At 71.7% G+C, this 56,832-nt stretch carries 53 protein-coding genes (1 of these 53 only partly in view); 28 read left to right on the top strand and 25 right to left on the bottom strand.

The features are described from left to right. Positions 1–658, top strand: partial view of an ATP-binding cassette domain-containing protein gene (locus tag WH85_RS12060; RefSeq protein ID WP_045741888.1) — the 3' portion only. Its footprint begins 215 nt before the window's first position; 658 of the gene's 873 nt are visible here — the last part of the coding sequence; its start codon lies off the left edge, out of view; it ends in the stop codon at positions 656–658. Further along, positions 655–1,254, top strand: coding sequence for a hypothetical protein (locus WH85_RS12055; protein WP_045741887.1), 600 nt, complete (start codon positions 655–657; stop codon positions 1,252–1,254). Before WH85_RS12060 ends, WH85_RS12055 begins: the two co-directional genes overlap by 4 nt. 99 nt (positions 1,255–1,353) lie before the next feature. Here WH85_RS12055 and WH85_RS12050 read toward each other — a convergent pair whose 3' ends face one another. The 3 genes from WH85_RS12050 to WH85_RS12040 all read right to left on the bottom strand — a co-directional run bounded on the left by WH85_RS12050 (position 1,354) and on the right by WH85_RS12040 (position 3,441). Next, positions 1,354–2,106: a pyridoxamine 5'-phosphate oxidase family protein gene (locus WH85_RS12050; protein ID WP_245673909.1), complete on the bottom strand. Its 753-nt coding sequence runs from the start codon at positions 2,104–2,106 to the stop codon at positions 1,354–1,356. A 353-nt stretch (positions 2,107–2,459) separates the two neighbouring features. Beyond that, positions 2,460–3,119 carry a lysophospholipid acyltransferase family protein gene (locus WH85_RS12045; protein ID WP_052720357.1) on the bottom strand — a complete coding sequence of 220 codons (660 nt, stop codon included), beginning with the start codon at positions 3,117–3,119 and terminating at the stop codon, positions 2,460–2,462. Positions 3,120–3,237: 118 nt separating this feature from the next. Continuing rightward, entirely contained in the window at positions 3,238–3,441 is a 204-nt protein-coding gene (locus tag WH85_RS12040; RefSeq protein ID WP_045741886.1) for a cold-shock protein, read from the bottom strand. Positions 3,442–3,878: 437 nt separating this feature from the next. On the opposite strand from WH85_RS12040, the gene WH85_RS52870 reads away from it, so the two are divergent. Next, positions 3,879–6,053, top strand: a complete 2,175-nt coding sequence (locus WH85_RS52870; protein ID WP_045741885.1) for an elongation factor G — start codon at positions 3,879–3,881, stop codon at positions 6,051–6,053. Positions 6,054–6,210: 157 nt separating this feature from the next. Beyond that, positions 6,211–7,002: a hypothetical protein gene (locus WH85_RS12030; protein WP_157410953.1), complete on the top strand. Its 792-nt coding sequence runs from the start codon at positions 6,211–6,213 to the stop codon at positions 7,000–7,002. A 342-nt stretch (positions 7,003–7,344) separates the two neighbouring features. Here the strand turns inward: WH85_RS12030 and WH85_RS12025 are convergent, their stop codons facing one another. Continuing rightward, complete coding sequence (locus tag WH85_RS12025; RefSeq protein WP_169792435.1) at positions 7,345–8,466, bottom strand: lipase family protein; 1,122 nt, start codon at positions 8,464–8,466, stop codon at positions 7,345–7,347. A 108-nt stretch (positions 8,467–8,574) separates the two neighbouring features. On the opposite strand from WH85_RS12025, the gene WH85_RS12020 reads away from it, so the two are divergent. Together WH85_RS12020 and WH85_RS46925 are read left to right on the top strand one after the other, a co-directional pair. Next, positions 8,575–9,186 carry a TetR/AcrR family transcriptional regulator gene (locus WH85_RS12020; protein WP_045741882.1) on the top strand — a complete coding sequence of 204 codons (612 nt, stop codon included), beginning with the start codon at positions 8,575–8,577 and terminating at the stop codon, positions 9,184–9,186. A gap of 136 nt (positions 9,187–9,322) precedes the next feature. Continuing rightward, a complete protein-coding gene (locus tag WH85_RS46925; protein ID WP_052720354.1) occupies positions 9,323–11,284 on the top strand; it encodes a trypsin-like serine protease in 1,962 nt (653 codons plus the stop codon). 89 nt (positions 11,285–11,373) lie between these two features. On the opposite strand, the gene WH85_RS12010 is transcribed toward WH85_RS46925, so the two are convergent. The 5 genes from WH85_RS12010 to WH85_RS11995 form a co-directional block, all read right to left on the bottom strand. Next, positions 11,374–12,501, bottom strand: coding sequence for an RNA polymerase sigma factor (locus tag WH85_RS12010; RefSeq protein WP_425394638.1), 1,128 nt, complete (start codon positions 12,499–12,501; stop codon positions 11,374–11,376). 2 nt (positions 12,502–12,503) lie between these two features. Further along, positions 12,504–12,914: a YciI family protein gene (locus WH85_RS12005; protein WP_211275352.1), complete on the bottom strand. Its 411-nt coding sequence runs from the start codon at positions 12,912–12,914 to the stop codon at positions 12,504–12,506. Positions 12,915–13,020: 106 nt separating this feature from the next. After that, positions 13,021–13,293 carry a hypothetical protein gene (locus tag WH85_RS12000; RefSeq protein WP_157410952.1) on the bottom strand — a complete coding sequence of 91 codons (273 nt, stop codon included), beginning with the start codon at positions 13,291–13,293 and terminating at the stop codon, positions 13,021–13,023. Positions 13,294–13,561: 268 nt separating this feature from the next. After that, entirely contained in the window at positions 13,562–13,705 is a 144-nt protein-coding gene (locus WH85_RS50300) for a hypothetical protein (RefSeq protein WP_157410951.1), read from the bottom strand. Positions 13,706–13,816: 111 nt separating this feature from the next. Next, complete coding sequence (locus WH85_RS11995; RefSeq protein WP_045741968.1) at positions 13,817–14,590, bottom strand: SDR family NAD(P)-dependent oxidoreductase; 774 nt, start codon at positions 14,588–14,590, stop codon at positions 13,817–13,819. A 133-nt stretch (positions 14,591–14,723) separates the two neighbouring features. On the opposite strand from WH85_RS11995, the gene WH85_RS11990 reads away from it, so the two are divergent. Continuing rightward, positions 14,724–15,335, top strand: coding sequence for a TetR/AcrR family transcriptional regulator (locus tag WH85_RS11990; protein ID WP_245673908.1), 612 nt, complete (start codon positions 14,724–14,726; stop codon positions 15,333–15,335). Positions 15,336–15,340: 5 nt separating this feature from the next. On the opposite strand, the gene WH85_RS11985 is transcribed toward WH85_RS11990, so the two are convergent. Continuing rightward, complete coding sequence (locus WH85_RS11985; RefSeq protein ID WP_045741877.1) at positions 15,341–16,708, bottom strand: MFS transporter; 1,368 nt, start codon at positions 16,706–16,708, stop codon at positions 15,341–15,343. Positions 16,709–16,897: 189 nt separating this feature from the next. Between WH85_RS11985 and WH85_RS11980 the strand changes: the two genes are divergently transcribed. After that, on the top strand, positions 16,898–17,881 hold the full coding sequence (locus tag WH85_RS11980) for an SEC-C domain-containing protein (RefSeq protein ID WP_045741876.1): 984 nt from the start codon (positions 16,898–16,900) through the stop codon (positions 17,879–17,881). Between the two features lie 240 nt (positions 17,882–18,121). On the opposite strand, the gene WH85_RS11975 is transcribed toward WH85_RS11980, so the two are convergent. After that, positions 18,122–19,291, bottom strand: coding sequence for a serine hydrolase domain-containing protein (locus WH85_RS11975; protein WP_045741875.1), 1,170 nt, complete (start codon positions 19,289–19,291; stop codon positions 18,122–18,124). Positions 19,292–19,499: 208 nt separating this feature from the next. Here WH85_RS11975 and WH85_RS11970 point away from each other — a divergent pair, with 208 nt between their 5' ends. Further along, positions 19,500–20,219 (top strand): hypothetical protein, encoded by a 720-nt coding sequence (locus WH85_RS11970; RefSeq protein WP_045741874.1) that lies wholly within the window; start codon positions 19,500–19,502, stop codon positions 20,217–20,219. Positions 20,220–20,292: 73 nt separating this feature from the next. On the opposite strand, the gene glgX is transcribed toward WH85_RS11970, so the two are convergent. Both glgX and WH85_RS11960 read right to left on the bottom strand, forming a co-directional pair. Continuing rightward, on the bottom strand, positions 20,293–22,401 hold the full coding sequence (gene glgX / locus WH85_RS11965; RefSeq protein WP_045741873.1) for a glycogen debranching protein GlgX: 2,109 nt from the start codon (positions 22,399–22,401) through the stop codon (positions 20,293–20,295). 52 nt (positions 22,402–22,453) lie between these two features. Then, entirely contained in the window at positions 22,454–23,008 is a 555-nt protein-coding gene (locus WH85_RS11960; RefSeq protein ID WP_045741872.1) for a TetR/AcrR family transcriptional regulator, read from the bottom strand. Between the two features lie 83 nt (positions 23,009–23,091). On the opposite strand from WH85_RS11960, the gene WH85_RS11955 reads away from it, so the two are divergent. Continuing rightward, on the top strand, positions 23,092–23,919 hold the full coding sequence (locus WH85_RS11955; protein ID WP_045741871.1) for a CE1 family esterase: 828 nt from the start codon (positions 23,092–23,094) through the stop codon (positions 23,917–23,919). On the opposite strand, the gene WH85_RS11950 is transcribed toward WH85_RS11955, so the two are convergent. Beyond that, positions 23,845–24,279, bottom strand: a complete 435-nt coding sequence (locus WH85_RS11950; RefSeq protein WP_063775495.1) for a MerR family transcriptional regulator — start codon at positions 24,277–24,279, stop codon at positions 23,845–23,847. The genes WH85_RS11955 and WH85_RS11950 overlap by 75 nt on opposite strands. 104 nt (positions 24,280–24,383) lie before the next feature. Here WH85_RS11950 and WH85_RS11945 point away from each other — a divergent pair, with 104 nt between their 5' ends. The 3 genes from WH85_RS11945 to WH85_RS11935 are packed head-to-tail and all read left to right on the top strand — an operon-like array spanning position 24,384 to position 25,875. Then, on the top strand, positions 24,384–25,040 hold the full coding sequence (locus WH85_RS11945) for a glycoside hydrolase family 32 protein (RefSeq protein ID WP_045741869.1): 657 nt from the start codon (positions 24,384–24,386) through the stop codon (positions 25,038–25,040). Between the two features lie 42 nt (positions 25,041–25,082). Next, the gene (locus WH85_RS11940) at positions 25,083–25,460 is read left to right on the top strand and encodes a ChaB family protein (RefSeq protein ID WP_045741967.1); all 378 of its coding nucleotides are present in this window, start codon (positions 25,083–25,085) and stop codon (positions 25,458–25,460) included. Next, the gene (locus tag WH85_RS11935; RefSeq protein WP_045741868.1) at positions 25,447–25,875 is read left to right on the top strand and encodes a DUF1810 domain-containing protein; all 429 of its coding nucleotides are present in this window, start codon (positions 25,447–25,449) and stop codon (positions 25,873–25,875) included. Before WH85_RS11940 ends, WH85_RS11935 begins: the two co-directional genes overlap by 14 nt. Here WH85_RS11935 and WH85_RS11930 read toward each other — a convergent pair. Together WH85_RS11930 and WH85_RS46920 are read right to left on the bottom strand one after the other, a co-directional pair. Then, positions 25,863–26,336, bottom strand: a complete 474-nt coding sequence (locus tag WH85_RS11930) for a macro domain-containing protein (protein WP_045741867.1) — start codon at positions 26,334–26,336, stop codon at positions 25,863–25,865. The genes WH85_RS11935 and WH85_RS11930 overlap by 13 nt on opposite strands. A 10-nt stretch (positions 26,337–26,346) precedes the next feature. Beyond that, on the bottom strand, positions 26,347–27,957 hold the full coding sequence (locus WH85_RS46920; protein WP_052720352.1) for a sensor domain-containing diguanylate cyclase: 1,611 nt from the start codon (positions 27,955–27,957) through the stop codon (positions 26,347–26,349). A 156-nt stretch (positions 27,958–28,113) separates the two neighbouring features. Between WH85_RS46920 and dacB the strand changes: the two genes are divergently transcribed. Then, positions 28,114–29,667 carry a D-alanyl-D-alanine carboxypeptidase/D-alanyl-D-alanine endopeptidase gene (gene dacB, locus WH85_RS11920; protein WP_045741866.1) on the top strand — a complete coding sequence of 518 codons (1,554 nt, stop codon included), beginning with the start codon at positions 28,114–28,116 and terminating at the stop codon, positions 29,665–29,667. On the opposite strand, the gene WH85_RS46915 is transcribed toward dacB, so the two are convergent. From WH85_RS46915 to WH85_RS11900, 4 genes are all read right to left on the bottom strand, one after another. Then, positions 29,562–30,332 (bottom strand): hypothetical protein, encoded by a 771-nt coding sequence (locus tag WH85_RS46915; RefSeq protein ID WP_157410949.1) that lies wholly within the window; start codon positions 30,330–30,332, stop codon positions 29,562–29,564. The two genes, dacB and WH85_RS46915, sit on opposite strands and share 106 nt — an antisense overlap. Before the next feature lie 61 nt (positions 30,333–30,393). Next, positions 30,394–31,041, bottom strand: a complete 648-nt coding sequence (locus tag WH85_RS11910; RefSeq protein WP_425394636.1) for an HNH endonuclease family protein — start codon at positions 31,039–31,041, stop codon at positions 30,394–30,396. A gap of 234 nt (positions 31,042–31,275) precedes the next feature. Next, positions 31,276–34,323 (bottom strand): ATP-binding protein, encoded by a 3,048-nt coding sequence (locus WH85_RS11905; RefSeq protein ID WP_157410948.1) that lies wholly within the window; start codon positions 34,321–34,323, stop codon positions 31,276–31,278. Between the two features lie 135 nt (positions 34,324–34,458). Further along, the gene (locus tag WH85_RS11900) at positions 34,459–35,163 is read right to left on the bottom strand and encodes a hypothetical protein (RefSeq protein ID WP_045741864.1); all 705 of its coding nucleotides are present in this window, start codon (positions 35,161–35,163) and stop codon (positions 34,459–34,461) included. 106 nt (positions 35,164–35,269) lie between these two features. Between WH85_RS11900 and WH85_RS11895 the strand changes: the two genes are divergently transcribed. The 8 genes from WH85_RS11895 to WH85_RS11860 all read left to right on the top strand — a co-directional run bounded on the left by WH85_RS11895 (position 35,270) and on the right by WH85_RS11860 (position 42,409). Continuing rightward, a complete protein-coding gene (locus tag WH85_RS11895; protein WP_045741863.1) occupies positions 35,270–36,319 on the top strand; it encodes a hypothetical protein in 1,050 nt (349 codons plus the stop codon). A 56-nt stretch (positions 36,320–36,375) separates the two neighbouring features. Continuing rightward, positions 36,376–37,284 carry a hypothetical protein gene (locus WH85_RS11890; RefSeq protein WP_245673907.1) on the top strand — a complete coding sequence of 303 codons (909 nt, stop codon included), beginning with the start codon at positions 36,376–36,378 and terminating at the stop codon, positions 37,282–37,284. Between the two features lie 134 nt (positions 37,285–37,418). Further along, a complete protein-coding gene (locus WH85_RS50295; RefSeq protein WP_157410947.1) occupies positions 37,419–37,757 on the top strand; it encodes a hypothetical protein in 339 nt (112 codons plus the stop codon). Beyond that, on the top strand, positions 37,754–39,004 hold the full coding sequence (locus WH85_RS11880) for a hypothetical protein (protein ID WP_045741861.1): 1,251 nt from the start codon (positions 37,754–37,756) through the stop codon (positions 39,002–39,004). Before WH85_RS50295 ends, WH85_RS11880 begins: the two co-directional genes overlap by 4 nt. Positions 39,005–39,080: 76 nt before the next feature. Next, positions 39,081–39,641, top strand: a complete 561-nt coding sequence (locus WH85_RS11875; RefSeq protein ID WP_157410946.1) for an ArsR/SmtB family transcription factor — start codon at positions 39,081–39,083, stop codon at positions 39,639–39,641. Continuing rightward, entirely contained in the window at positions 39,638–40,855 is a 1,218-nt protein-coding gene (locus tag WH85_RS11870; RefSeq protein ID WP_045741859.1) for an MFS transporter, read from the top strand. The genes WH85_RS11875 and WH85_RS11870 overlap by 4 nt, the downstream gene beginning before the upstream one ends. 87 nt (positions 40,856–40,942) lie before the next feature. Next, positions 40,943–41,566, top strand: a complete 624-nt coding sequence (gene lexA, locus WH85_RS11865) for a transcriptional repressor LexA (protein WP_045741858.1) — start codon at positions 40,943–40,945, stop codon at positions 41,564–41,566. Positions 41,567–41,608: 42 nt separating this feature from the next. Then, positions 41,609–42,409, top strand: coding sequence for an SAM-dependent methyltransferase (locus WH85_RS11860; RefSeq protein ID WP_045741857.1), 801 nt, complete (start codon positions 41,609–41,611; stop codon positions 42,407–42,409). 45 nt (positions 42,410–42,454) lie between these two features. Here WH85_RS11860 and WH85_RS11855 read toward each other — a convergent pair whose 3' ends face one another. Then, a complete protein-coding gene (locus tag WH85_RS11855; RefSeq protein WP_045741856.1) occupies positions 42,455–43,120 on the bottom strand; it encodes a DUF2306 domain-containing protein in 666 nt (221 codons plus the stop codon). Between the two features lie 1,174 nt (positions 43,121–44,294). Between WH85_RS11855 and WH85_RS11850 the strand changes: the two genes are divergently transcribed. The 3 genes from WH85_RS11850 (at position 44,295) to WH85_RS11840 (ending at position 48,769) form a co-directional block, all read left to right on the top strand. Then, on the top strand, positions 44,295–47,186 hold the full coding sequence (locus WH85_RS11850; protein ID WP_157410945.1) for an FtsX-like permease family protein: 2,892 nt from the start codon (positions 44,295–44,297) through the stop codon (positions 47,184–47,186). Between the two features lie 72 nt (positions 47,187–47,258). After that, positions 47,259–48,086: an ATP-binding cassette domain-containing protein gene (locus WH85_RS11845; protein WP_063775493.1), complete on the top strand. Its 828-nt coding sequence runs from the start codon at positions 47,259–47,261 to the stop codon at positions 48,084–48,086. Beyond that, entirely contained in the window at positions 48,083–48,769 is a 687-nt protein-coding gene (locus WH85_RS11840) for an ATP-binding cassette domain-containing protein (protein WP_045741854.1), read from the top strand. The genes WH85_RS11845 and WH85_RS11840 overlap by 4 nt, the downstream gene beginning before the upstream one ends. Here WH85_RS11840 and WH85_RS11835 read toward each other — a convergent pair. Then, the gene (locus tag WH85_RS11835) at positions 48,757–49,821 is read right to left on the bottom strand and encodes a spore photoproduct lyase family protein (RefSeq protein ID WP_045741853.1); all 1,065 of its coding nucleotides are present in this window, start codon (positions 49,819–49,821) and stop codon (positions 48,757–48,759) included. The two genes, WH85_RS11840 and WH85_RS11835, sit on opposite strands and share 13 nt — an antisense overlap. 96 nt (positions 49,822–49,917) lie before the next feature. On the opposite strand from WH85_RS11835, the gene WH85_RS46910 reads away from it, so the two are divergent. Further along, entirely contained in the window at positions 49,918–52,179 is a 2,262-nt protein-coding gene (locus WH85_RS46910) for a putative bifunctional diguanylate cyclase/phosphodiesterase (RefSeq protein ID WP_052720342.1), read from the top strand. A gap of 18 nt (positions 52,180–52,197) precedes the next feature. Here WH85_RS46910 and WH85_RS11825 read toward each other — a convergent pair whose 3' ends face one another. Continuing rightward, on the bottom strand, positions 52,198–53,004 hold the full coding sequence (locus tag WH85_RS11825) for a patatin-like phospholipase family protein (protein WP_045741852.1): 807 nt from the start codon (positions 53,002–53,004) through the stop codon (positions 52,198–52,200). Positions 53,005–53,013: 9 nt separating this feature from the next. Further along, complete coding sequence (locus WH85_RS11820) at positions 53,014–53,655, bottom strand: TetR/AcrR family transcriptional regulator (protein ID WP_045741851.1); 642 nt, start codon at positions 53,653–53,655, stop codon at positions 53,014–53,016. 127 nt (positions 53,656–53,782) lie between these two features. Between WH85_RS11820 and WH85_RS11815 the strand changes: the two genes are divergently transcribed. Next, positions 53,783–54,670, top strand: a complete 888-nt coding sequence (locus tag WH85_RS11815) for an alpha/beta fold hydrolase (protein ID WP_211275343.1) — start codon at positions 53,783–53,785, stop codon at positions 54,668–54,670. A 47-nt stretch (positions 54,671–54,717) separates the two neighbouring features. On the opposite strand, the gene WH85_RS11810 is transcribed toward WH85_RS11815, so the two are convergent. After that, positions 54,718–55,707 carry an acyl-CoA dehydrogenase family protein gene (locus tag WH85_RS11810; RefSeq protein ID WP_045741850.1) on the bottom strand — a complete coding sequence of 330 codons (990 nt, stop codon included), beginning with the start codon at positions 55,705–55,707 and terminating at the stop codon, positions 54,718–54,720. 91 nt (positions 55,708–55,798) lie between these two features. Here WH85_RS11810 and WH85_RS11805 point away from each other — a divergent pair, with 91 nt between their 5' ends. Continuing rightward, positions 55,799–56,689 (top strand): AraC family transcriptional regulator, encoded by an 891-nt coding sequence (locus tag WH85_RS11805; protein WP_045741849.1) that lies wholly within the window; start codon positions 55,799–55,801, stop codon positions 56,687–56,689. The last annotated feature ends 143 nt before the right edge of the window (positions 56,690–56,832 follow it).

Below are 56,832 nucleotides of genomic sequence, written 5' to 3'. Positions count from 1 at the left end.
GCACGAGGTCGGGGCGGTGATGGAACAGGGCCTGAGCCATCCGGGCCAGACCGGCCGCGCCCACCTGATCACCCAGTCGCTGCTCGGCGGTACGCCCCGCAACCGGGTCGACGAACTGCTGGAGTTCGTCGGGCTGGGCGACGCCGGGCGCCAGCTCACCGGCGAGTACTCGCTCGGCATGCGCCAGCGCCTGGCGGTGGCTACCGCGCTGCTCGGCGAGCCGAACGTGCTGGTCCTCGACGAGCCGGCCAACGGCCTCGACCCGGCCGGCATGGCGTGGCTGCGCGGCCTGCTGCGCGAGCACGCCGCGGCCGGCGGCACGGTGCTGATCTCCAGTCATCTGCTCGGCGAGCTGGAGCTGATGGTCGACGACGTGGTGATCATCGCGGACGGCCGGCTCCGGACGGCGTCGCCGCTGGCCGACCTGTTCGGCGGGAACCACCTGCGGGTCCGCGGCGGCGACGACGAGATGCTCGCGAAGGCCTTCACCGAACACGGCGCGACGGTCACCACCGACGGCCGCACGCTGCTGGTCACCGGCCTCACCCCGGAACAGGCCGGCGACATCGCCCTGCAGGCGCAGGTGCCCGTCTACGAACTCGTCGCGCAGACCCAGCACCTCGAGGACATCTTCCTGAACCTCGCGGAGGCATCATGATCGCGGTCCTGCGCAGTGAACTGCACCGCAGCCTGTCGATCCGCTCGTCGTGGATCATCCTGGCGCTGTTCGCCGGGCTGGCGGCGTTCACCGGATGGCTCAGCGAGGACTTCTGGACCCTCTTCGCCGGCCTGGGCGCCTTCGGCATCGCCATCGTGCTCACCTCCCAGCACTACCAGCACCACACGATCATCCTCACCTTCCTCGGCCGGCCGCAGCGCCTGGTGGTCCTCGCCGTGCAGTGCCTCGTCGCGATCCTCTTCGGTCTGGCGCTCGGCGTGGTCAGCGGATTCCCGATCGTCGGCGGGCACCCCGGGCAGTACCTCACCACGCTGGCCGCGATCCCCCTGATCGCCGTCTTCGGCGTCGCCAACGCGACCATCGTGCGCCGCCCGATGTGGCTGCTCGGCGGCTACCTGGGCTGGCTGGTGATCGCCGAGGGCATGATCGGCCGGCTGGAGGAGCCGCTGCCGTTCACCAGTTTCCTGTTCGCCTCGATCGGCCAGCCCCGGTTCCAGCTGGCCCTGCTGGGCTGGACGGCGGGCTCGCTGGCGCTCGCCGCCTGGTCGGTCCGGCGCGACGTCACCGGTGGGTGAGGTCGGGACACCGCTTTCGGCGTACGCGAAAAGCGGTGTCCCGAAGCCGCCGCCGGAGGTCGTCGCCCGGCCCGCGCCGCTGATCGTCCGCGAACAGGGTCAGGAGGGCCGGCGTAGGGCGGCGATCTCCTTCGCCAGGCGGCGGTTACGGTCGCGCAGTTCGTCCAGTTCACGGTGCAGGCCGTCGAGCGCGGGGGCGAGTTCGGCTCGGGTCCAGCGGGGCGTGATGTGCTGCGGACAGTTCCAGTCGAAGGCGTGCACCCGAACGGTGATCACCCGTTCCACGTGCGCCGCATAGTCCGGGGTGGCGACCCGGGCGAGCAGCGCCGCCGTCCCGTCCCGACGGGCGTCGGCCGCTCGTGCCGTTGTCTCGTGCCGGGTGTCGGCTGCCTGTGCTGCTGTCTCGTGCCGGGCGTCGGCCGTCTGTGCTGCTGTCTCGTGCCGGGCGTCGGCCACCTGCGCCTCGCCGAGGATCTTGAGGCGTTGCCGGCCGGCGTAGTCCATCAGGAAGAGCGACACCCGCGACGACGCCCGGAGGTTGCCGGCCGACACGTACTGCCGGTTGCCCCGGTAGTCCGCCCAGCCGAGCACGCTGTGGCCGTCCTCGTCGTCGAGGACCTTCAGGAATCCGGGCGGCCCGCCGCGGTGCTGCACGTAGGGCCAGCCGCTCTCACCGGTGGTGCCCAGGTAGAAGCTGTCCCGCTCCCCGATGAACGCGATCTCCTCCTCGCCGAGCACGCTGCCGGTGTCCCACCCGGCGATCAGGCGGCGCATCGCGGTGTGGCTGCCGTACTCGCGCTGGGCGGCCATGACGGACGGCGTGTCGAGAGCGGTCAGGTAACGGTGCGGCACGGCGTCCTCCGGGTGTCGGTCTCGGACCGGACGGTAGCGCCCCGCACTTGACGATCAGTGAATCGCGCCGGACCACCCCGGCCGACCGCAACCGGACCGTCGCGCCAGACCGCCCGTCACCACGGTGGTGGTGGGGCGTGTTGATTACGGGCGCGCTGGACGCCCGAAGTCATCACACCGGTGGTGGTGTGTTGATTACGGGCGCGCTGGACGCCCGAAGTCACCACGCCCGTGGTGGTGTGTTGATTACGGGCGCGCTGGACGCCCGAAGTCACCACACCGGTGGTGGTGTGGTGATTACGGGCGTGGTGGGAGGCTGAAGTCATCACGCGGACCCTGACGACGAAACGTGTCTAGGGCTTGACGTCGCGTTCCCCGGACGCCACCGGGGCGACGGCGCGGAGTTCGGCGGTGAGCCGCGAGGACAGGGCCGTGGCGGACTCCGACGGCGGCGCGGGCGTGGGCTCGAAGAACGTCACCGTCAGGCGCGGGCGCCGCGGGAAACGGGCGATGTCCACTGTCCCGGAGACCGCCGCGCAGACGATCCGGGCCTGCGGTACGGCCTGGGCGAGACGCCCGACGCCGCTGCGGGCCCGCAACTGGCGGCCCTGCGACCGGCTGCCCTCCGGGAAGATCCCGAGACAGCCGCCGGTGGAGAGGCACCGCAGCGCGGCGTCCAGGGCGTCCGTGTCGGCTTGTCCACGCCGGACCGGGATCTGGCCCATCCCGTCGAGAATCCGCGCGACCAGCGGGTTCTTCCAGAGTGAATCCTTGGCGAGGGCCTGGATCTGCCGGCGGCGACGGGCGGCGTACGCGATCACCATCGGGTCCCAGGCGCTGTCGTGATTGGCGGGCACGATCGTCGCGCCCTGCTCCGGAAGGTGCTGCAGGCCGACCACTTCGAGGCGGCCCCACCAGCGGATGATCGGCCCGGCCGCCGCCATCACCACGCGATAGGTCAGGGGGATCCGGCGGGCGCCGGCGGTCGTGCCGGGGGAACGATGGTGCTCCATGAACTCACTCTCGACTGTCCAGGGCCCATGCTGTGTCACAGGCGTCAGGTCGCCTGATGATAGGAAACGCCGAGCGGCGGCCCACCGAAACAGTGGCCGCCGCCGGAGAGAACGTCGATCAGAGCGGGCGGATGTTCTCCGCCTGCGGGCCCTTCTGGCCCTGGGTCACGTCGAATTCCACCCGCTGGTTCTCCTCGAGGCTGCGGAATCCGGTCGTCGCGATCGCCGAGAAGTGGGCGAAGACGTCGGCGCCGCCGCCGTCCTGGGCGATGAAGCCGAAGCCCTTGTCGCCGTTGAACCATTTGACGGTTCCAGTAACCATGTCTGCTCCTTAGCAGGCTGTTGGGGCTGCACTGCGCGGCCCCGTGCGCCGCCGCGTTGATCGCCCGCGTCGGGAACGACACGAAAAACGAAAAAAGCGCCTGGCCGGGTTATCTGAAACCCAGCAGGCGCCGAAAACGTCTACGGAAATCAAAACTGCAACGAGCCGACGCTAGCACAGAATGCGCGTTCTCGGACGAATCATCGCCCGCCCGGAGTACGCCTGAACCGCTCGTGACCTCGGCCGACTGTTCAGTCGGCGACATGCCGGTGGGCGGCCGCCTCGGAAAGGCCGGCCCGACCCGGCGGGTGAAAACCGGTGGCGCGGGGGTGGGGGCCGTGACAGGTTGGGCGTGACCGGCAGTCCACGACGAGGAGTGACCATGCGAACGGCTACCACGCTTCGGACCCCTGACCGTCCTATCGTGGAGCCCCGCCTTGGCCCTGTTGAACCTCGGAATCGTCGCCCATGTTGACGCCGGCAAGACCAGCCTGACCGAACGCCTCCTCTACGAGGCCGGAGCCGTCGCCCGGCCCGGGAGCGTCGACGAGGGCACCACCCGCACCGACTCGATGGAGTTGGAACGCCGCCGTGGCATCACCATCCGCGCGGCCGTCACCTCGATCAGTCTCGGGGAGCTGACGGTCAACCTGCTGGACACGCCCGGCCACCCCGACTTCATCGCGGAGGTCGAGCGTTCCCTGGCGGTGCTGGACGCCGCCGTGCTGGTGGTCTCCGCTGTCGAGGGGGTGCAGCCGCAGACCGTCGCCATCTGGCGGGCGTTGCGGCGCATCGGCGTACCCACCATGGTCTTCGTCAACAAGGTGGACCGTCGTGGCGCCGGCGCCGACCGGGTGGTCACCCAGTTGCGGCAGCGGCTCGCGGCCTGTCCGGTGCCGCTGACCACCGTCACCGGCCAGGGCGAGCGGGCGGCCCGGGTACGCACCGCCGGATTCGGCACCGAACCCGTCGTGGCCGCGGTGGCGGAGGCGGACGACACCATCGCCGGCCGGTGGCTGACCGGGGAGCGGGTCCGCGCCCGGGACGTGCGGCGTGCGCTCCGTCGCGGTGTGCGGCACGGTCGTCTCACCCCGGTCGTGTACGGGTCGGCGATCACCGGCGCCGGAGTTCCGGAACTGCGGCGAACCCTGTCCAGCATTCTCCCGCACAGCGCCGAACCGCGCCCGCACAGCGATGGGCCGGTCCCGCACAGCGCCGAGCCGCACCCGCACAGCGCCGAGCCGCACCCGCACAGCGCCGCGCTGCGCCCGTACGGCGATGGGCCGGTCCCGCACGACAGCGATGGGCCGCACCCGCACAGCGATGGGCCGCACCCGCACAGCGATGGGCCGCACCCGCACAGCGATGGGCCGGTCCCGCACGGCGCCGGGAGCGACGGGCCGGCGGCCGGCACCGTGTTCGCGGTCGACCGTGACGACCACGGGCGGCGGGTCTGGATGCGCCTGTGGTCCGGGCGTCTGAGCGTTCGCGACCGGGTACGCCTGTCCGGCGCCGCACCGCAGACCGTCACCCAGATCGCCGTCAGTGAACCCGGTGGCGTGCTGGTCCGCCCGTCCGCCGTGGCCGGCCAGATCGCCGCCGTCCGCGGGCTGTCCGCCCGGATCGGCCAGCACGTCGGTGAGCCGCCGCGGCGGCACCTCTACCGGTTTCCGCCGCCGACCCGGCAGGCCCTCGTCGAACCCGTCGACCCGGCCCAGCGGCTCGCCCTGTTCGCCGGTCTCGCCGAACTCGCCGACGAGGACCCGCTCGTCGACCTGCGCCTCGACGAGCAGCAGTCGCAGGCGGTCATCCGCCTGCACGGCGAGGTGCAGAAGGAGGTCATCGCGGCGCTGCTCGAGGACCGGTACGGCGTCCGGGTCCGTTTCTCCGGCACCCTGACCGCCTGCATCGAGCGGGTGACCGGTACGGCCGAGGCGGTGGACCGGGTCAAGGAGCACGGCAACCCGTACCTGGCCGGGATCGGTCTGCGCGTCGAGGCGGGCCACGACGTCACGTTCCATCCCGGGATCGAACCGGGACGGCTGCCCCCGGCGTTCGTCGCCGCCACCGAACAGGGCGTCCGGGCCGCCCTGCGGCAGGGCCCGCACGGCTGGCCGGTCACCGACTGCACCGTCACCATGACGTCCTCGCAGTACTGGCCGCGGCAGAGCCGCCCGCACCAGAAGTTCGACAAGTCGATCTCCAGTGTGGCCGCGGACTTCCGCAACCTGGCCCAGGTGGTGGTGACCGCGGCCCTGTCCCGCGCCGGTACCCGGGTGTGCGAACCGGTCGAACGTTTCGACGTCAACCTGCCCCGGCATCTGGCCGACACGGTGAGCGCGCTGCTCGGCCGGCACGGCGCGGTCATCCACGACAGCGTCGTCACGGGTGGGGAGCGGGCCGGCGGTTATCTGGAACTGACCGGGACCCTGCCGTCGGCGCGGATCCCGGGCGTGGTCGCCGCGCTGCCCGATCTGACCGGCGGCGAGGCGGTCCTGACCGCCCACTTCGACCACTACGCGCCGGTGCCCGGTGACCGGCCGCCCCGGCTGCCGCGGCGCGGCCCGGATCCCGGCGATCGCGAGGAGTGGTTCCGGGCGGTGGCCCGCTGACTCGTACCGGCGAAAGGTATTGATCTTGAATAGCCGACCGGATGTGCCGCGGTGAATGCCCGGCCCGTAGCCTGCCGTGGTGTATCCGGTGACACCACCCTTTCCGTCCTTTCCGTCCTTTCCGTCCTTTCCGTCCCTTCCGTCGCGCCCCGCGACGGTGACCGTGGCCTTCGGCCTGCAACTCGCGGTGGCCGGGGCGCTCGTGCTGTTCGCGGCGGTGACGGTCGTCGGCGCGGTCCACTACGACGGCCTGATCGACGTCGCCGCGCGCGAGACCGCCGCCGCGGCCGCCGACGTCCAGTCGGAGCGCAGCAGCAACACGTTCGGCGCGACGTTCACGGTGGTGCTGGCGCTGATGCTGTCGACCTGGCTCGGCGTCACCGCGATCGGGCTGTACCGGGGCAGTTCCGTCGCCCGCGTCCTCAGCCTGATCGGGCTGATCGTGCCGCTCGTGCTGAACGTCCTCGCCTGCCTCCTCGGCAGCCTGGCCGTGCTGCTGCTGTTCGGCCTGCTCGCCGGAGAGCCCGAAGGGGTGGACGACTTCGGCGAGCAGGACTTCGGGTCGGGGGACTTCGAGGAGTGGGCGGGCGAACTGTTCTACGAGCGTCTGGAGGAACTCGACACCGAGGGCCTGTCGGTCGCGGTCGAGCTCGCCTCCACGCTCGCCGGCGGGGTCGCATTCCTGGCCGCGGTCACGGCCGTCGTGCTGCTGTTCACCACGTCCGCACGACGGCATTTCCAGCCGCCGGCGCGGGCATGGGGATATCCGCCGGCGCAGCCGTTCGCGCCGATGTGGCCCCAGCCGCCGGTCCACCAGCTGCCGGTCCACCAGCTGCCGGTCCATCAGCCGCCGGTCCATCAGCAGCCGGTCCATCCGGATTCCGGCGACCGGCAGCCTCCCGCGGAGACACCGGCCCCGCCCGGCGACCCGTCCACACCGGCTTCCTGACAGACCGCACACCAAGGATCAACAGCGAAGACCGATGTCGTAGCGGGGTGGGTGGTGCGGACCGTCGCTCCCGCCGAGGGCCCCGGAGAGCTTCGCCGGCCGCTACGCGTCCGGACCGCGAAGCCCTCCGGGGCGACCTGCGTGAGTGGTCGCGCCCATCAGTCCCGTGATCCACGGGACTGATGGGCACTCGCCGTGGATCACGGGAACGTGCCGTCGCCGCGGGTCACGGGACCGTGCCGAGCCGGCGTGGATCACGGGACGGTGCCGAGCCGCCGCGGGTCACGGGACCGTGCTCCGGGCGTACCCCCGAACGGGAATGACCGGCGGTGAGGGCGACCGTCAGGCGGCGAGGTGCGCGCGGGCGAACGCGATGTTGTGCGGCAGCGCCTGGGCCCACACGTTGTGGCCGGTGGCGTAGTGACGGTAGGTGACGTCCGCGCCGTGCAGCTTCATCTCGGTGACCTGCAGGTCGGTGAGGAACGGGAACGCCACCACGTCGAACCGGCCCTGGTTGACCAGCACCGGCGCGTCGAAGCCGCTGACCGGCAGGGTGGTGACGTCGCTCAGCACCGCCGGGAAGTCGCCGGTGCTGAGCGGCTTCGACAGCATCTGGCCGATCGACGTGCCCTGGGTGCGGGTGTTCATGTCGAAGTAGCAGAGCCGGTGCGCGTCGTCGACGACGGCGCGGCCGGCCGGCGTCAGGTAGGCGTCGAGGTCGAAGTCCGGGCGGGCGGTCTCCAGTCCGGCGAGGATGTACGCGACGTAGGTCGTGTAGTCCGGGGCGGGCAGCGGCGGGATGTACGGTCCGGCGACCGGGATGTACCCCTCGATCTTGGTGGCCGGCGCGTCGGCCATCGCGGCGGCGAGCCGGAGTTCGGGTGCGCGTTCGGCGGCCTTCGCCGCGGTGGCCAGGGTGGCGTGGCCGCCCTGGGAGATGCCGTTCACGACGTAGTCCCGCGACAGTGTGGGGTCGACGCTCCGGGCCGCCCGCACCGAGTCGATCACCGCGTTGGCCTCGGCGCCGGCGTCCAGGTACGCGTGTGAGCCCTCGGTGCCGATGCCGATGTACTCGGTGGCGACGAAGGCGAAACCGGCCGTGATCCACGGGGTGACGACGTTGACGTCCGCGGCGGCGGTGCCGTAGTCGTCGGTGTAGGCGCAGTCGTCGCCGAGCCCGGCGGTCACGTGCGCGTTGGCCAGGATCGGCCAGCCGCCGGCCGGTGGGGTGCCGGTCGGCACGTAGATGGTGGCGAGCGACTGCCGGGGCTGGTCGAGGGAGTTCTCGGTCCAGTACGTGATCGACGTCGCGGTGCTTCCGGGCGCCTCCTTGCCGGGCAGCGGTGTGGTCGTGACGACCGTGCCGGGGCGCTCGCCGGGTGCCGCGGCCGAGGCCGGCACGGGGGCGCCGAGGATCAGCAGTGGGCAGATCGCCAGGGGCGCCATGCGGCGGATGGAGGGCATCGACATTCCTTCGTCTCCGTATCGACAGTGGACCTAGAAGTTAGGTTAGGCGAACCTAACATGCCGCATCGGCGCACCCGGATCTGTACCGAGCGGTAGAGTCGTCCCATGAACGCAGCGACACCCGCCGCCGCCGGCGGCCGGCCCCGGGCCTTCGACGAGGAGGCCGTCCTCGACCGGGCCACCGAGGTCTTCTGGCGGCACGGCTACGACGGGGCCTCCCTGAGCGTGCTGACCGGGGCGATGGGCATCAACCGGCCCAGCCTCTACGCCACGTTCGGCAACAAGGAGCAGCTGTTCCGCCGGGTGTTCGCCCGCTACCACGCGGCCCGGGTCGCCGCCGCCCGCGCGGCACTGGACCGGCCGCGGGCGTACGCCGCGGTGGAGGCGTTCCTGCGCGCCAGTGCCGACGGCCTGACCGCCGACGACCATCCGGCCGGCTGCCTGTCCATCCAGGGCGGTCTGGCCTGCGCCCCGGAGAACGCCGGCATCGCCGGGATCCTGGCCGCCGGGCGCGCGGAGACCGAGGCCGCCCTCTCCGAACGGCTGATCCGCGCGTCCCGGGAGGGCGACCTGCCGGACGGCGCCGACCCGCGGGCGGTGGCACGCTTCGTGATGGCCCTCAGTGAGGGGCACGCGGTGCACGCCGCGGCCGGCGCCACCCGCTCCGACCTGCAGGCGTCCGTCGACATCGCACTGCGCGCCGTACGCAGAGATTGACATCGATTCTCCCATCGATCAGCCTTACTGCGCGCGCCCGTTCCACGGGCGCGCGTCGGCTGAACGACGGGGGAGCCGGGCATGCTCCGACGCATGCCGTCCGCTCTCCTGGCGACCAACAGGAGCGAATCAGAGAATGACGGGGATTCAACGCGTCCACCGGCGCCTGGCCTTCGTGATGGCGGTGACGGTGGGCATGATCGCCGCCGCCGCGGTACCGGCCTCGGCGATCACCGGCGGCGAGACGCTCACCGCCGGGCAGTACTCCTTCACCGCACAGCTGCGGACCACCGGCACCGACCGGGGCTGCACCGCGGTGCTGGTGCACCCGCAGGCCGTCCTCACCGACGCGGCCTGCGTCGCGGGCGCCGACGGGGTGGTCTCGGCCGGGGCGCCGAAACTGCCGACCACGATCACCGTCGGCCGCGCCGACCTGACCGCCACCACCACCGGTTTCGTCACCCAGGCGGCCCGGATCATCCCGCACCCGACCCGGCCGCTGGCCCTGGTCGAACTGGCCGCCCGGACGTCGATCGCGCCGGTGACGGTGTCCCGGACCGCGCCGGTCGCCGGTGAGCGGCTGGTGCTTGCCGGGTACGGCCGGACCGCCGACCAATGGGTGCCGGACGTGCTCAAGTCCGGTGCCGCCACCGTCGGCGCCGTCGCGGCCGGCACGGTCACCACCACCGGCGGCGTGGGCGTCTGCAAGGGCGACGCCGGCGGCCCGGTCCTGCGGCAGGGCACGAGCACCGTCGAACTGGTCGGGCTGCACCACGCCTCGAACCAGGCCGGCTGCCTCGCCGAGGCGGCCACCGGCACGCCGGAGGCGACCGGCACCCGGGTCGACGACCTCTACACCTGGGTCAACGGCAACGTGCCGTCGCTGGGCAGCACCTTCGAGGCGGGCGACCACCAGCCGCACTACCGCAACTCCACCGGTGCCGGCCTCGGCGGCGGCCACGGCGGCGTCGCCAACGTCACCGGCATCACCACCACGGCCGCGGTGCCGGAACTGTTCCTGGGCACCGACTCCCGCTCGCACAGCGGCACGCAGATGCTGCTCTACTCCGGCAAGGACACCAGCACCACGTCGTCGTACGCGTTCCTGCGGGCCTTCACCTACGGCAACGTGATGCTGCGCGCGGGCAGCGTGCTGTCCTACTGGGTCTACCCGCAGAGCAAGGCGAACAGCTTCGACCTGGCCGAGGGCGACAACAGCATGTGCGTCGCGATGGACCTGATCTTCACGGACGGCAGCACCCTGCGCGACTCGGGGCTGACCGACCAGGACGGTCACGGCATCCACCCCGCCAACCAGTGCGGCACGATGACCCTGGACACCTGGAACGAGGTCCGGGTCGAGGTCGGCGGCAGGTTCGCCGGCAAGGTGCTGCGGACCGTCATGGTCGGCTACCAGCAGGCCGCCAACACCGGCGGGTTCCGCGGCTTCATCGACGACTACAAGATCACCGACGTGGTGGCGACGGACAAGTTCAGCACCGGCCTCGGCACCGGGGAGACCCAGCCGACCTGGACGAACACCCTGGCCGGCGGCGTCTCACCGCGCGGCGGTGCGGCCAACATCGGTGGCGTCGCCAGCACCGTGACCGTCCCGGAACTGTTCGTCGGCACCGACCACCTCGGCACCGGCGCCGGCAACATCCTGCTCTACTCCGGCAAGGACAACAGCGCGACCTCGTCGTACGCGTACCTGAAGAGTTTCGGCCTCGCCCAGACCTTCGGCGGCCCGACGACGAAGCTGCACTACCGGGTCTACCCGCAGAGCAAGACGAACAGCTACAACCTGGCCGACGGCAACAACAGCAAGTGCGTGGCGATCGACCTGATCTTCCACGACCGCACCACGGACACCCTGTCCAACCTGCGGAGCTCGACCGCCCCGGCGAGCAACGGCAAGCGACCCCACCCGGCCGAGCAGTGCACCGCGCTGACGCTGGACAAGTGGAACGACGTCACCGTCGACCTGGGTTCGCTGGCCAACGGCAAGGAGATCGTCGAGATCGACTTCGGGTACGACCAGCCGGCCAACACCGGCGGCTACCGCGGTTTCGTCGACGACATCCGGATCAGCTTCTGATCCCCGCTCCCGGCGTGCCCCCGATTCAGAGGGTGCGCCGGGAGTTCACCCGGACGGCGACCGTCACGGTGACGTCGGCCGGACCGCCCTCAGCCCGAGGCCGGGTGGTCACCGGCGTTCAGCCTCGCAGCCTGCCGGAGGAGATGGTTCCGTTCCGGGATGGTGAGGGCGGTCCGGGCCGCCTCCGCGTACAACCGGGCCGCTCGGGCCAGGTCACCGTCGCGTTCATGCAGGTACGCCGCGACCGCGGGGTAGCGGGGCAGAGACGGGTCCAATTCGGCGAGCGCTGCGAGACCGGCCCGCGGACCGTCCGCCTCGCCGACCGCCACCGCCCGGTTCAGGCGGGCCACCGGGCTGTCCAATTCGTCGTACCACTCGACGATCTGCACCCAGTCGGTCTCCTCGACGGTCGGCGCGTCCGCGTGCAGGGCGGCGATGGCCGCCTGCACCTGGAACTCGCCCTGCCGGTCCCGGGCCAGGGCGGCCTGCAGCAGGCCGACACCCTCCGCGATCATCCGGGTGTCCCACCGGCCGCGGTCCTGCTCGGCGAGCGGGATCAGCTCACCGCCCGGCCCGGTGCGCGCCGCCCGCCGGGCATGGTGCAGCAGCATCAGCGCCAGCAGCCCGGCGACCTCCTCGTCATCGGTGCGCGCGGCCAGTTCCCGGGTCAACCGGATCGCCTCCGCGGACAGGTCCACATCCCCGGAGTAGCCCTCGTTGAAGACCAGGTACAGCACCCGCAGCACGGTGCCGAGGTCCCCCGGCCGGTCGAAGCGGGCGTCCGCGACGGTCCGCTTGGCCCGGCTGATCCGCTGCGCCATCGTCGCCTCCGGCACCAGGTACGCCCGGGCGATCTGCCGGGTGGTCAGCCCGCCGACCGCCCGCAGCGTGAGCGCCACCGCCGACGCCGGGCTCAACGACGGATGGGCGCACAGGAAGTACAACTGGAGCGTGTCGTCGACCGCGCTCCCCGGGACGCGCGGCGGCTCGGCCTCCACCAGATCCTCACGCCGCCGCCGGGACGTGTCCGCCCGGACCGCGTCCAGGAACCGCCGCCAGGCCACCGCGACCAGCCAGCCCTTCGGATCCCGCGGCGGGCCGTCCGGCCAGGTGCGGACCGCCTCGAGAAGGGCATCCTGGACGGCGTCCTCGGCCGCCGCGAAGTCGGCTCCGCGGCGGACGAGGACAGCGATCACCGCGGGAGTCAGCTCCCGCACGTTCATTCCGCGGTGGCCGGCGACGTCACCCCGTAGAAGGGGCGCAGCTCCAGCCACTCGTGGATCGGCCGGCCACCGGCGCCCGGTGCGGCGGACAGCTCACCGGCCAGTGCGAGGGCCCGTTCGTACGACTCCACATCGATGATCATCCAGCCGGCGATCAGGTCCTTGGTCTCCGGGAACGGGCCGTCGGTGACCGGCGGGCGTCCCGGCCCGTCGTACCGCACGAACGTGCCCTCCGGGGCGAGCGCCTGACTGTCGACGTACTCGCCGGTGCCCTCCAGCCGGGCCGCGAAATCGTTCATGTACGCGATGTGCGCGGTGACCTCCTCCGGAGCCCACTTGTCCATCGGCACGTCGTTCACCGGTGCCGGGGCGCCACGGTAGTGCTTGAGCAGCAGGTACTTCGCCATGGTGGTCTCCTCGATGCGGGTACGGCCCATTCTGGCCGCCGTCACACCGGGGACGGAGCCACCCACACGTTCTCGACATCCGTTCCCGCATCGGCATGGTGACCGATCAGCCGGCCCTCAGCCGGTCCAGTTCTTCGACGATCAGCACGCATGCGCGAGTGTCGTAGGCGGCCTGGCCGGCCAGCGAGCTGAAGACACGTGCGTACAGCGCGATCTCTCGTGGCTGAGTGATGGACAGCTCAGCCGAAACGGCTTCCATGACGGACGACAGGCGATCCATTCGGCCGATCATCACATCGCGGCTTCCGACATGGGTCCGCTGACGATCAAACAGCGGCTGGTCCAGTCGCCCGCGTGGGGCACAACGGCTCGTCGGCACCTCGACCACCTCGCCACGCAGAACACCGCGAAGTGGCCGGCCAGGTCCTCACCACTCGGGCCCGCATGGGTTCGGGATCCGGCGGCCTGGAACGCCCAGTGGGCCGCCCAGTGGGCCGCCCATCGCCTCGGATGAGGGACCAGGCCCGCTCCAGGGCTTTCGCCTAGCCTCCTAGGATGCGGTACGCGGTACTGGCAGGATCACAGGGGACGGTGCTCCGGGCGTACCCAAAAGGCAGGAATCAGACGAGGGTGAAGCGCTTGACGAGTTAGCCGTTGTTGTCGAGGATCTTGATGCCGTTCTCGGCGGCGGTGACGAACGCCTTGGCGCGGCCCTTGCCGTAGACCTGGCCGTCGTTGAGGACGTAGCAGCGTTTGCGTTTGAGGGTGCGCGGGCGGGTGTCGACACGCATCGCAGACCTCCCGGAGAGATCGGGTGAGCTGCTCACCGGCGCTTCCGCAATCTGACGCAGCCGTGCCGGTGATCAGGCCCGAACGGGTCGTGACCGGGAATGGTCAGTTCATTAGAGCGCGGTGCCGCCCGAGGCGTCGATGACCTTGCCGGTGATCCAGCCGCCCTCTGCGGAGGCGAGGAATGCGACGACGGCGGCGATGTCGTCCGGCTGCCCCAGCCGGCCGAGCGCGCTGCGGGCCTCCGTCGCCGCTCGCCGCTCGGCCTGGCTCTCGTCGAGCAGGTACGCGTTGTTGCGCGTCATGACGACACCGGGAGCCACGGCGTTGACGGTGATGCCGCGCGGGCCGAGTTCCTGGGCGAGGCTGAGGGTGAACGAGTTCAGCGCGCCCTTCGCGGCGCCGTAGGCGATCGAGTGGGGCCCGGCGAGCTGTGCCGACAGGCTGGAGATGGTGATGACCCGGCCGCCGTCGCGGAGCCGCGGCAGGGCCAGTTTCGTGATGAAGAAGGGTGCTCGGACGCTCACCGCGAAGGCGGAGTCGAATCCTTCTTCGGTGAGTTCGTGCAGGTGGCCGAAGCTGGCCTTGGCGGCGTTGTGGACGAGGATGTCGAGCTTGCCGTCGGGTGCGTGATCGCGGCCGGACTCGTCGAAGGCCGCCCAGAGCCGGGCTGCGTCGCCGGGCAGGCCCAGCTCCGAGTGCACGGCGAAGGCGCGCCCGCCGGCCTTGCGGATGCCGTCGACGGTGTCGGTGGCGGCGGCCTCGTCGTGGCCGTAGCCGATGCCGACGGCCGCGCCCTCGCGGGCGAAGCGTTCCGCGATGGCCCGGCCGATGCCGTGGCTGGCGCCGGTGACCAGGGCGACCTTGTCCTTCAGTGCTTCTGACATCGGATTCTCCTTGTGCGACAGGGCCGGAGCGGCCATGCGACGAAGTCTAGACACGGTGCTGTTTGCTTTCGACACTGTGTCGACTGAAGGTGATGTGACGTCAATTACCGTGGATGGTGGGTATGATCCCGCGGTGTCGAGCATCAAGAGCCGTCGCGGCCCGACCAGGGGCGACCAGCGTGAACAAGCGCTCGTCGACGCCGCCCGCGCCGTCTTCAGGGACAAACCGATCAGTCAGGTCACGATCGACGAGTTGGCCGCGGCGGCGGGCATCGCACGATCCGGCTTCTACTTCTACTTCGAGTCCAAACACGCCCTGCTCGCCGCGCTGGTCGAGCATCGCGTCGCCGAGTCCGACGCGGAGATGGCCGAATGGGCACACGCCGACGGCCTCGGCCGGGACGAACTGCGCCGCGGCATGGCGGCCGGGCTGGCGCGCTGGAAGGTCGACGGGCGCTGGCTCTGCGAGGCGTTCCTCGCGGCCGAGCCCGCCCCCGAGGTGAGGAAGGTCCGGGATCGCCTGATCGACGAGGGCTGCTTGATGATTACCGAGCGCCTGGGGCGGGACGCCCGCGCCGGCCGTGCGGTGAACGGGCCACCCGATCTCATCGCCCGGATGGCCGCCGCCATGCGCAACTCCACCTTCGCCGACGTCTACGCCAAACCCGGCGTCCACGACGAGGAGGCGCTGCTCGACTCCCTCACCGACGCGGTCCTGCGCCTGTTCTACGGACCGACTCCGTAGGTCCGTCAGGCGGGGAGTTTCTCGGCGTACACCCGGCCGGTGGTGGTTCGGGCCCAGCGGCCGGTGCTGGCGAATCCCAGGGTGAGGACCGCCAGGCCCAGGCCGCACAGGATCCACCAGCCGCCGGTGGAGCCGGAGGCGACGACCGCGCCGATGACCGCGACGCCGAGGGCGCTGCCGACCTGCCGGCTGGTGGAGGCGATGGCGGCGGCGACGCCGGCCCGGGCCCGGGGCATGCCGGAGACGGCGGTGTTGGTGATCGGGGTGTTGACCATGCCGAAGCCGAGGCCGAACAGCAGGTAGGCGAGGACGAGACGCCAGATCGGGGTGTCCGGTGCGGCGCCGGTCATCAGGAGCATGCCGAGGGCCATCGCGGTGCCGGCGACGATCAGCGGCAGGCGGGTGCCGCGGCCGGCGACGAGGCGCCCGGAGATCGGGGACGCGACGATGGTCATGCCGGCCATCGGGAGGGTGTACAGGCCGGCGTGCAGGGCCGACAGGTCGCGGGTCTCCTGCAGGTAGAGGGTGTTGAGGAAGAGGAAACCGCCGAGCCCGGCGAAGGCGCAGACGGCGATCAGGGTGGCGCCGCTGAACGGGGCGCTGCGGAAGAACCGCAGTTCGATGAGGGGTTCGTCGCGGCGCGGTTCCCATCGCAGCAGGGCGGCGACGGCGGCGACGCCCAGCGCGGCGCATCCCAGGATCTGCGGGGAGGTCCATCCCTCGGCGGGTCCTTCGATGATGGCGTACGTGACGGACGCCAGTGCCGTCAGCACCAGTATCTGGCCGACCGGGTCGAGGCGGCGCGGGTGCTCGGCCCGTGATTCGGGGATGAACCGCCAGGCCAGGATGAACGCGGCGACCCCGACCGGCACGTTGATCCAGAAGATGGACGGCCAGCCGAACGTGTGCACGAGCAGGCCCCCGGCGATCGGCCCGAGTGCCATGCTGAACCCGGTGACGGCGCCCCACACGCCGATGGCGCGGGCCCGTTCCCGGTTGTCGGTGAACGTGTTCGTGATGATCGACATGGCGACCGGGTTGAGCATGGAACCGCCGACGGCCTGCACGATCCGGGCGGCGATCAGCCAGCCCAGGGTGGGGGCGATGCTGCAGAGCAGGGAGCCGGCGGTGAACAGGACGAGCCCGGCCTGGAAGACCCGGCGGCGCCCGATCCGGTCGGCGGTCGATCCGGCGAGCACGAGCAGGCTGGCGAGCACGAGCGTGTACGCGTCGATGGTCCACTGCAGCCCGGACAGTGAGGCGCCGAGGTCGGCGCGGATCGCGGGCAGCGCGATGTTGACGATGGTGACGTCCATGCTGATGATCAGCAGGCTCATGCAGCAGATGGCGAGGATCAGGTAGCGGCGGGGCACAGCCCCTGTTCTACCCGGGTCCGGCAGGTTACTCGCGGATGGGGGACCAGTCGTCGTATGTGGACTCGCGGCGCCGGTTGCCGGACGGGTGCTGATCGGTTGCCGGACGGTTGCGGCGGCCGCCTCGTCCGGGCGAAGTGAGACCCAGATCAACGGCCGTGAGGCTCTGCCACGCAGTACCGTGACCAGGTGTCCTTGAAAGCTGATCTGACCAGCGCAGACCTCGCCGACATCCGGCTCTCCGTCCTGGGCGCCGCCGACCCGCTCGGCATCGCCTCCGACCTGGCGCATGCGGCCGGGTCCGGTGGTTTCGCCGATCCCGGCGATGCTGCTCCCGCGCTCACCCTGGCTGCCGAGATCGCTGAGAGCCGCAGCAAGCTCGATGCCGCCCTCACCTATGTGGATCAGGCCGTCGCGGCGTTCGCCGGGCGTGACGACAGCCCGGCCGCTGCCGCGCACGCGCTGCGGGCCCGGATCCTGTTCCGTGCCGGCCGTGACGACGAGGCGCTCGCCGAGTTGGAGCCGCTGCGTCCGCTGATCCTTCAATATCCGGATGCCGCCGCGTACATCAGTGCGGCCCTGGTCGCCGGTGGCCGGGCCCGCGAGGCGGAGCAGTGGTTGACCGCCGCCGTGCAGGAGTCGCTGGCGCAGCGTGGTGGTACGGAGCCCGCCGATTCGGCCGATGCGGGACTGCTGTTCTTCCTGTTGCAGCAGCGGCACCGGCTGCGGCATGTGCTGGGCCTGCAGCACGACGCGCACGACAATCTGGCTGAGCGGTTGGAGGCGAAGCTGGCCGGCACGGTGGCGCGCGCCGAGTCCGCGGTGGCCGGCGACCCGTTGTTCTGGCCGCGGGCCGAGTTCGACGCGTTGGCGAAGCGCTGGCCGGAGCTGGCGGAGAGCTACGGCCCGGACTGGGACGAGCACCGTGCCCGGATCGAGCGGGACATGTCGCTGAAGTCGGGCGCGGGCCTGCATGTGCTGCCCGCTTCGGTGGCTGGTCTGGCCGCCTACGCCGGCGCCGACGGTGACCCTGCCGCCCGGCCGGTCCGGGATGCCTACGCCCGCACGCTCACCGCGGCCGCGATCAACTGGCCGCCGGAGCGTAACGCCGCCTGCTGGTGCGGTTCCGGTGCGAAGTACAAGAAGTGCTGCCTGCCGCGGGCGCGTTCCTGAGATCAAAATCTTGACATGGTACGCGTCGGCATAGTCGCGTGCCTACCATGCGGCCGTGCTGCGCCGTCCAGGCCGTAGCGCCGCCGCCGGGCCCAGCCGGTCTGCCGTCACCCACATTCGGTGACGCTGTCGCGCCCAGGCATCCGCGCCGCCCGTCCGGTGGTCACCGCTCTCCTGAGACGTGGTGACCACCGGTGTCCGCCCATCTGGATTCTTCCGGCGGGACTGGTCCGGCGGCGGTCAGGACAGGGCGGCGGTCACGATGCGTTGCGAGACCACCGGCAGGTCGCCGCCCATCGTGAGCGTGTTCACCGAGTAGACCAGGCGCCGCGACAGGTCCAGGGTGGCGCCCATCCCGTTGTTGTAGCCGGGACGGTCACCGGATTTGCCCCACAGCTCCCAGCCGCCGAGCCGGATCCGGTTCAGCCCGGCGCTGTAGGTGGGGTCGGCGCCGTCCGGCCACGACGTGGCGTGTTCGGGAACCGTCAGCATCACCTCCAGCCAGCGCCGGGGGAGCAGCCGGCCGCCCAGCAGCGCGGTCAGGAAACGGTCCAGGTCGCCGGTCGTCGAGATGATCTCGGCGGCGGCCCATTGCAGGGACGGGTTGGCGCGGGTGACGTCCTCGTACACCCCGTCGACGAGTTCGTAGCCGCGGGCGTGCGGCCCGGGGATCGCCGTGTCGGTGCCGGGCAGGTAGGTGTGGTGCAGGCCCAGGGGGCGCAGGATGCCCCGGCGGATCGCGTCCGCGTACGGGCGCCCGGTGACCCGTTCGATGACCAGCCCGGCGACGATGTAGCCGACGTTGCCGTAGTCCTGCCGTTCGCCGGGGGTGTAGGGCGGCGGCTCGTTCCACAGCACCTGCGAACCGGGTGCGAACGTGTCGTAGCGGTGTTCCTTGAACCAGCTCCACGTCTTGTGCGGAATCGCGACGGCTTGCAGCCCGTGGGTGTGGTCGAGCAGTTGGCGCACTGTTCCCGTGTACCCCGGGGGAAGCCGGTCCGGGAGGATGCGCCGCACCGGCGCGTCGATGTCGATCAGGCCGTGCTGCGCCAGCTGCACCATCGCGGCCGCGGTGAACGTCTTGGTCATGCTGCCGATCCGGAACCGGGCGTCCCACGGCACCGGCGCCCCGGTCCGCAGGTCGGCGACCCCGGCCCGTCCCCGCCATCGGCCGTCGCTGCCCTCGACCCGGACCAGCGCGCCGCTGGCCCCCGCGTCCAGCGGTTCGATCGCGGCGGCCAGCGCCTCCCGGTTGATCGTGGTGCCGGCCGTGCGCACAGTGCCGGCGGCTCCCGCCGGCCCGATCGTGCCGGTCCCGGTGCCGGTGCGGTCGACGGCGCCGGCCGGTGTGCCGGTCAGGGCCAGGGTGCCGCCGGCGAGGGCGGCCGAGAGCAGGGCGCGGCGCTGCATGGTGAACCTCCGATGTGGATCCCCGTGGACGGGTTCACTCTGCCGCCGTGCGACGGCCGGGCCATCCGGGTCGGACCCCGGCAGATCCCGTATTCCGTGCCCCCGAGTCGTCTCGGGGGCGGGTCGGCGGAGGAGGGGGCCGGACGGGTGGCGGGTCTCCCCTTTCGGGCGACGGTGATCATGGGTGGGCGTCGATACGGTGCGGGCCATGAATCGCCTGCCGCGATCGGCGTTCTGGGTGGTGCTCAGTCTCGGGCTGGGCGTCGCCGCGGTCGTCGTCGCTCTTCAGATCAGCGCCGGGTCGCTGGCCCGCGCCGACGCGCTGGCCAGCACGCTGGGCATCCACGTCGCCTACCTCGTTCCGGTCGTCACGTTGCTGGCGACCATCCGGTCGGGGAAGGCGCCGGACGCGGAGGGGCCGGACGCGGAGGCGCCGCCGAGCCGGCGCCGGGATCTGCTGTTGTACGGCGCCGCCGTCGCGGTCGTTGTCGGGGCCGGGGCGGCGGTGCTGTTCGTGGTGAACGGTCCGGGCCGCGAGGACGGTCTGACGGGTGCCGACGTCGACCTGTGGGCCAGGGAGTCGGGGAGTCGTACCGTGCGGTTGAACGCGACGGTGCAGCGGGGCCCGGCGGACGGGCACCGGCTGTGGTTCGTGCTGCGGGTGCACGACGTCAACGGGCACAGCGAGTACTACCCGCGTCAGCGGATCAACCCGGAGGGCGACACTCCTCTGGTGGTGTCCGTCCCGGAGGACGCGAACCTGGGCCAGAAGCGGTCCGGCCGGATCTACGAGGTGGACGGCGCGACCGACGGGAAGCTGGTGGGTCACAGCCGGGACGGCGCCGCGATTCCGGTCGCCGACCTGGTGGAGCCGCCCTGCTCGGGGTGTGAGGTCTCGGACGAGGTGGCGTTGCCGTTCTCGCCGTGACCGGTGGGCGCCGCCGGGTGGCGCGCTGCGACGGTGCGCAGCGCGCCGCGTACCCGGTGACGGGGTTGATCTGTCAGTAGCGGCAGCGCAGGACGACGAGGGTGTGGCGGGGGACCGTCACCTGGGTGGTGGCCCGGAAGGTCTTGCGGCGGGCGGCCAGCAGCGGGTCGGCGGTGTTCGCGGCGGTCTCCCAGGTGCGGCCGTAGTCGCGTGACGGCAGGGTGAAGGCGACGTCCTCGCCCAGCGGGTTGAACAGCAGCAGGAACGAGTCGTCTTTGATCTCTTCGCCGAGGGCGTCGCGTTCCGGGATGCCGTGGCCGTTGAGGAAGACGGTCATGGTCATGCCGCTGCGGGTGTTCCAGTCGGCCTCGGTCATGATTTCGCCGTCGCGGCGCAGCCAGGCGATGTCGGGCAGTTTCGAGTCTCCGGCCGGGTCGCCGGTGAAGAAGCGGCGGCGGCGGAAGATCGGGTGTTCGGCGCGCAGTTGCAGCAGGCGGCGGACGAAACCGGTCAGGACGTCGTAGCCGCGGGCGTCCTCCCAGTCCATCCACGACAGTGCGCTGTCCTGGCAGTAGACGTTGTTGTTGCCCTGCTGGGTGCGGCCCAGTTCGTCGCCGTGGGCGATCATCGGGACGCCCTGGCTGAGCAGCAGGGTGGCCAGGTAGTTGCGTTTCTGGCGTTCGCGCAGGGTGACGATCTCGGGGTCCTCGGTGGGGCCCTCGACGCCGCAGTTCCAGGACCGGTTGTGGCTTTCGCCGTCGCGGTTGCCCTCGCCGTTGGCGTCGTTGTGTTTGTCGTTGTACGAGACCAGGTCGTGCAGGGTGAACCCGTCGTGCGCGGTCACGAAGTTGATCGAGGCGATGGGGCGGCGGCCGTCGACTTCGTAGAGGTCGGAGCTGCCGGTGAAGCGGGAGGCGAACTCGCCGAGGCTGGCGGGTTCGCCGCGCCAGAAGTCGCGGACCGAGTCGCGGTATTTGCCGTTCCATTCGGTCCAGTTCGGCGGGAAGCCGCCCACCTGGTAGCCGCCGTCGCCGACGTCCCACGGTTCGGCGATCAGTTTCACCTGCGACACCACCGGGTCCTGGTTGACCAGGTCGAAGAAGGCGGCGAGGCGGTCCACCTCGTGGAACTCGCGGGCCAGGGCGGCGGCCAGGTCGAACCGGAAGCCGTCGACGTGCATCTCGGTCACCCAGTACCGCAGCGAATCCATGATCAGGCGCAGGGATTCGTGGTGGCGGACGTTGAGGCTGTTGCCGGTGCCCGTGGTGTCGTAGTAGTAGCTCTTGTCCTGGTCGACGAGGCGGTAGTAGGCCGGGTTGTCGACGCCGCGGAACGACAGGGTCGGGCCGAGGTGGTTGCCTTCGGCGGTGTGGTTGTAGACGACGTCCAGGATGACCTCGATGCCCTGGGCGTGCAGGGCTTTGACCATGGCTTTGAACTCCTGCACCTGGCCGCCGCCGCCGGCGAACGAGGCGTACCCGTTGTGGGGTGCGAAGAAGCCGATCGTGTTGTAGCCCCAGTAGTTGGTGAGTCCGCGTTCGATCAGCGTGCTGTCGTGCACGAACTGGTGCACCGGCATCAGTTCGACGGCGGTGACGCCGAGACCCTTCAAATACTTGATCATCGCCGGGTGGGCGAGGCCGGAGTACGTGCCGCGGACGTCTTCGGGGATGTCCGGGTGCTGGACCGTCATGCCCTTGACGTGTGCCTCGTAGATGACCGTCTCCCACATGGGGACCTTCAGCGGGCGGTCGTTGCCCCAGTCGAAGAACGGGTTCACCACCACCGAGCGGGGTGCGAACGGGGCCGAGTCGGCGTCGTTGTACGACCCGGGGTCGCCGAACTCGTAGGAGAACAGCGCCGGGTCCCAGCGGTAGTCGCCGTCGATGGCTTTGGCGTACGGGTCGAGCAGCAGCTTCGACGGGTTGCAGCGCAGGCCCCGGGACGGGTCGTAGGGGCCGTGTACGCGGTAGCCGTACCGCTGGCCGGGTACCACCCGCGGCAGGTAGCCGTGCCAGACGAGGGCTTCCCGTTCGGGCAGGTCGATGCGGGTCTCGGTGCCGTCCCGGTCGAACAGGCACAGTTCCACCCGGGTGGCGGCCTCGGAGAAGATGGCGAAGTTCGTCCCGCCCCCGTCGTAGGTCGCGCCCAGCGGATACGGGTTGCCCGGCCAGATTTTCATGCCGCCTCCTTCCCCGAGTGGGGCCCGCCGAAAACAACCTGTGTCGATGACCTCATGTCCGGAGCCCGGTCAGCAGAAGATCCAGGTAGCGGTGGGTGAGTGCCGGGCGGGCGGCGGCGTCCGGCTCCAGGGTCGCGGCGTAGACGATTCCGCAGATCAGGCGGGTGATGTCGGCCGCGGTGAGGCCGGGGCGGATCGCTCCCGCGCGCTGGGCGCGGTCGAGCAGCAGCGTGTTGAGGCCGGCGAGCCGGGCGACCACTTCGGCGGTGCGCGGCAGGACGTGGTCCGGCGCGGAGAAGACCGGTGGGATGGCGGGGTCGGCGAGCAGGGCGTCGATGCCGGCGAGGAGCAGGCCGGTGAACGCGGTTCCCGGGTCGTCCTCGGTCAGGGCGTGTTCGCCGCGGGCCGCGAGGGCTTCCAGGCCGGGCAGGGCGATCGTCTCGAGGAGGGCTTCGGGGGTGGGGAAGTGCCGGTAGACGGTGGCGACGCCGACGGCGGCGGCGCGGGCGACCTCGTTGAGGCGCAGGGGGGTGCCCTCGTCGACGAGGCGGCGGCCGGTCTCGACGATCTGGTCCCAGTTGCGGGCGGCGTCTCTGCGCAGGCTCATGTGACCGAGGATAAACGGATGGGTCATCCGCTTGATGCTACGGTGAAGTGGATAGGTTATCCGCAACGCTGATCGGGGAGACCATGCAAACGCACCAGACGATCGAGGTGGGCGGGCTGACCCGCACCTACACCCTGATCACCCCGGACGGCGGGCACGACCGGCTGGTACTGGTCCTGCACGGATCAGGGCAGACCGCGGCGACCCACCGGACGTTCACCGGCAACGCCTTCGACGGGCTGCGGCGGAGCGCGGTCGCCTACCTCGACGGGATCGGCCGGCAGTGGAACGACGCCCGCAAACAGAGCCGGGCCAAGGCCCGGATCCGCGGCATCGACGACGTGGGTTTCGCCGCGGCGGTCGCCCACCGGCACGGCACCGGCCTTCCGGTGTACGCCGTGGGCTACTCCAACGGCGGCGGCCTGGTGATCCGTCTCCTGCACGAACGGCCCGACGTCGTCGCGGGCGCGGTGGTCGTCGCGGCCCAGCAGCCCGCGGCGGACAACTTCCTGGTCCCCGGGCTGCCGGTGGTGCCCCGGCCGGTGCTGCTGATCCACGGCACCAAGGACCGGATCGTGCCGTACGCCGGAGGCGAGATGGCGAAGTGGGCGCAGATCGCGTTCCGGTCCGGCGGGGCGATGCTGTCCTCGCCGCAGACCGCCGCCTACTTCGCCGGGCGCAACGGGATCACCACGCCGCCGCAGACCGCCGACCTCCCGGCGAGCGCCCCGGGCCGCACCTCGGTGAGCCGCACCGATTACCGGCAGGAGGGCAGACCGCCGGTCACGCTGTACACCGTCCACGGCGGCGGCCACACCATCCCGGGACCGGTCGACTCACCCGCGCTGATGGGCCGCACCGGGCACGACATCCACACCGCCGCCGCGATCGAGGAGTTCCTCGGCTTCTAGGACAGGGCTCTGGAGACCCTTGTACCAGGCGATCTTCTCCTTGACCCGCTGCTGCTCCCGGCGCAACCGCGTGACCTTCTCGTCGATCTCCCGGTCGTGTTCCTCCAGCAGGGCGGCGCGCTGCTCGTCGGTGCCGCCGGTGCTGAGCAACTCGGCGAACCGGCGCAACCGTGCGATCGGCATGCCCGAGTCGCGCAGACAGCGCAGCAGGCCCAGCCGCGACAGGTCGTCGTCGTCGAAGACCCGGCGGCCCCCGGACGTGCGGCGGATGCCGTGCAACAGGCCGATCTTCTCGTAGTAGCGGATCGTGTCGATGCTGACCCCGATCCGGCCGGCCGCCTCGCCCGGCGTGTAAGGCACGATGATCCCCCGATATCGACGGTGATGGGTGCGGGGAACACTACCGGCTTTTCTGGCAGGCCGAGGTTCTGGCGCGGTGGAACACGGCAGTGCTACTCAGAGTCATGACACCGCGCCTGCACTTCACCCCGCGCGTGGGGGAGCTCGGCGAGTTGCTCGGCGTGGCCGTCGACGGCGGCCGCTACCGGCTGTTCCACTCCCAGGGCTCGGCGGTCTCCGACGACCTGGTGCTGTGGACCGAGACGGGCGAGGCCGGTGAGGCGCCGGCCGGGCAGCGGTTCTTCCCCCTCGGGCCGGACTGGGTGGACCTGCGTCCGGACGCCGACGGGCGGATCGGATTCGGCATCGGCGGCTACGACGGGTCCGTGTTCACCGCGCGGGCCCGGGGCGTGTTCGGCTGGGGCGGCGTCGGCATGCCGGTCACGTTCGCCGACGCGGCCGGGCGGCGCTGCCTGGTGGCGGGGGTCGGCGGATCGGTGAGCCTGCCCTGGGTCCTGTCGGTCCGCGACGACCGGCTGTTGGCCGCGCCGCACCCGCACCTGGACCGCTACCTGATCACCGGTGCCGCGGGCCTGACCGTCGCCGGCGGCGAGATCCGCGACCACGGCGAGGTGATCCTGCGGATGCCGGCCGGCGGGGAGACGGTGGTGCTGGCCGACGGCGACATCGTCGAGGCCGCCGTCGAGGGCGTCAGCGGCCTGGGTGCCGCCCGCCGCCGCGGCCCGGCCACCCCCGGCGCCCGGATGATGCGCTTCGCCTGATCCGGGGCGTTTGCGGCCGTGGTCTGCGGGCATCCCCAGCTCATGCCAGCACGTGAGGAACTTCCCGACACCCTGAAACGGTCCCCGAAGAAGGCCCAGGACACCTTCCTCAAGACCCACGACTCCGCCGTCGACCAGTACGGCGAAGGCGAACGCGCCCACCGCACCGCCTTCGCCGCCGTGAAACACTCCTTCGAGAAGATCGGCGACCACTGGGAGACCAAGGAACAGAAGGGCCCCAGCGACGAGGGCCGCGCGGGGAAGACCGCCGGCGGGGTGGACGCCAACGCCAGCAAGGCCCACCTGCTCGACGTGGCGAAACGCCTCGACGTCACCGGCCGGTCCCGGATGACCAAGCCGGAACTGGTCGACGCGATCCGCAAGGCCAACGACCGGGAGACGCGGCGTGCCCGTCAATGACCTCGACGAGTTCGTCAGCGCCCAGGACGGTGTCCACGAACAGGCGCTCGCCGAACTGACCGCCGGCGGCAAACGCAGCCACTGGATGTGGTTCGTCTTCCCGCAGGTGGCCGGGCTGGGCATGAGCCCGACGGCGCAGCGCTACGCGATCCGCGACCTGGCGCAGGCCCGCGCCTACCTGGCCCACCCGGTCCTCGGGCCCCGGCTGTCCGCGTGCGCGTCGGCGCTGCTGCGGCACCGGGGCACGAGCGCCACCCGGATCCTCGGCAGCCCCGACGACCTGAAACTGCGGTCGTCGATGACCCTGTTCGCCCGGGCGGCCGACGACCCGGCCCTGTTCGAGGAGGTCCTGGACGCCTTCTACGACGGACCCGACCAGCGGACCCTGGACATCCTGGACGCTCAGAAGTCGTAGACGGTGACCGGCACGTCCCGCTCACACAGGGCGGCACGGATCAGCGGCTCGATCAGCGTCCACTTGCCGCCGGCCAGCCCGCACCCGATCCGCGGCATGTGCACGGACGCCTGACGTTCCGCGGCCGCGGTCGCGAGCGCGGCCAGGCACCGTTCGACCGCGTCGTAGCGGATCGGCGGCCCGCCGCTGCCGGTACGCATCCCGTGCTGCCCGATCATGTTGGCCACCGCGACGTCCGGAGCCACGGGCACGACCTGGATCGCGCCGAGCCCGAAGTCGTTGCCGGCCCGCCCGCGATGCCACTGCCGGTAGGCCCGCTCCGGTTCGGGCCACCGCCGTGACACCGCGACCACGAACCCCTTGCCCCACCCGCCGAGGTCGTTGCACACATGCGCGACGATCTTCGGCCCCTTGGCCTGCGGACTGGTCGCGTCCCCTTTGATGATCGTCAACGGCGTCACCCGCGTGATCCTAGACGTGGGCGGCTACCTGGGTGGCCGCGTGGACGCGGTCACGGCCGGCGTTCTTCGCGGCGTACAACGCGGTGTCCGCTCGTTCCAGCAGGCGCTCGACGGACTCCGTGCCGTCCCAGGTGGCGTGCCCGATGCTGCAGGTCTCCGCGCCCGGAGTCGCCGCCCGCACCCGTTCCAGCACCGCGTCCGCCTCCCGCGGCGTGCAGTCCGGCAGTGTGATCGCGAACTCCTCCCCACCCCAGCGGGCGATCAGGTCGCCCGGCCGCAGTTGGGCGCCGAACGCCGCCGCGGCCCGTTGCAGCATGTCGTCGCCGGCCTGGTGGCCGTGGGTGTCGTTGTACCGCTTGAAGTGGTCCAGGTCGGCCACCGCGACGGTCAGCGGACGGCCGCCGGCCCGGGCCCGGTCCAGGGCCCGCCGCAGGTCGTCCTGCCAGGCCCGCCGGTTGGGCAGGCCGGTCAGGGTGTCGGTGAAGGCCATGTGTTCCAGGCGGTGCAGCAGACGCTCGTGTTCCACGGCGAGGGCTGTCTCGTCGGCGAGCAGGGCGACCGCCCGGGTGCGGTGGTCGTCGATGGAGGCGATGCGGTGTCTCCAGCCGGCGACGAGCATCGCGACGACCACGCCGCCGGACACCACCGGATGCCACATCATGGAGGCCGCGCCGACCCGCTGGAGCAGGGCGGCGGAGACCCGCGGGTCCTGGGCCGGGTCGGCGAGGAAGACCGGTTCGCCGCTCTGGTAGACCAGCCCGACCATCGAGGCGCTGTCCAGCGGCACCCGGGTGCCGAGCACGTCGCTGCCGGAGGTGCGGGTGGCGACCAGGGTGTCGTCCTGCAGTTCGAGCAGGGCGACGCTGTCCGCGCCGGCCAGGTCGAGGACGGCGGCGATGATGGTGTCGCGGGCGTCCTCGCCGGCGCGGATGCGGCGGGCGGTGGTGGAGACCGCGGCCAGCAGCCGGTCGGTCTCCCGGGCGGCGGTGACGTCCTGCAGCTGGATGAGGGTCCACTGGCCGCCGGCGTCGGCGCCCGCGCTGAGCCACACCCAGCGTTCCGAGCCGTCCGGCCGCAGGAAGCGGCGTTCCCCGCCGATGGCGGTCTCACCCTGCAGGTAGGGGCGGGCGCTGTCGCCGACGAGTTCGGTCTCGGTGCGCCCGGCGAGTTCGCAGAAGGCCGGGTTGACGGCGATCAGGGTGCCCCGGTCGTCGGCGATGGCGACCCCGGCAGGGGAGGCGTGGAACAGGCTCTCGAAGCGCCCGGCGACCGCGGCCGCCTGGTCACGGGCGGTGCCGAGTTGCCGTTGCCGGCGGCGCAGGACGTGGTGCAGCAGCGTGCCGAGCAGGCCGGCCAGGATGAGCTGACCGGCGTAGTACCCGAGTTCCGGGGTGCGCAGCCGGGGTTCGGCGGCGACTGTCGCGGCCCAGCCCGCGCATCCGAGCAGCCCGGCGGTGGCCGCGATGCGCCGGGAGGTGACGGCGACGCTGATGCCGACGATGGCCAGCATCAGGGTGGTGGTGTGGTGCAGGCGGCCGGTGAGGGCGATCAGGGCGATGCCGGAGACGGGCAGGGCGAACGCCAGTGCCGTGCCCCATCGCTGCCGCCATCCGGTGTTCAAAGGCTGCCCCCTTCGCCGCCACTGTCGGTCGCCGGCGGCCGAAGTTGAACGGATCCGGGGACCCGCCGCCCGCAAGACCGCCGCCGTACCCCCGATAAGGGATGAAACGCCGCGAAAAACCCCACGTCCGGGTACGCGGGCCGTGAGGATCGCGTCATGCGACCGGCGTCCGCGTGTGCCCTGCTGCTGACCGCTGTCCTGGCCGGCGGCTCCGGCCCGCCGCCGGCTCCGGCGTCCGGCCGGGCCTCCCCGTCGTGCGCGCGAGGAAGCGGGCGCAATGCCGGACTCGACCGGATCCTCGCCGATCCGCGGCTGGCCGGCGCCACCGTGGCGGTCGAGGTCCGCGACGCCGAGCAGGGTGTCACGCTCTACGCCCGGGACGCCGACCGGCGGGTGCTGCCCGCGTCGAACCAGAAGCTGCTCACCGCGGCGGCCGCCTTCGAGGTGCTGGGCCCGGCCTACCGGTTCCGGACCGGCGTGGCCACCGGTCCCGCCGGTGACCTGGTCCTCACCGGGCAGGGCGATCCGACGATGACCCCCGCCCGCTACGACGCCCTGGCCGCCGCGGTGGCCGCCGCCGGGATCACCCACGTCCCCGGCGGCCTGGTCGCCGACGACTCCTGGTTCGACCGGGTGCCGTACGGGCTGGACTGGTCGTGGCAGGACGAGCCGGAGGCCTTCGCCGCGCCGGTCTCCGCCCTCACGTTCGCCGCGGATCCCGGCGGGGACACCGCGGCCGTGGCGGTCCGGTACGCCCCGGGCGCGCGGCCCGGCCGGCCGCCGCGGCTCGTGACGGTCCCGCCGGCGGTCGCCCTGGTCGACGCCGCCACCACCGGCCCGCCCGGGTCGCCGGACACGATCCGCGTGACGCGGGCGCACGGCTCCGCCACGGTCACCGTCACCGGTGCGGTCCCGCAGCGGGGCGCGGCCGGCACGCGACTGGTGGCCGTCGCCGATCCGGTGGCCGTCTCCGCCGGGCTGTTCCGGCGGGCACTGCTGCGGCACGGGGTGACGGTCGCCGGGCGTACCCGCGTGGTGGTGCCCGGAAGTGACCGCGCGCGGCGGCGGACGGTCGCGGCGCAGCTCTCCGCCCCGCTGGCCGTCCTGGTCCGGCCGATGCTCAAACGCTCCGCCAACGGTCCCGCGGAACTCCTGGTCAAGGCGATGGGCCGGGCCGGTTCGCCCGGAACGCCGGGCAGCTGGCCGACCGGCCTGGCCGCGGCGCGTACCGCCCTCGGTGCGCTGACCGTGGACATGTCCACCACGACCCTCGGCGACGGCTCGGGTCTCAGCCGCCGCAACTGGCTCACCGTCCACCAGCTGGCGAACCTGCTGACCGCCGCCCGGAGCCGCCCGTGGTTCCCGGACCTTTTGGCCGCCCTGCCGGTGGCCGGTGACCCGGATCCACTCGTGGGCGGGACGCTGCGGTCGAGGTTCCGTGGCACGCCCGCGGCCGGCCGGTTACGGGCGAAGACCGGGACGTTGACCGGCGTGAACGCCTTGTCCGGCTATCTCACGATAAATCCGGGCGAAACGCTGGTCGTCGCCGCCATCGTCAACAACGCCACTACCCCCGTCAGTGACATTCTGGACGCCCTTGTGGTCTATCTGTCCGCGGAGAAGACCTTCACCAGGGCCTGTTCCACCTCGGCCGCGGTGACACCGCCGCCGGGCAGGGCCGCGACCACCGCCGCCGCCAGCGCCTCGTGATCCCGGGCGGTGCGGGTGCGCGCCGCTCCCAGGGTCTGCTGCAGGTAGGACGTCGCCGACCAGTACCGGTTGACGGTCCCGTCCGGGTTGCGGGAACCCGGCGGCGCGGTCAGCACGTCGTCGGTCGTCAGGACCGCCGAGCACAGCGCCGCCCGGACGTCCCGGTCCTTGAGCAGTGCCAGGAACTCGCTCTTCGTCATGGTGTCCCCCTCGTCCGGGCCGGTCAGCCCCCACGGTCCGGTGTCGTCCTCCCGCGCCGTCACGTACCGGGCGGAGAAGTGCGCATGGCCGGTGTGCGGGCCGGCCCCCTGGTAGGGGCGAGCCGTCCATCCCCAGGACCGCGACCAGATCCGCCGGCGGTGGATGACGTTCTGCAGCCGGTCGTCGAGCCCGGCGCGATGCCGGTTCACGACGGTGGCGACGATCCGGTCCATCGACCATCCGGCCGGCCAGGGGCCGCTCGCGTCCACGTCGATCGCGTGGACCTCGGGGCGGGAGTCGGCGTCGGTGAACGGTGTCCGCGCGCCCGGCGTGTCGTCCGGGTTGTGGTCGCTGACCGTGTCGCGGTGCGCCCGGTCGCCGACGCTGCCGTCGCTGCTCCGGTCCCGGCCCGGGGCGAGCCGGTCGATCTCCGCGCGCAGCACGCCCAGACACCGAACCAGCACCCAGCCTGCCATGCCCCGTGCAACGACCGATCGCGGACACGGGACACGGCAGGCGCGGATACTACGAGCAGGTGTTGAGCATGGTCTGCAGGGCGGTCTTCTCCGCCGACTGCAGGGTCAGCGCCCAGTAGTACTTGACCGCGATCCACATCTTGGCGTACGTGCAGCGGTAGGAGGTCACCGAGGGCTGCCACGTCGACGGGTCCTGGTCACTCTTGGACTGGTTGACGTTGTCGGTCACCGCGATCAGCTGCGGGCGGGTCAGGTCGTTCGCGAAACTCTGCCGCTTGGTGGTGGTCCAGGCGCTGGCGCCGGAACGCCACGCCTCGGCGAGCGGCACGACGTGGTCGATGTCCACGTCGGACGCGGCGGTCCAGGTGGCGCCGTCGTACGGCGAGTACCACGACCCGGAGGTCGAGGCGCACGCCGAGTCGGTGACGACGCTGGTGCCGTCGCGCTTGAGCACGGTCTCGCGCGTGTTGCAGGTGCCGGAGATCGTGATCCAGTGCGGGAACAGATCCCGGTCGTAGGTGCTGGCATTCGCCTCGGCGGCGACGGTCAGCGCATTCAGATAGGTCTGTGCCGTTGCCGTGGAGGGGATTCCGGTCGGCGCGGCCTGGGCCGGGGCAGCCATCAGGCCGACGGCGACGGCGACCGTGGCCGCCAACGCCAGAATGCGGGGGACGAGGGGACGGGCGAACGATTCCATGCGAGCTCCCATCTCGGGGTACGTCCATGTCGGACGTCATAGAGATACGGGAACCGAAAGTCTCCAGATGATGACGGACGTGAATTTCTTGTGTCAGAACAAAAAAGAACAAAACCGCCATCGAGTACGCGTCGCGAACAGTTCCGCAAAACCACTGCTCCCGGCGTTTCCCGCGATCGAGGGGCGGCCCGGGTCCGCCGACCGGTGTTCCGGTCCGGCCGCCCGATCGTCCGGTCAGTGCGGTGTCGCGACGTCCGCCTGGGCGGCCCGCAGCGCGGCGGTGACGTCGTGGTCCGGTCCGACCGGCGACCAGCCGACCGCGGCCCGCACCCCGGCGCCCGACAACTCCAGGTGCAGGCGGGCGATCACCAGGTCGGCGCTGTCCGGTCCGCAGCGGGTGAGCACGATGCCGAACACGGTGTCGCCGATCCGGGCGACCACGTCGCTGTCGCGCAGCGTACGGCGGGCGGCGTGCGCGGTGGCCTGCAGATAGGTGTGCCCGCCGTCGGCGACCGCGTGCAGCGGGTCCAGCGACAGCACCGCGACGACGGCCGGGGCGGGCAGCAACTCCCGCCGGTGCTGGGCCAGGGCCAGTACCCGTTCCCAGGCCTGCCGGTCCGGCAACCCGGTGACCGGGTCGGTGGCGGTGCCCAGCTCGGTACGCAGCAGCCAGTTCGCCGACCGGTCGTGGGCGCGGTCGGCGGCCAGCGCGGTGCTCAGCAGCCGGCCCAGCATCGCCAGCAGCGACTCGGCGCCCGACATCCGCGGGTCGTCGACGTGTTTCTGCGGATCCATGCCGCAGATCGCGCCGAACAGGCTGCCGTCCGGTTCGGTGATCACCGCCGCGGCGTAGGTGCCGACGGTCAGGTGCCGGTTCGACGGCGAGGCGGCGTACTGCGGCACGGCCTGGGCGTCGCGGGCGACCGTCGGGGCGTTCCCGGCGACCATGTGCATGCAGTACGTGTCCTGCCACGCCTGGCCGGAGCCCTGCCGCAGCCCGTACCCGTTGTCGGCGTCCAGATAGAGATAGGTCTGCCGGCCGTCCTCGACCCGGGTCACCGCCCAGAACGCCAGCGGCATCCGCTCGTGCAGATAGTCCAGCACGATCCGGGCGGCGTTCTCGAACGTCGCGGCCGGCGGCGGCACGGGCTCACCGGGGTCGAGCGGCTGCAGCGCCGCCCGCAGCACCGGAGCGGGCTCCTCGGTACGCGCCGCGGGCGGGGCCGCCGTGGCGGGCACCGCGGTGGCGTCCGCGGGCAGGGTGAACGTGAACCGGGAACCGTGACCGTCCGGGTTGGCGGACGCGCCGATCGTGCCGCCGTGCCGTTCCACGATCCGTTTGCAGATGCCCAGCCCCAGGCCGGTGCCGCTGTACCCGCCGCCGGTGTGGGCGCGGTGGAAGTCGTCGAAGATGCCGGCGTGCTGCCCCTCCGGGATGCCGATGCCGTTGTCGTCGATGGTGACCGTGACGAACCCGCCGGCCTGCCCGGTGCGGATCCGCAGGTGCGGGACGACCCCGGCGGCGGTGTACTTGATCGCGTTGCTGATCAGGTTGTCCAGCAACTGGCGCAGCAGGACCGGGTCGGCGTGCACCGGATGCAGCTCACCCAGGTCGAAGACGGGCACCGGCCGGCCGGTGCTCTCGGCCTGGTCGATGCGGGCGACGGCGATGTCACGGACCACCTCACCGAGCATGGTCATCGTCGGTGCGGCGACCGCGTCACGGGCCGTCGTGTACGCCAGCAGATCGTTGATCAGGTTGCGCATCCGGACGGCGGCCCGCGACACCCGGGCCAGGCCGTCGCGGGCCTCGGCGGCGTCCGGGTGCGGCGAGTCGAGGAACGTCTCCGCCAGGCTCTCGGTCCAGCCCTCGACGGTGGCCAGCGGGTTGAGCAGGTCGTGCGCGACGACCCCGGCGAACGAGGCCAGCTCGCCGCGGTGCCGCCGCTCGGCGGTGACGTCGTGGAAGACGGTGACCGCGCAGCGTACCCCGTCCAGATCACCCGGCAGGGCCTGCGCGCTGATGCTCAGGATCCGCCCGTCCGGCACGTTCGCGTTGCGGACCAGCACGTCCTGCCCGCGTACGATCTGCCCGTCCAGCGCCCGCCGGTACGGCATCTCGTCCGGCGGCAGCGGCGACCCGTCCGGCCGGAACAGCCCGTAGTCGCCCGGATCCGGCACCCGGTCCCCGCCGGGGGTGCCCATCAGGTCCCGGACCGCCGGATTGCGCAACAGCACCCGGCCCTGCTCGTCGATGACGGTCAGCCCCTCGGTCATCGCGTCGACGATCGCGTTCATCAGGGCGGCCTGATTCCCGGCCGCCTGCTTCTCGGCGCGCATCTCGGCGATCAGGGCGGCCCGCTCGTCACGGCCCAGCGCCAGCGCCAGGCCCACCACCGCGATCATGCCGACGAACGCCTGGGCGACCAGGGCGCGGGCCGGATGCGACGCGATCTGCGCGAACACCCCGTAACCCCGCAACGTGCACAGGATGGCGACGGTGCCGAAGAGCAGATCGTGGACGACCACGAAAGCGGTGTGCAGCCGGGAACCGGCCCACACGGTCATCACGATCACCGCGAAGGCCAGCGGCAGCGTCTGGTGGATGCCGAACACCGTGGCGTACGCGGCGGCCGACAGCAGCAGCACCGCCAGGTACTCCACCTGACGGGCCGGGTGCGCCGCCGACCACCGGTCCCGCAGCACCCGCCACCAGCCCGGCCCGAGCAGATGATGGGCGACCAGATGACCGATGCGCAGGCCGGTGACCCCGATCAGCAGGATGCTCACCGTGTTACGGGTCAGCCACACCGCCGTGGCCGGCCACGAGTAGTGGCCCTCGACCAGCCACACCCCGGTCGGCCCGAGCAGCGCCCCGCACGCCGTGGCCAGGAACGACGCGGTCGCCAGCCGCCACAGCTCGGCGGTACGCGCCAGCGGCCGGTCCCCGCCGCCACCCCACAGGTGCGGCAGCCAGCGGCGGAACAGGCGGACGAAGACGAGCGCCTGCACGAGGTTGGCCACCACGAACCAGGCGGCCAGCGGCGCGGGCGCGCCGGTCGCCACGTTGACGACCATGGTGACCGCGGCGAGCGCGAGGACGTCCAGGAACCGCCAGCGGGACGTGCACTGCACCAGGAACCAGACCGCGGAGACGCCGGCCGCCGGCCACACCAGGCTCAGGTTGGTGGCGTCCATGACGGTCAGCCGGCCGGCGTAGGTGGCCAGCAGGTACAGCGCCGCGAACCCTAGGGTGCGCAGCGCCGAGGTCCGCCGGCTCACCACCGGCCCTGTCGTCGGTCTACCCCTGCCCTATCGGCGGGCACGCCACCCGGTTGAGCCGCTCGGCGGACCGTGCGGGGCCGGGCGCCGGCCACACCCCGACCCGCGTGACCGAGACCGACGCGGGATCCGTGGTCACCAGGGCGCCGACGGCGGCTTCCTGCCGGCCTGGAGATCGTCGACGAGTCGCAGCACCGCCTCGGAACCGCCCTGCTCGGAGACCCAGCGACTGACCACACAGGCGGCCTGCAGGTACGACCGGTCGTTGAGGTCGCGGGTGGCCGCGGCCCAGTCGGCGCTGACCACCGGCAGGGCCTCCTCCCAGGGCAGCAGGCACCGGTCCGCCTCGGACTCGGGCCGCAGATACCGCTCGTCATCGGAGATCAGCACGGCCAGGCCCTCGTCGAACCAGTCCGGCACGTCCGACGCGGCCGAGCCGAGCCGCTCGTGCAACTCGGCGTGCGCCAGCTCGTGGGTGGCGATCACCTCGTTCGCGCCCGCCGGGGCGAGCATCAGCGACCACCGGCCGAGCGCCCGGCCCTTCTCCCCACCGCCGCCGAGCCGCCGGTAACACTCGGACGTCGAACAGATCAGCACCCGCGGGTCGCTGACCCGGCCGCCGTAGAACGTGCTGATCCGCCGGTCGGCGGCGTCCAGCATGCGGCGGTAGGCGTCGTCGTCCCGGTCGGCGTAGACCCCGTCGGCGATCTCACTCAGCCCGTAACACTGCGGGCAGGCGGCCGCGGCGACCACCGGCGCCCCCACGGCCAGGCCCACCGTGGCGGCCGCCACGAGCGTCACGGTCACGGCGGCCACGATGATCCATCGGCGTGTGCGCATCCCGGAAGGGTACGTGCGTCCATCCTTTGTCGACCCCGATACGGCATGGTGTACCCGGAGGGCTCAGGTCTCTTCACTCGTGGTTCGCCGGTGGAAGGTGGGAAACGTGACGACGTCCGTGGAACAGGTGCGTCAGGCACCACCGCAACCGTTCAGCGCACGGGAACGCTGGGTGCTGCTCGCCGCCTCGTTCTGGCTGGTGGCGGGGCTGCAGCTGGACGCGTACGCGCACGCCACCACCCCCGAGCTGGAGACGTTCTGGACACCGTGGCACGGGGTGCTCTACTCCGGCATCGCGGTCTCCGGCCTCACCCTGGTGTGGATCATGCGGTCCCGGCTGCCGGGCATCCCGACCTACCGTGACGTGCTGGCCCTGCCGAACGCGCTGCGCCTGCCCCTGGCGGGCATGGCGTCGTTGCTGGTCGGCGGCGGCGTCGACACGCTGTGGCACAACCTGTTCGGCATCGAACGCGACATGGAGATCTTCGTCAGCCCCAGCCACGAGTTCATCATCCTCGGCATGGTGCTGGTGGCGATGGGCCCGGCCCTGATGCTGGCGACGAGCTCCGGCCGGACCCTGAGCGCGGGCGGCGCCTGGCTGCTGGGCCTGTCGACGCTGCTGGCGACCCTGCCGGTGCACATCTACACCCTGCACGCCTCGGCGATCGGGTTCCGCCACATCGGCAGCGGCGCGCAACGGTTCCCGGTGTTCTCACCGGACTCCCAACTGATCCACGGCTACGTCTTCAGCACCGTGCTGCTCCTCCTGCCGCTGATCATGATCGGCCGCCGCTGGCGGATCCCACGGGGCCTGCCGGGCGCGACGATCGCCGTGCTGGCCCTGCTGATGCACCTGATGTTCGACTCGGAGGACTCGTGGTGGCCGGCGGTCACCCTGGCGGTGACGGTGCTGGTCCTGGAAGCGGCGTTCCGGATCGCCAACCGGCTGGTGCGGCTGTCGCCGAACGCCCGCTGGACCCTGTTCGGCCTGATCGCGCCGCCCGCGGCGTGGGGAACGGTTCTGGCGGCCGGCACCGTGATCGAGGGAAGCGTCGGCTTCAACATCCACATCATCACCGGCTTGCTGACGTTGACGGCCCTGACCGGCGCGGCGACGGTGCTGGTGACCCGAAGCGTCCAGCACCTGCCGGAGTGAGTGTTCCTGTCTTCCCGGCGGCGCCTGTCCGGCGGGGTGTGACGGCACGCAGGTGGGTGACGGTGTGGCTGGCGGTCGCGGCGGGCCTGATCTCGGCGGGCGGCCCGGCAGCGGCCCACGCGGGCGGCCTGACGGCGACCGACGCGCAGGGAACCGTCGTGTCGGTGAGCCCGGCAGTGCCCGGCCTGACCGTCGAGGCGATAGAGAACGGTGCCCGGCTCCGCCTGCACAACGCGACAGCCACCCCGGTGACGGTGTCCCCGGGCGGCGGCACGGCGACCCCCGCCGTGGCCGCCCCCGGCACCACACTGACCTGGATGGACACCCGTTGCACCCCGGACGGCCGCTCGGTCGCACCGGGCGCCGTGGTGCCGTGGACGATCACCCTGACCGCGGGCGGCACCCCGGTGACGGTGACCGGCGTTCTGACCGGCGGCCGACCGCCCCTCTCGCCGCTCTGGTGGGCCGCGGTACTGGCCGTGGCCGCGGCAGTCGTCCTCCTGGCCCGCCGATCCCGTGCCGCCACCGGCTCTGCCCGGCGTCTCGCCAAGCGGGGTGACCTGCTGCTGGCCGCCTGCGGGACGGTCGCGGCCGTGGCGTCGATCGGGCACGTGGCCGGGTCGACCCTGGCCGTGGAATCCGCGCCGATGGCGGGTACGTTCCTGAGCGCGGCCGGCATCAACCTGCTCGCCTGGCCGTTGATCCTGGGCGGTGCCTGGACGACGTTGCGAGGACGGGCCGCCGGAGTACTCGCCGTGTGCGCCGGCGCAGCCTTGACGGCGGTGTTCGTGCTGCCCGACGTCACCGCGTTCCACCGGGCCGTCCTGCCGTTCGCGGGCGCGGCGAACGTCGAACGCGCCCTGGTCGTCGTCGCCCTCGGACTGGGCACGGGAGTCGCGGTGGCCGGCGCCGGCGTCCTCCGCGACCTGGCCGCACGACAGTCGACATCGCCGGGGCCGTCATGAGCCGCGGTCCCGATCGGATCGGCCCGACCAGGATGTCCTGCAGAGGGCGGGCGCGTCGCGGGGAAGAGGCGGGACGGATCGGTTGCGGTCGGTGGGGTGTGGCGCGTACCCGGAGAAATCTTTTGATCCTGCTGGTGGCGTTGACGGTCGCCGGGTGTGCACGGCAGGAAGCGGCCCGGGCGGAACCCGCGGTCTGCGGCTCACCGGCAGCCGGAGCGGTCCGGGTGGACGCGGGCCTGCGTGCCGGACGGGCGGAACCGGCGCCGCACCGGGTCGAGGTGGCCGAAGGCGGCACGGTGCAGCTCGGGGTGAGCGCGGACGTGGACGCCGAAGTGCACGTGCACGGATACGACCTGGTCTTCCCGGTACGGCCGGACCAACCCGGATGCGTGCTGTTCGTGGCCACGCGGAGCGGCCTGTTCGACGTCGAGGCCCATCCGGAGACGCTGTTGCTGCAGATCGAGGTCCGATGATCCCGGTCGCGCCCGGCACGGATCGTGACGTGCGGGTGCTCGCACACGGCGTGGGCAGCGCGGCGGACCTGCCGCTGCCTCTCGACCTGGTGTTGCAGGCGGGCGCGGCGACCGTGGTGCTCTCCTTCCTGATCGTGGCGATCTGGTGGCGCCGGCCCCGCCTCACCGAGGCATCCGGCGATCTCGCGAGCGACCCGGATGACCAGCGGGAGCGCGGCTCCGGGCGGCGGCTGGCCTGGCTTCGTGGCCTGGTGCTCCTGCTGTCGGTGTACCTGCTGGTCAACGCCTTCACCGGCCCGCACGGTCCGCTGAACCCGGCGGCGCACGCCCTGTTCGTCTGGTTGTGGGTCGGCCTCGTGCCGGTCAGTGTCGTGTTCGGGCCGGTGTGGCGGTCGGTCAATCCGCTGCGCACGGTGTTCCGGATACTGCGCCTGCCCGCCGGTGGGCTGCGCCCGCTGCCGCCCGGCACGGTCGGCGGATCCTGGCCGGCGGCGGTGTTCCTGCTGGTCTTCGTCTGGTTCGAGCTCATCGCCCCCGATCACGGCGATCCCCGTGCGGTCGGTGCGTTCCTTGCCGGGTACGCGGCCGCGCAGCTCTTCCTCGCGACGCTGCGCGGGCAGCAGTGGTTCGCGCGCGGCGACTGCTTCGAGGTGTACTCGACCCTCGCCGGTCGGCTCAGTCCCTTCCGGCGGCTCGCCCCACTCCGCCGGCGAAAGCCGCTCTCCGGGCTCGGCCTGCCGCTGCATCCGGGGTTCGGCCCGGCGGCGTTCCTCGCGGTGTGGTGGGGTTCGACGGTGTTCGACAGCGCCACGGCCTCGCCGTGGTGGGCGGGATTCGTGCAGCGTGCCGGGCACCCGATCCTGCTCGGCACGATCACACTGGTGCTGATCTGCGCGGTCGTGTTCGTGGCCGGCCGCCGGGTCGTCGCGTCGCTGATTCCGATCGCCGTCGGGTACACCCTCGCGCACTACCTGTCGCTGCTGCTCGTCGAGGGTCCGCGGGGCGTGCTCCTGCTGGCCGGCAGCGACGCGCGGTGGGATGTCGTGCCCCTGCCCGAGGTGGTGGCCGGGGCACAGATCGTGCTGATCCTGGCGGGTCACGCGCTGGGGGTGATCGTGGCGCACGACCGTGCTCTGGCCGACGCGCCGGACCGGCCACCTCTGGCCGTGCTGGCGGACGAGATGCCGCTGGCCCTGTTCATGATCGGGTGCACCTGGGCGGGTCTGTTCCTGCTCTTCGCCCGCTGATGCGTCTGGTCCCTGTTTCGCCGCGGCCGGTCGGCGACATATTGAGAAGACTTCTTTGCATTGATACCTTCTCATTGTGTCCGAACAGCCACCCCGCCTCCTGTCCGATGTGGATGCGCTCAAGGCGCTCGCCCACCCGCTGCGCCAGCGGATGCTGACCTGGCTGCATCGCAACGAGTCGGCGACCTCCGCCGACCTCGCGACGATCTTCGACGCCGACCGAGGTGCGACCAGCTATCACCTGCGGCAACTCGAACGGTACGGATTCGTCGAGGAGGACCGGGAGCGCTCCTCGGGACGCCGCAAGTACTGGCGGCCGGTGCCACAGGACATCCGGCTGCCCCGGGGAGCGGAGGACCCGGCGGTGGCGGCCGCCGCTGCGGAACTCGGCAATCAGTGGATGGAACAGGCCGAACGTGACCTGCACAGTTACCTCGCGGACCGCGGCGTGCACGGTGTCTTCGCCGACGCGGCGACGCATTCGTTCGGCTCCACAGTGCTGACGGCGGAGGAACTGACCCGCTTCGGGGAGGAGTACGTGACGTTTCTCAAGAGCTGGCATCGGGAGCCCGCAACCGCTCCGCGGGACGCCCGGCACGTCACCGTGCTCTTCCACGCGTTCCCGACACCGACATGACCACGCTCTGGCGTAACCGTGATTTCAGCCTGCTCTGGACCGGTCAGGTCGTCGCGAGTCTGGGCGCCGCGGTCACCGGCACGGCGATGCCGTTGCTGGTGCTCGCCACCACCGGGTCGGCCGCCGACGCGGGTCTGGTCGGGGCGGCCGGAACCCTGCCGTACCTGTTGGTCAACCTGCCGGCCGGTGCGCTGGTCGACAGGTGGGACCGCCGTCGTGTGCTGTTGGTCAGCGAGATCGCCGCGGCCCTGGCGATGGCCACCGTCCCGGTCGCGCTGTGGCTCGGGGTGCTCACCGTGGCCCAGATGTGCATGGTCGCCTTCGCGCAGGGGGCCTGTTTCGTCTTCTTCGGCCTCGCCGAGCGCGCGTCGCTGCCCCGGATCGTCGCGGCGGAGCAACTGCCCACCGCCATCGCCCACAACGAGGCCCGCAGCCGCGGCGCCTCCCTCGCCGGTCCGCCGCTGGGCGGGGTGCTGTTCGGCCTGGACCGGGCGCTTCCGTTCGCCGCCGACGCGCTGTCGTCCCTACTGGCGTTCGTCGCACTGCTCTTTCTCCGTGCCGATCTGCGGAGCCGGCCGCCCGGGTCGGCCGAGCCACTGTGGCGGGCGACCACCGCCGGACTGCGCTGGATGTGGCGCCACTCGCTGATCCGCGCGGCGATCCTGCTGGTCGCCGTGAGCAACCTGGTGTTCCAGGCTCTGGTGCTGGTCCTGGTCGTGCTGGCACGTGATCACGGTGCCTCCGCCGCGGAGGTCGGGACCATGCTCGGCATCTACAGCGGTGGTGGGCTGCTGGGTGCACTCGCCGCCGGCCGGCTGCACCATCGGTTCACCCCGCGGACCGTGATCGTCGGCGTGAACTGGGTGTGGGCCGCGTTGCTGCCGCTCTTCCTGCTCACCGGGGAACCACTGGTGATGGGCCTGATCGGGGCGGCGACCGCGTTCATCGGGCCGCTGTGGAACGTGGTGGTGACGTCTTACCTGACACTGCTCGTCCCGGATGAACTGCGCGCCCGGGTGGGCGGAGCGTCGATGACATTGTCCTGGGGCGTGATGCCGATCGGGTCACTCGGAGCGGGATACCTGGTGACCGGGATCGGGCCGTCCGGCGCGATCGGTGTGCTGGCCGCGACGATGGTCGTGACCGCCGTGGTGGCGACGGTGAGCCCTGCCGTCCGCAGTGCTCCCGTTCTCGTGGGCGGCACCGAGGGATGATCCACATGGCGGGGGAGCGGTCCCCCGAACGTGCGATTTCGGTCGCGCTTCGTACATCTGATCTAATCGTCAGGTAAGGTGCGGGCCATGAGCATCGACAGCGGTGACGACTCGAAGGCTCCCATCACCGCCAAGCAACAACGCATTCTCTCGGTCATCCGTGATTCCGTTCGCGATCGTGGATACCCGCCCACTGTTCGCGAGATCGGTGCCGCGGTCGGGCTGGGTTCCCCGTCCTCGGTGTCCCACCACCTCAGAGTCCTCGAACGGCACGGACTGCTGCGCCGCGAGCCCAACGGATCGCGTGCGGTCGACGTGCGGCCACCGGTCGGCGAACGCGTCCTGACCGTGCCGGTCCTGGGCGACATCGCCGCCGGCACGCCGATTCTCGCCGAGGAGAACGTGCAGGACCACCTGACCGTCTCCGCCGCCATGGTCGGCCACGGCACGTTCTTCGCCCTCAACGTCAAAGGCGACTCGATGATCGACGCCGCGATCTGCGACGGCGACGTGGTCGTGGTCCGGCGCCAGCCCGTCGCGGAGAACGGCGACATCGTCGCGGCCATGATCGAGGGCGAGGCCACCGTGAAGGTTCTGCGCCGCCGCGGCCAGCGCGTCGAACTGGTCCCGCGCAACCCGCTCTACCAGGTGATCCCGGGCGACGACGCGGTCGTTCTGGGCAAGGTCGTATGCGTGATGCGCAAGCTCTGACCGGCCTTCCCGCCGGTCGATGATCCTATTAGGATCTGCCGCGTGACGCTCGAGAAGTTCGACACCGGAGCCGCTCACCCGGCCCGCCGATACAACTACTGGCTGGGTGGCAAGGACAACTTCGCGGCCGACCGCGAGTCCGGCGACCTGCTGGCCAAGTCCTACCCCGCGGCGCGCATCGCGGCCCGCGCCAACCGGGCCTTCCTGCAGCGCGCCGTCGGTCACCTGGCGCGTGAGGTGGGCATCCGGCAGTTCCTCGACATCGGCACCGGCCTGCCCACCGCCGACAACACCCACGAGGTGGCACAGCGGATCGCCCCGCAGAGCCGGATCGTCTACGTCGACAACGACCCGATGGTGATGGCCCACGCCCGGGCCCTGCTCACCAGCGCACCCGAGGGTGAGACCCGCTACCTCGAGGAAGACCTGCGTGACCCCGAGCGCATCCTCTCCTCCCTGGAGATCCTCGACCTGACCCAGCCGGTCGGCCTGATCCTGGTCGCGGTCATCCACTTCCTGCCCTCGCAGGAGCAGGCAACCGGCATCGTCCGCACCCTGCTCGACGCGCTGCCCGCCGGCAGCCACCTGGTCATGACGTGCGCCACCACCGACTTCCTCACCCCCGAACTCAAGGCGAACTGGGACGAGTCCCTGCGCACCGGCCGCTCGGACGTGCACCCGCGCGGCCGTGCCGAGTTCGCGCAGTTCTTCACCGGCCTCGAACTGATCGACCCGGGCATCGTGGCGCTGAGCGAGTGGCGCCCCGACCCCGCCGCTGACGAGAACCCCGCACCGGTGGACGCCTCGTTGTTCGGAGCGGTGGCCCGCAAGCCGGTGGGATAAATTGCGCTGCATGCGGTGCCGTCCTGTCGATCCGTCCCGTCGTTGTCATTCCGGCCGCCCCGGGCGATCCGCGACGAGGGCTGGTCGTCGACGACGGCGGGACCTGCTGATCAGGACCTCGGCCAGGATCAGGTTGACGATCCAGCCCAGGGTCTGACCGAGTGGAATCATCGAGACCGCCCGGTCGCCGATGCTGTCCGGGGCGACACGCCCGAACGGCACCTGCGACAACAACAGCAGCGGGACCACGATGCGTGCGGTGACCGCGAGGAACGTCAGCGCATAGTTGCGCATCACCCACTCCCGGTGCTCGAGGAACTGGCGGCGGCGGGCCGACCGGTAGGCGAGGACACCGGTGACGAGCCAGAGCAGGGACGCGAGGGTGAGGCTGACCTGCGTGAGCGGCCGTCCCGACCACAGCGCGACCGGAATGCCGGTCACGCCGAACGCCACCACGCCGACGATCAGATAGGTCCGCCCGATCACCCGGTGCAGCCGGCGCCGGGCGCGGACCCGGTCGACGAACTGCAGTGGGCCGATGATGAGCGCCACCGACGCGGTGATGACGTGTGCGACCAGGGTGTAGTAGTGCACGTCGTCACGAACCGCGATGCGGCTGTCGCCGATGTCGAGACTCAGGTAGGGAACGCTGAGCACCGCGGCCACGGCGACCGCAACGACGAACATCAGCCATGCCGGTTGTCTCTGCATGCGGCCGAGCCTGCCGGATTCGTCGGCGTTCCGCGTCAGCCTATGAACGTAGTTGTCGTACGCAGATTTTCGTACGCGCCCTACGCATCTGAACGGATTCGCCCGCGCCGCCCGAACGTCACGATGGCGGGCATGAATCGAACCACACGTGCCGTGACCGTGTCCGGCCTGGTCCTCGGGGCGGCCGGCAGCAGTGCCGTGGGCGGCCGGAGTCTCGTTTCCCGTCGTGGTGCCACGCGGCGTCGTGAGCCTGTCGTCCGGTGCCTTCTGCCGGGCCAGGCTCTGGACTATGAACGGGTGGTGGTCCCGGGCGCAATGGAGTGCACGGCGGTGTGCGGATGTGCGGTCAGTTGTTCCGAGAGCGCGGCGCTGTGTGCGCACGCGGTGGTCGTGCCGGTGGCGGGTTCGGTATCAGAGGGCGGGGAGGGGCATGGTGACAGCGCCGGGGGTGATGATCCGGGGCGAGGTGGGCCATTCGGGGTTGCCGGCTCGGGGGAGGAAACCGGCGGCACCGGGGCTGGCGCACGGATCTCCTCGCCGGACGCGACCGGCTGATTCATCAGGACGGCCGCGAGCATGGGCGTGGCGCCGGCGAGCACTGCCAGCGCCGGGGGCCATGAGCCTCGGCGAGGTCGCCCTCCACCGGACTGGGGAGGATCCGTTTCGGCCACCGTGTGCTCCCTGACGGACGTCGGTCGGTGCTGTGGGCGTGGCGTGGCGGGGCTGGGCTGGGCTGGGCGATCACCACGGTGGGCGTGCGCGGCGGTCGGCCGGTCGATATGCGCCCGGGTGTGATGGCGGAACACCGAAACGGTCAACGACGAAGGGGATCCGCGGTTACGGGCCGGCGCATTGGCGAACGCGATGGTGGGGCGCCGAAGCCGGATTGCGGGGCCGGCCTACTGGTCACCGCCGGGAATCCGGTTCACCGGAACGTCCCTCCGGTCGATGGGCGAATCGATGGGCGAATCGTGAGAGATGGGCGGTGGGGTGTCCGGGGTGAAGGCCATTGACCTTGGAAAACGGCCCTCGTGACAGGGCAGCGCGCCGGAGTCTGGTGTCGTAGCCTCGGTGCACCGCGCGAAGGAATCGGCATCGGCGCATGTCGGGATGGTCGTGGACGGGGTGGACGGTCGCTTGTGGATCGATGAGCTGAGGAGGGGGAGTGGCGTCCGTGAAGTCGTGGGTCCTTGACCGGCTCGTGCTGGCCGCGCTCCTCGGCGGGTTGCGCCAGCGGTCCTGGTCGGTGCTCATCGTGGCGGCGTTCGCTGTCGTCGCGGCCGCGGGGGCGGCGCCGGGCATGTTCGCGGAGGCTTCCGGGAACGCGGCCTTCCAAGCTCGGCGGGATCAGACTCCGGCGTCGGCACAGCAGAACGACGCGGCGGTGGTGCGGGTGTCGGCGAACGTCGGGCCGCGCAGCCTGGACCAGGTGCCCGTGACGAACGATCTGCGACAGGTGCCGCACCTGACCGAGCCGGATCTCACCGGCGGGTCGATCGGCGCGGAGCTGGTGCGGCCGCAGTTCTGGAGTTCCACGGTCGGTGTGGCCGGGCAGTCCAGGGCGGGCGGCGGGAACGACGCCACGGGATCGGGTGGGACTGACGGTGTCACCGGACGCGGCGGAGCGGAGCGGGCGCGACTGTTCGCGGTCGAGGCGCCCGCGGAAGACCTGGTGGCGGTGGGACCGACCGCGGATGGCCGGCCGCGGGCCGGGGACGATGCGGCGCGGGGCGGGTTGTGGCTGCCGCAGCCGGTGGCCGAGTCGCTGGGAGTCCGAGCCGGGGACGAGATCGTCGTCGCTGTGACGCGGGGGACGGACGGCGAGGCGCAGCGGGTGACGGCGACGGTCGACGGCATCTTTGCGGTGGACGCCGGTGGGCGGCTGCCCGCGGATCCGGTGGGCCGGCATCAGTGGGCGTTGCGGCGCAGTGACGTGCCGGGGGACACCGAGTACCGGACCCTGCCGTCGTACCTGCTGGTCGGTGACGTGGCCACGGTGGAGCGGCTGGCCGAGGCGGTCGGTGACCAGCTGTTCTGGTCGGCCGAGTCGGAGCTGGCGCCCGGGGTGACGCTGGCCGAGGCTCGTCGAACCGCGGACCGGGTCGAGGCCCTCCGGCGGCGATATGCGACCGACCTGTTCTCCGAGAACGACGATCCGCTCGCGCTGCGGTTCGCCAGTGGCATCCAGCGGATCGCGGACGACGCCACGGGGACCACCGATGCGGTACGGCAGCGGACCCGGCCGGTCGAATGGGCGGCCGTCGCGGTGGGCCTCGCGTCGGTGCTGGCCGTGGCCCTGCTGTCGGCGAGGCGACGGGAGCGGGAACTGCGGCACGCCGTGGCGGTGGGCATGTCCGCGCCTCGGATCGGTGGACTGTGGCTGCTGGAGCACCTGCTCCCGGCGGTTCTGGGCGCGGTGACCGGGTGGCTCGTCGCGTGGCAGCTCGTGGAGCGGCTGGGGCCGCCGGGACGGATCACCGCATCGTTGCAGCCGGCGGCGTTGTCCGGTGGTGGCGCGGTGCTGGCCGGGCTGGCGCTGGTGGCCGGGGTCGGGGCGGTGGCGGCGGCACGGCGGGTACGACCGGCCCCGCCCGCGACCGCTCGGCGCGCGCTGCCGTGGGGAACGATGGTGGTGGCCGTGGCACTGGTCGCGGCCGGCGGCCTGGTGAGCGCGAGTGGCCCGGCCGACGGCACCAGGGGAGTCGATCTGCTCGTACCCCTGCTGGTTCTGTGTTCGGTGGGGGTGATCGGCGGATGGCTGCCGACCAGGCTTGCCCACCGCCGGGCCGGGGCGACGCCGCCGGCGGGTCGGACCCGGGTGGTCTTCTGGCTGACCCGGCGGCGCCTGGGGGCGGGTGGCACCGAACGTCGGCTTGCCGTCCTGGTGGTGACCGCCGGGCTGGGGATGTTGCTGTTCGCGCTGTCGGCGGTGCATGCGACGCGGATGTCGGCTCAGGACCGGGTGGCGGTGGCTGCGGGCGCCGAAGCGGTGGCGACGATCGAGGGCTCGTGGGTGCTCGACGCCGATGCGATTCCGGTGCCCGTGCCGGACCCGGCGGATCCGGCTTCGGTTGCCGAGCCGGTGCCGGGAGTGCGCACGCCGTCGCTGCCGCCGGGCAACACGGTGGTCTGGCTGGCCGACGTCACGACGCCGCTCGACGACTACCAGAAGGATCTCCTGATCGTCGATCCGGCCCGGTTCGGGGAGGTCGCGCTCTGGGGGAACGGCCCGGAACTCGCGGCGGCCCGGGCGGCACTGACGGAACTGGCCGCACGGCCCGCGGCCGATGACGGCAGCCCGCGGGCGATCGTCGTGGCCGATCCGGCTGCGGCGCGGGTTCCGACGGTACGGATGATGGCCGGCCCGCAGATCCAGGACCTGGAGGTGGCGTCGCGGGTCGACGCGTTCCCGGGTATGCGGGGGCGGGCGATGTACGTGGTCGCCGCCGACCCGATGTTCACCCGGCTCGGCGCCGAGGACCCCCGGCTGCGGCCGCGGACCCGGCAACCGCAGGGCATGCTGTTCCTGCGGACCTTCCTGTGGAACTCGTCCGGGCGTGCGGGCGCGCAGGCGATCACCGACGCGCACGGCACCGTCCCGGAACGCATCGACACCGCGGACCAGTTGCGGCAGGACGCGGCCTACGTTGCCACCGGGCGGGCGCGTGGCTACCAGGTGGCGATCGCCGGATACCTGGCGCTGGTGGCGTTGCTGACCTTGGGCATCTATGCGCAGCGTACGGCCGCGGCGCGCCGGCCGGCGGACCTGATGCTCGCCCGGGCCGGGCTCGGGCGGCGCGGAGTCGGACGGGCCCGGGCACTCGAGTTCGTGCTGCTGGCCGCGGTCGCGTTCGCCGCGGCCGTGGCCGGGGTCGCCGCCCTGACGCCCCTGGGCGCGCGGTTGCTGGACGACCAGCCGGGGTTGCTGCCCGCGTACACGCTGGAGATCTCGGCGAACGGCCTGGCTGTCACCGCGATCGTCGCGGTGGTGGCGACGCTGCTGGCGATCGGGCTGACCACGGTGCGGTCGGCGAGTTCCGAGGAGGACGCCTACCGTGACGACTGAGATGCCGTCCGTGATGGTGGGGACGTCGTTCGTGGTGACGGAGGTGCCGTCCATGATGGTGGGGAGGCTGTCGTGACTACGGGGCCGGCGTTGCTGGAGGGGCGTGACCTGCTCCAGCTGTATGCCGCGCCCACCGGGCCCACCCAGGCGCTGCGGGGCGTGGACGTGACCGTGTCCGGTGGGCGGATCAGCGCTGTCACCGGACCGTCCGGCAGTGGCAAGTCGACCCTGTTGGCGTTGCTCGCGCTGCGGGAACGGCCGGCCGGCGGTGAACTGCGGCATCGGGGGCGGCTGGTGTCCGCGCTGTCGCGGCGGGAACTGCACCGGCTGCGGCGGACCGAGGTCGGGTGGGTGGCGCAGCGGCCTACGCACAGTCTGTTCCCGCAGCTGGACGCTCGGGGGCAGATCGAGCAGATGGCCCGGTTGCGGGGTGTGAGGTGTGACGTCGCTGCGGCGCTGGACGAGGTCGAGTTGGGGGCGCGGTCCGGTACCCGGCCGGCGCTGATGTCCGGTGGGGAGCAGCAACGGCTGGCGGTGGCTGCGGCCGGTGTCGGGGCGCCCGCGCTGCTGGTGGCCGACGAACCTACGGCGGAGTTGGACGACGAGTCGGCGGCGCTGGTGTTGCGGCTGCTGCGGGCGCGGGCGGTGCAGGGCAGCGCGGTGGTGCTGGCCACCCACGACGCGCGGGCGATGGCCGCGGCGGACACCGTCCTGCGGTTGCGCCACGGGGTGTTGTCGGGGGAGCACAGCGCCGGTCAGCACCAGCGGACCATGGCCGTCGACGGGCTGGGACGGTTGCAGTTGCCGGAGGAGGCGTTGGCACTGTTCCCCGAGGGGCGAGTCGTCGTCACGGTCCAGGACGGACATGTCGAGCTGCATCCCGCGGAGAAGGCGCCGTGATCCGGGTCGAGGGGGTCAGCCATGTGCGGGGGCGGACCAGGGTTCTTCAGGACATCGACCTGGAACTACCTGTCGCGACCCTCGCGGTTCTCGCCGGCCGCTCCGGGTCGGGAAAGTCGACGCTGTGCCATCTGATCGCCGGGGTGATGGCGCCGTCGCAGGGGCGGGTGCTGTTCCGGGGGCGGCCCCTGCGCGGCACACCGCCGTGGGTGGACATCTCCCTGCTGCCGCAACGTCTCGCCCTGGAACCCGACCTCACTGTTGCGGAGAACGTGCTTCTCCCGATCGGCCTGCGGAAGCAGAGAATCGACGATCGGGAGTCCGGGCACCGGGGTGCGGGGTTGCTGGAGCGGCTGGGGCTGGCCGGGATCGCCGGCCGCCGAGTGCGCGAGACGTCGCTGGGGGAGCAGCAGCGTGCCGCACTGGGCCGGGCGCTCGTCCTGGGCCCGGCCGTGGCGGTGCTCGACGAACCCACCGCTCATCAGGACGACGACCACGTGCACCTGGTTCTCGCAGCGCTGGCCGCGGCGGTCGACGACGGCACCCTGGTGGTGGTCGCCAGCCACGACCAGCGGGTGATCGAGACCGCCGGCATGGTGACACGGATGCGGTCCGGACGTATCGACGAGGCCGGTGGCCACGAGAGGAGAGGCGCGGACGATGCCGGTGATCAGAAGGCGTAGCGCACTCGGCAGTACGGCGTACGTTCGCCGATCAGGCCGACGAGGGCCGCTACGTAACCACCTTTCTCCCCGGTCCGGTACCGCACGTTCCACGAACCGTTCTCCGACCGTTTCGGCTGTTGCAGATCGGGACGCCAGATCAACTCCTCGGCTTTCGGATGCCAGCCGAGATTGACCTCGTGCAGGTCCCGGTTGTGGGTCAGGAAGATGACCTCCGCGGCCAGCTGCTCCTTGGCCGCCGCGCCGATGCCCGCGTCGAGCTGGTCCAGCAGTTCGGCCCAGTCCGCCAGCCAGCCGTCCCGGACCACGACCGGGCTGAAGTTGACGTGCACCTCGTATCCCGCGGCCACGAAGTCGTCGATCGCGGCGATCCGGGCGGCGACCGGCGTGGTGCGGATGTCCAGGATCTTCGCGTCGCGGGCCGGCATCAGCGAGAACCGGATCCGGGTGCGTCCCCGCGGGTCCCAGTCCAGCATCTGCGGGTTGACGTGTTTGGTGGCGAACGATGCTTTCGCCGCCGGCATCCAGCGGAACATCTCCACCAGGTCGCGCACGTTGTCGCTGATCAGGGCGTCGACGCTGCAGTCCGAGTTCTCGCCGATGTCGTAGACCCAGGAGTGCGGGTCGCAGGCGTTCGGTGTCGTCTTCACCCCTTGGCGGGCGGCGTGCCGCCGCACGTACCCGCTGATCCGGTCGATGTTCGCGAACACCGTGACCGGGTTGCTGTATCCCTTGTGCCGGGGCACGTAGCAGTAGGCACACGCCATCGCGCACCCGTTGGCCGTCGACGGTGCGATGAAGTCGGCGGACCGGCCGTTGGGGCGGGCCGTCAACGTCTTCTTCACGCCGAGGACCAGGGCTTCCCGTTTGATGCGCACCCAGCGGTTCACGTTCGTCTCGTCGCCGTACAGTTCCGGGATCCGCTGGTGGCTCTCCACCTCGACCCGGGTCGCTTCCGGGAACCGGGCCAGGACCTCCTTGCCGCGGGGCAGTTCCGCCGCCGCCGGCTCGACGTAGATGCGGCGGATGTCCAGCAGCTCGGAGGAGGTCATGACCTAACTTACGATTCCCGGCACGGCACGCGCCGAACCGCCACGACCAGTGGCTCAGTCTCCGCCGGGTGATGCCGATGTCAGGGTGTGGCGCGTGTGAAGTCGACCGGTGACCGCGTCGCGAACGCGGCGGTCGCCGGCACCGGCCTGATGCTCGCCGCCTTCCTCGTGTTCTACCTGGGCAGCTGGGGTGACGACGAGACCCGGCAGTACCTCACCGACCTGATCCACGTGCCGATCTCGCTGGTGTTCACGCTGCTCGCGCTGCGGGTCGTCGTGCACGGCGGCCGGACCGTGCAGGCGCGCCGGGCCTGGGTCCTGATCACGGCCGCGTTCTTCTGCCGGTTCGCGTCGCAGGTGTCGTGGTTCGTCGAGGACGCCATGATGCACCGCACCGCCTATCCCGCGTACGCCGACTACTGGATGATCCTCTATGTCCCGCTGATGTTCGTCGGCCTGCTGCTGATGCCCGCGGCCCGGCGGTCGCGGATCGACCGGATCAAGTTGACGCTCGACGCGCTCATCGTGGCGGCCGGCACGTTCATGGTGTTGTGGTATCTGCTGCTCGGGCCGATCTTCGTCAGCCGGAACGTGCCGATCGGGCAGGTCGCCTACTCCGCGGCCCTGCCGATGGGTGATCTGCTGTTGGTGCTGGCCCTGGCGATGCTGTTGATGCGGCGTACCGGCAGCGGTGATCCGGCGATCGTGATGCTCGCCGGGGCGGTGGCGATGTTCGTCATCGCCGATGTCGGTTACGGATATCTGCAGCTGCACGTCGGGTTCGCCGGCGGTTCGTGGCCGGACCTGTTCTGGCTCGGCGGCGGTTTCCTGATGGTGCTGGCCGCGCATCGCACCTACTGGTCGGGCCGGGGCGCCCCGGATCAGAACGGCCGGTCCGCCCGGGTGAACTGGCTGCCCTACGGCGCCATCGCCCTGGCCTACGGCATTCTCGGCTATCTGGCCCGTGAGCAGGGCATGTACCCGCTCGGCGGCATGATCATCGGGGCGATCCTGATGACCGCGCTGGTTATCGCCCGGCAGATGTACGTGCTCCGGGAGAACCAGGATCTCGCGGTCACCGATCCGCTAACCGGCCTGCCCAACCGTGCTCTGATCAACACCCGGATCGCGGCGCTGGCGGCGCAGCCGGCCCGCAGCGGCCGCTGCCACGCGGTGATGCTCATCGATCTGGACAAGTTCAAGCCCATCAACGATGTGTACGGGCACGAAGCCGGTGACGCGGTCCTCGAGGCGGCCGCGGTCACGTTGCGGACCGCGATCCGTGCCGGGGACACGGCCGGCCGTCTCGGCGGTGACGAGTTCGCCGTGATCCTGCGGGATCTGCCGGACCGGGGCGCCGTGGAGCGGGTGGCGCAGCGCCTGGTCGGGGCGTTGCGGACGCCGATCGTCTTCGGCGAGGTGGTGCTCTGCGTGGAGGCGAGCATCGGTGTCGCGATCCACGACGCGCTGCATCCGGTCAGCCCCGACCTGCTGCTGCGGCAGGCGGACCTGGCCATGTACACGGCGAAGCGGTCCGGCCGGTCGCGCTATCAGGTCTACACGCCGGACCTGGATCCGGGCGGGCGGGCCGCCGAGTTGCGTAGCGCCATCGAGAACGGCGACCTGATCGTGCACTACCAGCCGGTGGTGGCGCTGGGCAGCGGCGAGACGACAGCCGTCGAGGCCCTGGTCCGCTGGGAGCATCGGGAGCGGGGACTGCTGCCGCCGGCCGATTTCCTGGACCTGGCCGAGGAGACCGGGGTGATCGTGCCGCTCGGCGAGTGGATGCTGCGCGAGTCCTGCCGGCAGGCCGCCGAGTGGCACGACCGGATTCCGGCGGCGGCGCACCTCGACCTGAGTGTCAACCTGTCGGCGCAGCAGGTGATGCAGGAGGGCCTGCCCGGTGTGGTCGCCGCGATCCTCGACGACACCGGGTTCCCCGCCGAGCGGCTGATCCTGGAGATCACCGAGGGGGTGGTGCTCGACGCCGACGACAAGCTCGTCACCCGGCTCGAGGAACTGCGGGATTCCGGGGTACGCATCGCCGTCGACGATTTCGGCACCGGCTACTCCGCGCTGGGCTGCCTGCGCCGTCTCCCGATCGGCATCCTCAAGATCGACGGATCGTTGACGGCCGGGCTGCCCGGTGACGCGACGGCGCGACAGCTCGCCGAGGCGGTCATCCGGCTCGGGCAGATCTTCGCGATGGAGGTGGTCGCCGAGGGCATCGAGACGGCCGAGCAGGCGCGCACCCTGCGGGACCTGGGGTGCGAGCGGGGCCAGGGGTTCCACCTGTATCACCCGATGCCGGCGGCGTACGCGGTCGAGGCCCTGGGGGAACACGCGGGACGGCGCTGACGCGTACCCCGCAGGGTGTCAGCGGTCGCGATGCCAGGCGCGACGCGCCTCCGCCTCCGCGACCAGCGCCCGCAGCAGCGGCAGTGCCCTGGTCGCCGCGTCCCGGCCGGCCTGCTCGAATTCGGGGATGCGGGACAGTTCCCAGAAGGCGTATTCGTCGACCTCCGGGTTGAGCACCAGGTCGGCGTCCTCCTCGAGGCGGTCGCCGCCACCGGGCTGCAGGGTGCTCACCGCGACCATGATGTGGATCAGCGTGTTCGGCGGGCGGCGCGGCAGCGGGCCGGACACGTCGACGGCGACCACGATGTCCGCGCCCATCTCCCGGGCCAGCGCCGCCGGGACCATGGTGACCAGCCCGCCGTCGACGAGCAGGTGCCCTTCCCGGTCGACCGGCGGGAAGACGCCGGGGATCGCCGCGCTGGCCAGGACCGCGCTGGCCACCGGTCCTTCGCGCATCACGACCTCACGGCCGGTGGTCAGGTCGCAGGCGACCGCGGCGAACGGGCGTTCGAGTTCCTCGAAGGTCAGGCTGCTCAACGTGTCGTCCAGGAACACCGCCAGTTTCGACGTCTCGAACAGCGCCTTGCGGGTGAGCCCGGGACGGATCAGCCGCGCCCAGCGCAGCGTCTGCGCCAGTTTGGCGATCTCCGACGGGCTGCGGCCGCTGGCGTAGAGCGCGCCGACCAGGGCACCGGCGCTCGTGCCGGTGATCACCGCGGGTTCCAGGCCGGCCCGGTCGAGCACGTCGAGCACCCCGATGTGGGCGGCGCCGCGCACGGCCCCGCCGCCCAGTGCGAGCCCGATCCGGATCGGCCGTTCCTCCATCACCCCAGGCTAGGCGACGGGAGACGTGTCTTCGCCGGGTGGGGAGGGGCGCAGTGACCGGCGGAGCAGGTCGATCAGGTTCTCGGCGGCCGCCGCGGTGTCGAACGCCGGGTCGGCCAGGTTCTCCGAGACGATGCCGTCCAGGGCGCCGTTCACGATCACCGCGGTGACCGCCGGGTCGACGTCACGCCGGTAGTCGCCCGCGTCGCGGCCCGCGGCGATCAGCGCCGCCACCGACGCCTGCCGGCCGGGGGCGTGCGGGGTGTCCTCGACCTCGGCGTCCTCACTGATCGCCTCGACGATCATGCGGGTGTGCGCCGGGTGGTCGCGCAGGTGACCGACGAGCGACCGGATGTAGGCCTCCAGCGCCGCCGCGCCGGTCCGCGTGCCGATCGCCGCGCCGATGTGGCCGGTCAGGGCCTCGATCACCGAGTCGTAGGCGGCCCGCACCACGGCGTCCTTGGACGGGAAGTGGTAGAGCACCGCCGCCTTGGAGATGCCCGCCGCCTCCGCGATCCGGGCCAGCGAGGTTCCGCTGTAGTGATGCCGGGCGATCAGGTCGACGGTCACGCCGATCAGTTGGGCGCGGCGGGCCTGTTCGGTCAGGGTGAGCGCTTTGGCGGGCGTTTTGGCGGGCGTTTTGGCGGGCACCGCACCACCGTACCGATGACCGTGCGGTTGAAGAATCTACCAGCCGGTCAGTATTCTGACCGCATGGTAAGGAAGCTTCTGCTCGGAGCCGCCGCCGCAGTCGTGACCCTGGCGTCGGTCACCGCCTATGCCCTCCGCGACCCGTCCCCGGTCGGCTACTTCACCTCGACCGAAGCCCAGGACCGGTTCCTCGCCGCCTACCGCGCTGCGACGGCCGACCTGCCCACCCCCGGACCGCACCCTCGACATCCGCACCGGCTACGGCATCGTGCGCGTCTACCACTTCGCCGGCGCCGGCGGCGATCCGCTGCTCCTGCTCCCCGGCCGGGCCTCCGCCTCACCGGTCTGGGCCGACAACCTGCCGTCCCTGCTGCGCCTGCGCGACGTCTACACCGTCGACCTGCTCGGCGAACCCGGCCTCAGCATCCAGCAGCGCCCCATTCGTACCGATGATGACCATGCGCAATGGCTGCACGAAGTCCTCCAGGCACTGCCGGAACCACGGATCCACCTGTTCGGCCTGTCGTTCGGCGGGTGGACCGCGATGAACCTGGCCCTGCACCGCCCCGAGAAGGTGGCCGGCCTCATCCTGCTCGACCCGATCCTCACCTTCGCCAACCTGTCAGCCGGTGCCGTGCTGCGATCAATCCCGGTCAGCGTGCGCTGGGCACCCGAGTCCTGGCGGGAGGACTTCGCGAGTTGGACGGCGAACGACGCCCCGGTGGCGGACGTCCCGGTCGCGGACATGATCGAGCAGGGGCTCCAGGCGTACACGATGAAGCTCTCGGCACCCACCCGGCCGGACCCGGACCGCCTGGCCGGGCTGCGCGTGCCCACCCTGGTCCTGATGGCCGGCCGGTCCCGGATGCACGACGCGGACGCGGCAGCGGCGCATGCCACCCGGACGCTGACCGCGGCCACCGTGAAGACCTACCCGCAGGCCTCACACGCGATCAACGGCGAGTACCCGGCGGAGATCGCCGCCGACGTCGCGACCTTCCTCCAGGCGCGGTGAGGCGGTCCCTCTGCGAACCCATTGCCGGGGTACGCCGTGAGCACCGTTCAGACCAGGGCGGTCCCGTACTTCTCCACCGCCAGGTACGGGTTGAGATGCGGGTGGCGACTCGCCACCGCGACGTCCCGCCAGAACCGCTGCACCGGATTGTCCAGGGCGAACCCGCCCGCCCCGTGCAGATCGAGCAGCAGGTCGACCGCGGCCCGGCAGTCGCGCCCCACGGCCGCCTGATCCATGTGCCAGCGCGGCAGATCGGCGGACGGGACCTCGCCGTCGGCGTCCACCGCCGCCGCGATGGCGAACGCGGCCCGTTCGGCCCGCTCGATCAGGTGGGTCGCCTCGGCCAGCCAGTGCCGGGCGCCCGCCGACTCACCCATCGACGCGTACGCGGTCATGAACGGCTTACGCCCCGACGCGAACATCGTGTGCGTGACGTCCAGCGCACCGCGGGCCGCACCGATCACCGGACCGATGACGGTCAGCGCGAACAGCATCACGTCGTCCACGCTGAACGGCCGGAACCCGGTGACGAACCGGGCCGGCACCCGCACGCCGTCGGCCACCAGGGTGTGGCTGCCGGTGGCCCGCATGCCGGCCGTCCGCCAGGTCCGGTCGACCGTCAGATCCGCGACCGCGACGTTCGCGAAGTGCGGCACGCCGTCGATCATCAACGCGAGACCCGCCCAGGTGGCGTCCTCACAGCCGGACACGTTCGGCCACGCCCCGGTGATCAGCACGTCGTCGCCGTCGCGGACGCCGGTGCCCCGGTCCGGACGTCCGGATCCGCAGAACAGGGCGTCCGGATCGGCGAACAACTCCTCCTGCTCCGCGGCACCGGCCAACCTCCGGGCCAGCACCCTCGACACCACGCCGACGCCGGCCACCCAGGAGGCCGACGGATCCGTACGACCGATCTCGATCTGCCGGTCGAGGATCGACCGCGCGGTGGTACCGGGCGCTCCCAGCGCGAAGTCCCCGGCCTTGCGCAGCGCCTCGACCGTCTCCGGCGCGAGCCGGTCCTGCTCGTCGTTAAACATGATCTTCACTCAACCGCGCGGATGTGCCGGAGACCATGCGCCGGTGGACCGCGGACATACGCGTGTGTGCGCCGCGACTAGATTCCCCTGCGTGGACGTGATCAGCGAGGCGGTCGAGGCACTCCGGATCGGGCGCGCCTACGGTCGGCGGATCGAGACACCCGTCCAGCAGGCCGGACGCTTCGCCGGGTTCGAAGGCGTCGGCTTCCATGTGATCCTTCGCGGTCACGGCTGGCTGATCTCCGAGGAGCTGCCGCCGCTGGCGGTCGGACCGGGCGACATCGCGCTCGCACCGTACGGCGCACCACACGGCTTCGCCACGGAGCCGGTGCCGCTGGCGACCCTGCCGCTAGCGACGATGGGCCCGCAGCGCCCGCCGGACGGGCCGGTCGACATGGAGTTCATCTGCGGCGCCTACCGCCTGGACGACGGCGGAACGGTCCACCCCTACCTGCGGTCCCTGCCCGCGGTGGTGACCGTGACACCGGACGGCCGCCTCGCCGCGCTGGTCGAGGTCCTGGCCGCGGAGATGGACACCCCGCGCACCGGCACCGAGGTCACCCGGCCGGCGGTGGTCGACCTGATGCTCATCCACGTGCTGCGCCTCTGGAACGAGCGCGCCCCGGAACCCTCCTGGCCGGCCCTCGCCGACCCGGGGATAGCGGCGGCGCTGCGCTCGATCCACGAGAGCCCGCAGGAGCAGTGGACGGTCGCCGAGCTCAGCCGGGCCGCAGGGCTGTCCCGGACGGCCTTCACCCGCCGGTTCACCACCCTGGTCGGCACCCCGCCGATGACGTACCTGATCAGCCGCCGCCTGACCCGGGGCGCCCAGCTCCTGCGGGAGTCCGACGCGCCGCTGTCCGCGGTGGCGCGCCGGGTGGGGTACGCGTCGGAGTTCGCGTTCGCGGGCGCGTTCCGCCGTGAGTTCGGGATGGCGCCAGGACGCTTCCGGCGGGCTCTGCATGCCCCGGACGGCCGCTGACCCCCCGATTTGGCGTTGCGGGGTTGAGGCTGTAATGTTTTCCGAGCCGCCAGGGAGACGGGCGAGCGAACGGGACCTGAAGTCGAGGGCTCGGAGCGGCCGTCCTGGGGGAAACCCAAGAAATAGTCACGGTGAATCATCGT

Origin of the sequence: Actinoplanes rectilineatus (assembly GCF_000962825.1) — a bacterium.
Taxonomy (GTDB): Bacteria; Actinomycetota; Actinomycetes; order Mycobacteriales; family Micromonosporaceae; genus Actinoplanes; species Actinoplanes rectilineatus.
This window is presented reverse-complemented; position numbering and strand designations above follow the sequence as displayed.

Excerpts from the sequence above, each read along its gene's own strand:
- WH85_RS12055 (WP_045741887.1), top strand. The coding sequence starts at position 655 with ATGATCGCGGTCCTGCGCAGTGAACTGCACCGCAGCCTGTCGATCCGC.
- WH85_RS12045 (WP_052720357.1), bottom strand. The coding sequence starts at position 3,119 with ATGGAGCACCATCGTTCCCCCGGCACGACCGCCGGCGCCCGCCGGATC.
- WH85_RS12040 (WP_045741886.1), bottom strand. The coding sequence starts at position 3,441 with ATGGTTACTGGAACCGTCAAATGGTTCAACGGCGACAAGGGCTTCGGC.
- WH85_RS12025 (WP_169792435.1), bottom strand. The coding sequence starts at position 8,466 with ATGCCCTCCATCCGCCGCATGGCGCCCCTGGCGATCTGCCCACTGCTG.
- WH85_RS12020 (WP_045741882.1), top strand. The coding sequence starts at position 8,575 with ATGAACGCAGCGACACCCGCCGCCGCCGGCGGCCGGCCCCGGGCCTTC.
- WH85_RS46925 (WP_052720354.1), top strand. The coding sequence starts at position 9,323 with ATGACGGGGATTCAACGCGTCCACCGGCGCCTGGCCTTCGTGATGGCG.
- WH85_RS12005 (WP_211275352.1), bottom strand. The coding sequence starts at position 12,914 with ATGGCGAAGTACCTGCTGCTCAAGCACTACCGTGGCGCCCCGGCACCG.
- WH85_RS50300 (WP_157410951.1), bottom strand. The coding sequence starts at position 13,705 with ATGCGTGTCGACACCCGCCCGCGCACCCTCAAACGCAAACGCTGCTAC.
- WH85_RS11995 (WP_045741968.1), bottom strand. The coding sequence starts at position 14,590 with ATGTCAGAAGCACTGAAGGACAAGGTCGCCCTGGTCACCGGCGCCAGC.
- WH85_RS11975 (WP_045741875.1), bottom strand. The coding sequence starts at position 19,291 with ATGCAGCGCCGCGCCCTGCTCTCGGCCGCCCTCGCCGGCGGCACCCTG.
- WH85_RS11970 (WP_045741874.1), top strand. The coding sequence starts at position 19,500 with ATGAATCGCCTGCCGCGATCGGCGTTCTGGGTGGTGCTCAGTCTCGGG.
- glgX (WP_045741873.1), bottom strand. The coding sequence starts at position 22,401 with ATGAAAATCTGGCCGGGCAACCCGTATCCGCTGGGCGCGACCTACGAC.
- WH85_RS11960 (WP_045741872.1), bottom strand. The coding sequence starts at position 23,008 with ATGAGCCTGCGCAGAGACGCCGCCCGCAACTGGGACCAGATCGTCGAG.
- WH85_RS11955 (WP_045741871.1), top strand. The coding sequence starts at position 23,092 with ATGCAAACGCACCAGACGATCGAGGTGGGCGGGCTGACCCGCACCTAC.
- WH85_RS11945 (WP_045741869.1), top strand. The coding sequence starts at position 24,384 with ATGACACCGCGCCTGCACTTCACCCCGCGCGTGGGGGAGCTCGGCGAG.
- WH85_RS11940 (WP_045741967.1), top strand. The coding sequence starts at position 25,083 with ATGCCAGCACGTGAGGAACTTCCCGACACCCTGAAACGGTCCCCGAAG.
- dacB (WP_045741866.1), top strand. The coding sequence starts at position 28,114 with ATGCGACCGGCGTCCGCGTGTGCCCTGCTGCTGACCGCTGTCCTGGCC.
- WH85_RS11910 (WP_425394636.1), bottom strand. The coding sequence starts at position 31,041 with ATGGAATCGTTCGCCCGTCCCCTCGTCCCCCGCATTCTGGCGTTGGCG.
- WH85_RS11900 (WP_045741864.1), bottom strand. The coding sequence starts at position 35,163 with ATGCGCACACGCCGATGGATCATCGTGGCCGCCGTGACCGTGACGCTC.
- WH85_RS11880 (WP_045741861.1), top strand. The coding sequence starts at position 37,754 with ATGATCCCGGTCGCGCCCGGCACGGATCGTGACGTGCGGGTGCTCGCA.
- WH85_RS11870 (WP_045741859.1), top strand. The coding sequence starts at position 39,638 with ATGACCACGCTCTGGCGTAACCGTGATTTCAGCCTGCTCTGGACCGGT.
- lexA (WP_045741858.1), top strand. The coding sequence starts at position 40,943 with ATGAGCATCGACAGCGGTGACGACTCGAAGGCTCCCATCACCGCCAAG.
- WH85_RS11855 (WP_045741856.1), bottom strand. The coding sequence starts at position 43,120 with ATGCAGAGACAACCGGCATGGCTGATGTTCGTCGTTGCGGTCGCCGTG.
- WH85_RS11835 (WP_045741853.1), bottom strand. The coding sequence starts at position 49,821 with ATGACCTCCTCCGAGCTGCTGGACATCCGCCGCATCTACGTCGAGCCG.
- WH85_RS11825 (WP_045741852.1), bottom strand. The coding sequence starts at position 53,004 with ATGGAGGAACGGCCGATCCGGATCGGGCTCGCACTGGGCGGCGGGGCC.
- WH85_RS11815 (WP_211275343.1), top strand. The coding sequence starts at position 53,783 with ATGCCCTCCGCGACCCGTCCCCGGTCGGCTACTTCACCTCGACCGAAG.
- WH85_RS11810 (WP_045741850.1), bottom strand. The coding sequence starts at position 55,707 with ATGTTTAACGACGAGCAGGACCGGCTCGCGCCGGAGACGGTCGAGGCG.